General features: G+C 71.1%; 55 protein-coding genes (1 of these 55 cut by a window edge). 31 read left to right on the top strand and 24 right to left on the bottom strand.

Annotated features, from left to right (window positions below; translation table 11 throughout):
* On the bottom strand, positions 1-28 hold the beginning of the coding sequence (locus WG212_RS03755) for a hypothetical protein (RefSeq protein ID WP_337185730.1). Its footprint begins 245 nt before the window's first position; 28 of the gene's 273 nt are visible here — the first part of the coding sequence; the start codon lies at positions 26-28; the stop codon falls past the left edge of the window.
* 127 nt (positions 29-155) lie between these two features.
* Between WG212_RS03755 and WG212_RS03750 the strand changes: the two genes are divergently transcribed.
* The 6 genes from WG212_RS03750 (at position 156) to WG212_RS03725 (ending at position 3,478) form a co-directional block, all read left to right on the top strand.
* Positions 156-422 carry a hypothetical protein gene (locus tag WG212_RS03750; RefSeq protein WP_337185729.1) on the top strand — a complete coding sequence of 89 codons (267 nt, stop codon included), beginning with the start codon at positions 156-158 and terminating at the stop codon, positions 420-422.
* Positions 419-844: a type II toxin-antitoxin system VapC family toxin gene (locus WG212_RS03745; protein WP_337185728.1), complete on the top strand. Its 426-nt coding sequence runs from the start codon at positions 419-421 to the stop codon at positions 842-844. Before WG212_RS03750 ends, WG212_RS03745 begins: the two co-directional genes overlap by 4 nt.
* 61 nt (positions 845-905) lie before the next feature.
* Positions 906-1,460: a methylated-DNA--[protein]-cysteine S-methyltransferase gene (locus WG212_RS03740; RefSeq protein WP_337185727.1), complete on the top strand. Its 555-nt coding sequence runs from the start codon at positions 906-908 to the stop codon at positions 1,458-1,460.
* A 106-nt stretch (positions 1,461-1,566) separates the two neighbouring features.
* Positions 1,567-1,968, top strand: coding sequence for a hypothetical protein (locus WG212_RS03735; RefSeq protein WP_337185726.1), 402 nt, complete (start codon positions 1,567-1,569; stop codon positions 1,966-1,968).
* Between the two features lie 70 nt (positions 1,969-2,038).
* Entirely contained in the window at positions 2,039-2,890 is an 852-nt protein-coding gene (locus tag WG212_RS03730) for an aspartate/glutamate racemase family protein (protein ID WP_337185725.1), read from the top strand.
* Positions 2,891-2,941: 51 nt separating this feature from the next.
* On the top strand, positions 2,942-3,478 hold the full coding sequence (locus WG212_RS03725) for an SRPBCC domain-containing protein (protein ID WP_337185724.1): 537 nt from the start codon (positions 2,942-2,944) through the stop codon (positions 3,476-3,478).
* Here the strand turns inward: WG212_RS03725 and WG212_RS03720 are convergent.
* Positions 3,441-4,220: a pyridoxamine 5'-phosphate oxidase family protein gene (locus WG212_RS03720; protein ID WP_337185723.1), complete on the bottom strand. Its 780-nt coding sequence runs from the start codon at positions 4,218-4,220 to the stop codon at positions 3,441-3,443. The two genes, WG212_RS03725 and WG212_RS03720, sit on opposite strands and share 38 nt — an antisense overlap.
* Before the next feature lie 152 nt (positions 4,221-4,372).
* On the opposite strand from WG212_RS03720, the gene WG212_RS03715 reads away from it, so the two are divergent.
* Both WG212_RS03715 and WG212_RS03710 read left to right on the top strand, forming a co-directional pair.
* Positions 4,373-5,836 carry a PLP-dependent aminotransferase family protein gene (locus WG212_RS03715; RefSeq protein WP_337185722.1) on the top strand — a complete coding sequence of 488 codons (1,464 nt, stop codon included), beginning with the start codon at positions 4,373-4,375 and terminating at the stop codon, positions 5,834-5,836.
* A gap of 241 nt (positions 5,837-6,077) precedes the next feature.
* Complete coding sequence (locus WG212_RS03710; protein ID WP_337185721.1) at positions 6,078-6,992, top strand: hydrogen peroxide-inducible genes activator; 915 nt, start codon at positions 6,078-6,080, stop codon at positions 6,990-6,992.
* A 22-nt stretch (positions 6,993-7,014) separates the two neighbouring features.
* Here WG212_RS03710 and rocD read toward each other — a convergent pair whose 3' ends face one another.
* Both rocD and WG212_RS03700 read right to left on the bottom strand, forming a co-directional pair.
* Entirely contained in the window at positions 7,015-8,235 is a 1,221-nt protein-coding gene (rocD, locus tag WG212_RS03705) for an ornithine--oxo-acid transaminase (protein WP_337185720.1), read from the bottom strand.
* Between the two features lie 12 nt (positions 8,236-8,247).
* Positions 8,248-9,117: an arginine deiminase-related protein gene (locus WG212_RS03700; RefSeq protein ID WP_337185719.1), complete on the bottom strand. Its 870-nt coding sequence runs from the start codon at positions 9,115-9,117 to the stop codon at positions 8,248-8,250.
* A 119-nt stretch (positions 9,118-9,236) separates the two neighbouring features.
* Here WG212_RS03700 and WG212_RS03695 point away from each other — a divergent pair, with 119 nt between their 5' ends.
* The 3 genes from WG212_RS03695 to WG212_RS03685 are packed head-to-tail and all read left to right on the top strand — an operon-like array spanning position 9,237 to position 11,034.
* Positions 9,237-9,659, top strand: coding sequence for an Lrp/AsnC family transcriptional regulator (locus WG212_RS03695; protein ID WP_337185718.1), 423 nt, complete (start codon positions 9,237-9,239; stop codon positions 9,657-9,659).
* A gap of 7 nt (positions 9,660-9,666) precedes the next feature.
* Positions 9,667-10,374 (top strand): isochorismatase family cysteine hydrolase, encoded by a 708-nt coding sequence (locus tag WG212_RS03690; protein WP_337185717.1) that lies wholly within the window; start codon positions 9,667-9,669, stop codon positions 10,372-10,374.
* A 9-nt stretch (positions 10,375-10,383) separates the two neighbouring features.
* The gene (locus WG212_RS03685; protein WP_337185716.1) at positions 10,384-11,034 is read left to right on the top strand and encodes a COQ9 family protein; all 651 of its coding nucleotides are present in this window, start codon (positions 10,384-10,386) and stop codon (positions 11,032-11,034) included.
* A gap of 40 nt (positions 11,035-11,074) precedes the next feature.
* Here WG212_RS03685 and dut read toward each other — a convergent pair whose 3' ends face one another.
* Both dut and coaBC read right to left on the bottom strand, forming a co-directional pair.
* Positions 11,075-11,530, bottom strand: a complete 456-nt coding sequence (gene dut / locus WG212_RS03680) for a dUTP diphosphatase (RefSeq protein WP_337185715.1) — start codon at positions 11,528-11,530, stop codon at positions 11,075-11,077.
* Positions 11,531-12,721 carry a bifunctional phosphopantothenoylcysteine decarboxylase/phosphopantothenate--cysteine ligase CoaBC gene (gene coaBC / locus WG212_RS03675; protein ID WP_337185714.1) on the bottom strand — a complete coding sequence of 397 codons (1,191 nt, stop codon included), beginning with the start codon at positions 12,719-12,721 and terminating at the stop codon, positions 11,531-11,533.
* 111 nt (positions 12,722-12,832) lie between these two features.
* Here coaBC and WG212_RS03670 point away from each other — a divergent pair, with 111 nt between their 5' ends.
* Complete coding sequence (locus WG212_RS03670) at positions 12,833-13,381, top strand: hypothetical protein (RefSeq protein ID WP_337185713.1); 549 nt, start codon at positions 12,833-12,835, stop codon at positions 13,379-13,381.
* 16 nt (positions 13,382-13,397) lie between these two features.
* The gene (locus WG212_RS03665) at positions 13,398-13,610 is read left to right on the top strand and encodes an NUDIX domain-containing protein (RefSeq protein ID WP_337185712.1); all 213 of its coding nucleotides are present in this window, start codon (positions 13,398-13,400) and stop codon (positions 13,608-13,610) included.
* A gap of 702 nt (positions 13,611-14,312) precedes the next feature.
* On the opposite strand, the gene rph is transcribed toward WG212_RS03665, so the two are convergent.
* Positions 14,313-15,029, bottom strand: coding sequence for a ribonuclease PH (gene rph, locus WG212_RS03660; RefSeq protein ID WP_337185711.1), 717 nt, complete (start codon positions 15,027-15,029; stop codon positions 14,313-14,315).
* Positions 15,030-15,178: 149 nt separating this feature from the next.
* Between rph and hrcA the strand changes: the two genes are divergently transcribed.
* From hrcA to dnaN, 3 genes are all read left to right on the top strand, one after another.
* Positions 15,179-16,204, top strand: coding sequence for a heat-inducible transcriptional repressor HrcA (gene hrcA, locus WG212_RS03655; protein ID WP_337186052.1), 1,026 nt, complete (start codon positions 15,179-15,181; stop codon positions 16,202-16,204).
* A gap of 15 nt (positions 16,205-16,219) precedes the next feature.
* A complete protein-coding gene (gene grpE / locus WG212_RS03650; protein ID WP_337185710.1) occupies positions 16,220-16,834 on the top strand; it encodes a nucleotide exchange factor GrpE in 615 nt (204 codons plus the stop codon).
* Between the two features lie 153 nt (positions 16,835-16,987).
* Positions 16,988-18,106: a DNA polymerase III subunit beta gene (dnaN, locus tag WG212_RS03645; protein WP_337185709.1), complete on the top strand. Its 1,119-nt coding sequence runs from the start codon at positions 16,988-16,990 to the stop codon at positions 18,104-18,106.
* Here dnaN and WG212_RS03640 read toward each other — a convergent pair.
* Positions 18,096-19,670, bottom strand: coding sequence for a hypothetical protein (locus tag WG212_RS03640; RefSeq protein WP_337185708.1), 1,575 nt, complete (start codon positions 19,668-19,670; stop codon positions 18,096-18,098). The two genes, dnaN and WG212_RS03640, sit on opposite strands and share 11 nt — an antisense overlap.
* A gap of 102 nt (positions 19,671-19,772) precedes the next feature.
* Positions 19,773-20,057, bottom strand: coding sequence for a zinc-finger domain-containing protein (locus WG212_RS03635; protein WP_337185707.1), 285 nt, complete (start codon positions 20,055-20,057; stop codon positions 19,773-19,775).
* A gap of 121 nt (positions 20,058-20,178) precedes the next feature.
* Between WG212_RS03635 and WG212_RS03630 the strand changes: the two genes are divergently transcribed.
* Both WG212_RS03630 and WG212_RS03625 read left to right on the top strand, forming a co-directional pair.
* Positions 20,179-21,135 carry an ABC transporter ATP-binding protein gene (locus WG212_RS03630; RefSeq protein ID WP_337185706.1) on the top strand — a complete coding sequence of 319 codons (957 nt, stop codon included), beginning with the start codon at positions 20,179-20,181 and terminating at the stop codon, positions 21,133-21,135.
* A 231-nt stretch (positions 21,136-21,366) separates the two neighbouring features.
* On the top strand, positions 21,367-22,815 hold the full coding sequence (locus WG212_RS03625) for a tannase/feruloyl esterase family alpha/beta hydrolase (protein ID WP_337185705.1): 1,449 nt from the start codon (positions 21,367-21,369) through the stop codon (positions 22,813-22,815).
* A gap of 17 nt (positions 22,816-22,832) precedes the next feature.
* Here WG212_RS03625 and WG212_RS03620 read toward each other — a convergent pair whose 3' ends face one another.
* Positions 22,833-23,381: a GNAT family N-acetyltransferase gene (locus tag WG212_RS03620; protein ID WP_337185704.1), complete on the bottom strand. Its 549-nt coding sequence runs from the start codon at positions 23,379-23,381 to the stop codon at positions 22,833-22,835.
* 80 nt (positions 23,382-23,461) lie between these two features.
* Here WG212_RS03620 and mutS point away from each other — a divergent pair, with 80 nt between their 5' ends.
* Together mutS and WG212_RS03610 are read left to right on the top strand one after the other, a co-directional pair.
* A complete protein-coding gene (gene mutS, locus WG212_RS03615; RefSeq protein WP_337185703.1) occupies positions 23,462-26,143 on the top strand; it encodes a DNA mismatch repair protein MutS in 2,682 nt (893 codons plus the stop codon).
* 175 nt (positions 26,144-26,318) lie between these two features.
* Positions 26,319-26,954, top strand: a complete 636-nt coding sequence (locus WG212_RS03610) for an HAD-IA family hydrolase (RefSeq protein WP_337185702.1) — start codon at positions 26,319-26,321, stop codon at positions 26,952-26,954.
* Here the strand turns inward: WG212_RS03610 and WG212_RS03605 are convergent.
* Entirely contained in the window at positions 26,920-27,261 is a 342-nt protein-coding gene (locus WG212_RS03605; RefSeq protein WP_337185701.1) for a hypothetical protein, read from the bottom strand. The two genes, WG212_RS03610 and WG212_RS03605, sit on opposite strands and share 35 nt — an antisense overlap.
* Before the next feature lie 108 nt (positions 27,262-27,369).
* On the opposite strand from WG212_RS03605, the gene WG212_RS03600 reads away from it, so the two are divergent.
* The 4 genes from WG212_RS03600 (at position 27,370) to WG212_RS03585 (ending at position 32,885) form a co-directional block, all read left to right on the top strand.
* Complete coding sequence (locus WG212_RS03600) at positions 27,370-30,183, top strand: [protein-PII] uridylyltransferase (RefSeq protein ID WP_337185700.1); 2,814 nt, start codon at positions 27,370-27,372, stop codon at positions 30,181-30,183.
* A 130-nt stretch (positions 30,184-30,313) separates the two neighbouring features.
* Positions 30,314-31,003 (top strand): glutathione S-transferase family protein, encoded by a 690-nt coding sequence (locus tag WG212_RS03595; protein ID WP_337185699.1) that lies wholly within the window; start codon positions 30,314-30,316, stop codon positions 31,001-31,003.
* Positions 30,984-32,117, top strand: coding sequence for a tRNA epoxyqueuosine(34) reductase QueG (queG, locus tag WG212_RS03590; RefSeq protein WP_337185698.1), 1,134 nt, complete (start codon positions 30,984-30,986; stop codon positions 32,115-32,117). The genes WG212_RS03595 and queG overlap by 20 nt, the downstream gene beginning before the upstream one ends.
* Positions 32,118-32,162: 45 nt before the next feature.
* Entirely contained in the window at positions 32,163-32,885 is a 723-nt protein-coding gene (locus tag WG212_RS03585) for a DUF899 family protein (protein WP_337185697.1), read from the top strand.
* Positions 32,886-32,968: 83 nt separating this feature from the next.
* Here the strand turns inward: WG212_RS03585 and rfbC are convergent, their stop codons facing one another.
* Positions 32,969-33,523 carry a dTDP-4-dehydrorhamnose 3,5-epimerase gene (gene rfbC, locus WG212_RS03580; RefSeq protein ID WP_337185696.1) on the bottom strand — a complete coding sequence of 185 codons (555 nt, stop codon included), beginning with the start codon at positions 33,521-33,523 and terminating at the stop codon, positions 32,969-32,971.
* Between the two features lie 33 nt (positions 33,524-33,556).
* Between rfbC and WG212_RS03575 the strand changes: the two genes are divergently transcribed.
* On the top strand, positions 33,557-34,594 hold the full coding sequence (locus WG212_RS03575; RefSeq protein ID WP_337185695.1) for a glycosyltransferase family 2 protein: 1,038 nt from the start codon (positions 33,557-33,559) through the stop codon (positions 34,592-34,594).
* Positions 34,595-34,793: 199 nt separating this feature from the next.
* Here WG212_RS03575 and argE read toward each other — a convergent pair whose 3' ends face one another.
* The 5 genes from argE to WG212_RS03550 all read right to left on the bottom strand — a co-directional run bounded on the left by argE (position 34,794) and on the right by WG212_RS03550 (position 39,958).
* Positions 34,794-35,960 carry an acetylornithine deacetylase gene (argE, locus tag WG212_RS03570; protein ID WP_337186051.1) on the bottom strand — a complete coding sequence of 389 codons (1,167 nt, stop codon included), beginning with the start codon at positions 35,958-35,960 and terminating at the stop codon, positions 34,794-34,796.
* A 49-nt stretch (positions 35,961-36,009) separates the two neighbouring features.
* A complete protein-coding gene (locus WG212_RS03565; RefSeq protein WP_337185694.1) occupies positions 36,010-36,291 on the bottom strand; it encodes a hypothetical protein in 282 nt (93 codons plus the stop codon).
* On the bottom strand, positions 36,292-36,798 hold the full coding sequence (locus WG212_RS03560; protein ID WP_337185693.1) for an FKBP-type peptidyl-prolyl cis-trans isomerase: 507 nt from the start codon (positions 36,796-36,798) through the stop codon (positions 36,292-36,294). It lies immediately after the preceding gene.
* A gap of 42 nt (positions 36,799-36,840) precedes the next feature.
* Positions 36,841-38,049, bottom strand: coding sequence for a threonine ammonia-lyase (locus WG212_RS03555; protein ID WP_337185692.1), 1,209 nt, complete (start codon positions 38,047-38,049; stop codon positions 36,841-36,843).
* Positions 38,050-38,170: 121 nt separating this feature from the next.
* The gene (locus tag WG212_RS03550; protein ID WP_337185691.1) at positions 38,171-39,958 is read right to left on the bottom strand and encodes an ABC transporter ATP-binding protein; all 1,788 of its coding nucleotides are present in this window, start codon (positions 39,956-39,958) and stop codon (positions 38,171-38,173) included.
* A 91-nt stretch (positions 39,959-40,049) separates the two neighbouring features.
* Here WG212_RS03550 and WG212_RS03545 point away from each other — a divergent pair, with 91 nt between their 5' ends.
* Positions 40,050-40,574, top strand: a complete 525-nt coding sequence (locus tag WG212_RS03545; protein WP_337185690.1) for an HAD family hydrolase — start codon at positions 40,050-40,052, stop codon at positions 40,572-40,574.
* A gap of 196 nt (positions 40,575-40,770) precedes the next feature.
* On the opposite strand, the gene WG212_RS03540 is transcribed toward WG212_RS03545, so the two are convergent.
* On the bottom strand, positions 40,771-42,408 hold the full coding sequence (locus tag WG212_RS03540) for a cisplatin damage response ATP-dependent DNA ligase (RefSeq protein ID WP_337185689.1): 1,638 nt from the start codon (positions 42,406-42,408) through the stop codon (positions 40,771-40,773).
* The gene (locus WG212_RS03535) at positions 42,409-43,419 is read right to left on the bottom strand and encodes a ligase-associated DNA damage response exonuclease (RefSeq protein ID WP_337185688.1); all 1,011 of its coding nucleotides are present in this window, start codon (positions 43,417-43,419) and stop codon (positions 42,409-42,411) included. It abuts the gene before it with no gap.
* Between the two features lie 72 nt (positions 43,420-43,491).
* Here WG212_RS03535 and WG212_RS03530 point away from each other — a divergent pair, with 72 nt between their 5' ends.
* Both WG212_RS03530 and WG212_RS03525 read left to right on the top strand, forming a co-directional pair.
* Complete coding sequence (locus WG212_RS03530) at positions 43,492-43,974, top strand: PaaI family thioesterase (protein WP_337185687.1); 483 nt, start codon at positions 43,492-43,494, stop codon at positions 43,972-43,974.
* 20 nt (positions 43,975-43,994) lie between these two features.
* A complete protein-coding gene (locus WG212_RS03525; RefSeq protein ID WP_337185686.1) occupies positions 43,995-44,414 on the top strand; it encodes a PaaI family thioesterase in 420 nt (139 codons plus the stop codon).
* Positions 44,415-44,554: 140 nt separating this feature from the next.
* Here WG212_RS03525 and phnD read toward each other — a convergent pair whose 3' ends face one another.
* The 5 genes from phnD to WG212_RS03500 form a co-directional block, all read right to left on the bottom strand.
* The gene (gene phnD, locus WG212_RS03520) at positions 44,555-45,553 is read right to left on the bottom strand and encodes a phosphate/phosphite/phosphonate ABC transporter substrate-binding protein (RefSeq protein WP_337185685.1); all 999 of its coding nucleotides are present in this window, start codon (positions 45,551-45,553) and stop codon (positions 44,555-44,557) included.
* Positions 45,550-46,377, bottom strand: a complete 828-nt coding sequence (locus WG212_RS03515; protein WP_337185684.1) for a hypothetical protein — start codon at positions 46,375-46,377, stop codon at positions 45,550-45,552. The genes phnD and WG212_RS03515 overlap by 4 nt, the downstream gene beginning before the upstream one ends.
* Positions 46,370-47,905 (bottom strand): alkaline phosphatase D family protein, encoded by a 1,536-nt coding sequence (locus WG212_RS03510; RefSeq protein WP_337185683.1) that lies wholly within the window; start codon positions 47,903-47,905, stop codon positions 46,370-46,372. The genes WG212_RS03515 and WG212_RS03510 overlap by 8 nt, the downstream gene beginning before the upstream one ends.
* 64 nt (positions 47,906-47,969) lie before the next feature.
* On the bottom strand, positions 47,970-48,782 hold the full coding sequence (locus WG212_RS03505) for a hypothetical protein (protein WP_337185682.1): 813 nt from the start codon (positions 48,780-48,782) through the stop codon (positions 47,970-47,972).
* Entirely contained in the window at positions 48,782-51,409 is a 2,628-nt protein-coding gene (locus tag WG212_RS03500; protein ID WP_337185681.1) for a TonB-dependent receptor, read from the bottom strand. The genes WG212_RS03505 and WG212_RS03500 overlap by 1 nt, the downstream gene beginning before the upstream one ends.
* A gap of 182 nt (positions 51,410-51,591) precedes the next feature.
* Between WG212_RS03500 and WG212_RS03495 the strand changes: the two genes are divergently transcribed.
* The 3 genes from WG212_RS03495 to WG212_RS03485 form a co-directional block, all read left to right on the top strand.
* Complete coding sequence (locus tag WG212_RS03495; RefSeq protein ID WP_337185680.1) at positions 51,592-53,286, top strand: lysine--tRNA ligase; 1,695 nt, start codon at positions 51,592-51,594, stop codon at positions 53,284-53,286.
* A gap of 226 nt (positions 53,287-53,512) precedes the next feature.
* A complete protein-coding gene (locus WG212_RS03490) occupies positions 53,513-53,992 on the top strand; it encodes a MerR family DNA-binding transcriptional regulator (RefSeq protein WP_337185679.1) in 480 nt (159 codons plus the stop codon).
* Between the two features lie 33 nt (positions 53,993-54,025).
* On the top strand, positions 54,026-55,075 hold a 1,050-nt coding region (locus WG212_RS03485; RefSeq protein ID WP_337185678.1), incomplete at its 3' end, for an acyl-CoA dehydrogenase family protein.

Genomic DNA, 55,075 nt, shown 5'->3' with positions numbered 1-55,075 from the left:
TTCCTAAACCAATCCAATTCGTCGCCATGCAAGCGGCTTTCCCTTGAGCTCTGTTCCGCACATCCGAACCAGTGCGGCGAGGCGTGTCAATGCCTGGTCCGCGCACAGGCTTCGAGCTGGATTGAATGGTCATCCAGAATGACTATATTCCACCCATGACCAACGTCCCGACCTTCACCGTCACCGAGTTCAAGGCCAAGTGCCTGGACATCCTCGACCGTCTCGGCTCGGGGAAGCTGGATCGTGTCGAGGTCACCAAGCGCGGCCGGGTGATGGCCGTGCTGACGCCGCCCCCGGCCCAGGACGCCGACGGCCTGTTCGGTTGCCTGAAAGGCCAGACGATCATGCCCGACGGGTTCGACCTCACCCAGCCGGTGATCGACGAACTCCCCTCCGCCGCCGATGGCGTCCTGCACCGTTGAGCCTGCTCCTCCTCGACACCTGCACGGTGATCTGGGTCGCCCAGGACGCCCCGCTCGATGCGACGGCGAAGCGCGCGATCCGCGAGGCTGCGGGGCGCGGCGACCTCTATGTCTCGCCGGCCTCCGCCTGGGAGATCGGCCTGCTCGGCCGTCCCAGGGTCGGCCGCGCGCCCGGGCCGCAGTTCCTGCCCGACCCCCAGGCGTGGTTCTCGGCCTTCATGGCCCGTCCCGGGGTCCGGCTGGCGGCCCTGACGCCCGAGATCGCGATCGACGTGTCGTACCTGCCGGGCGACTTCCACAACGATCCGGCGGACCGGATGGTGGTCGCGACGGCCCGGCGCCTCGGCGCAACCGTCGTCACCCGCGACCAGAGGATCCTCGAATACGCCCAGGCGGGTCACGTTGCGGCCATGGCGTGCTGAACGGCTCATCCATGTCCGAAAGCCGCCAGTAGAAACCGATGAACGGCGCTATCTTCCGTCCATGACCCAGTTCGCCCCCATCCGGTTCGCCCTGTTCGACACCGCCATCGGCACGGCGGGCGTCGCCTGGAACGACGTCGGCCTCGTCGCCTGCCACCTGCCCGAGCGCGACGCGGAGAACAACCGCCGCAGTTTCCTGCGCCGCTTCCCCGAGGCGACGGAGGCCGAGGTCCCCGACCGCCTCGCCGCGACCGTGGCCGGTGTCCGGGCGCTTCTGCGCGGCGAGAAGGCCGACCTCACGGCCGCGCCGCTGGACCTGTCGCGCACGCCCGAGTTCCACGCGAAGGTCTACGAGATCGCCCGCGCCATCCCGCCCGGCGAAACTCTGACCTACGGCCAGGTCGCCGAGACGCTGGGCGACAAGCTGCTGGCCCGCGACGTGGGCGCCGCGCTGGGCAAGAACCCCTGGCCCATCGTCGTGCCGTGCCACCGCGTGACGGCGGCCGGCGGCAAGCCCGGCGGGTTCTCGGCCCGCGGCGGGGTGAACACCAAGCTGAGGCTGCTGGCGATCGAGGGCGCGGCGGCGGCCGCCCAGGCCGACCTCTTCGCCTCCTGACTGCCTACCGGCTGAAGGCGTCTCCCGGCTCCTGGCCTCCGTATTGCTGCGTAGGGGGTGAACCCGACTGCCCGTCCGGCGTTGGGACTCCTAAGGTCGTCGCAGAATGCTGAAGCCGCTCGCCATCGCCACGCTCCTGAGCCTCGCCGCCTCTGGCGCGGCGCAGGCCGACGTGTGCCGCGGCCAGGCCCCGTCCGCGGGCCTGGAGATGCGCGGGCCCGTCCTGCACGTCCTCGATGGCCAACGGCTGTGCGTGGCGCTCAGCCCCGATCCGGCGGACTGGGTCGCGGTGCGCCTCGCCGACGCGCCCCCCGTGGAAACCGTGGAAGCCGTTGGGGAAACCGGCCGCGGCGCCCTGATGGCCGCGAGCTTCGGGCAGGACGTCACCTGCCGCATCCTGGGCGAGGGCGAGGATGGCGCCGTCGCGCTGTGCCGTACGAATCGCGGCCCGGTCGGCGAACAGCTTTCGAAGCCCCGGATCATCCGCGCCGGCCAGGCTTGGCGCTGAGCCTCGTCTGCACGGGATCTCCTCGGCCGGGCACGGTGACACCCGGGGCGATGCGCTCTAACACCGGCCCATGAGCATCGGCGTGTTCGATTCCGGCGTGGGCGGGCTGACCGTCCACCACCGGCTGGTGGAACGCTTCCCGCGGGCCGACTTCATCTACCTCGCCGACCAGGCCAACGCGCCCTATGGCGGCCGCGCGGGCGAAGAGATCGTGGACCTCACCCGGGCCGGCTGCGTGCGCCTGTTCGACGCGGGGTGCAACCTGGTGGTCCTGGCCTGCAACACGGCCGCCAGCGTCGCGCTGCGCCGCCTGCAGCAGACCTGGCTGCCGGGCTACCGGCGCGATGTGGGACGTCCCGTCAACGTCCTCGGCATCGTCGTCCCTACCATCGAAGCGGCCACCGGCCTGCCCTGGGAGCACGAGGCCGAGCGGCGCGGCGACAAGGTGGAGAAGCTGGACGTCCTGGGCGTCTTCTCCACGCCGGCCACGGCGAGGAGCCGCGTCTACGAGATCGAGATCGACAAGCGCCGGCAGGACGTGGCCGTCTTCTCCGAACCCTGCCCCGAGCTGGCGCGGATGATCGAGGCCGGCGCGGCGCGCGAAGCGCTGGCCGAGGTGATCTCCGGCCACGTGAAGGCGCTCGCCACCCGTATCGGGCGCGCCCCCGACCGCGCGATCCTGGGCTGCACCCACTACGAGATCGTGGCCGACCTGTTCCGGGCGGCCCTGCCGGCGGGAACGCCATTGATCCGCCAGCCCGACGCCACGGCCGACGCCCTGGAGCGCTACCTGGCGCGACATCCCGAACTCGACCCCGGCCACAGCGCCGTCCGCCGCTTCCTGACCACCGGAGAGCCGGGCGCGCAGAACGGCCTGGTTGAGACCTTCTGGGGCGGCCCGCTAAATTTCGAACCGGCCTGACGGCCCGATATCCTGACGGCCCGATACAGGGACATGGCGCGGAGAACGGCGATGCGTCGAACGATGGCGGCGGCCTTGACCGCCCTCTTCTGCATGGGGCCGGGCGCGGCCGGCGCCGAAGTGCTGGAAACGGGGCCGCAGGGCTTTCGGCTGCAAGCGATGCGCCAGATCGCAGCGCCGCCGGCCCGTGTCTACGAGGCCCTGGGCGAGATCGGCCGCTGGTGGGACGGCGCGCACAGCTATTCCGGCAAGGCGGAGACCATGAGCGTCCGCCTCGAACCGGGCGGCTGCTGGTGCGAGGCGCTGCCGGGCGGCGGCGTCCGGCACGGGACGGTGCTCCTGGCCTGGCCCGAACAGGGGATGCTGCGGCTCGACGCACCGCTCGGGCCGCTGCAGGACGAAGGCGTCTCGGCCGTTCTCGCCTTTCAGCTCAGGGGGAAGGACGGCGGGACCGAACTCACGGCCACCTATCACGTCGGTGGCGCACGGGACTTCATCCTGAAGGCCGCGCCGGCTGTCGACGGGGTCCTGAACGCGGCCTGGGATCGCCTCACGCGCTACGTGGAGACGGGGACGCCTGCGCCCTGACCGCCGCGCCCGCGGCAGCGCCGCCGGCCGCCCGGACAGCGGCTTCGCCCAGGGCCGCATCCAGGCGCGCGCCCTCGCGATAGGGGGCGAGGTCGGGCGTGGGGTTTCCGCCCAGGCCCATGCCGGGCTCGGGGCGCGGCGTCCCGATGCGGGTCTCCACGGGGAACACGCCGCACCAGGCGGCCCAGCCCGCATCGGCGGGCAGGTCGGCGACGCCCGTCTCGCGAACCTTCGCCGAGGCCTCTTCGATCTCCATCGCGACCAGGGACGTCTGGGCCAGTTCGCCGTCCGTCGCCGGGCGCAGCTTCACCGAGCGGCCGGCATAGAGGCGGTCGATGAAGGCGTCCATCGCCCGGCGCTTGGCGGCCGGATCCTCCACGGGTCGCGCCCGGCCGAAGGCCATCACCGAGCGGTAGTTCAGCGAGTGGATGAACCCCGAACGCCCGACGATGAAGCCGTCGAGGAAGCTCACCGTGACGCACACGGGCGTTCCCTCGGCCACCGTCCGCAGCATCCGGCTGGCGGCGGCGCCATGCCAGTAGAGCCGCCGTCCCTCGCGCCAGTAGGCCGTGGGCGTCACGAACGGCTGGCCATCGAGCACGTAGCCCACATGCGCCATCACGCCGGCGTCCAGCAGGGCGAAGACCGTCGCTTCGTCATAGCGGGCGCGCTGGGGCCGCCGCCGCACGCGCGAGCGGGCGGTCGGCTGGAATCCGGCCACGTCGTCGGCTGGCGGGCTCATGGCGATATCCGCCCGGGCGAGGGGTTCGGGAGAGACGGGTTCAGGTGGGGCGCGGCCATCGCACGGCCTCCTTTCGGGGCCGCGGTCTATGCGCTATGTGGTCTGGAAGGTAGGTCCACTTTTCGACATCATAACAGACCATTGAGAGGCCAATGAGCTGGGCCGACGTCTATCCGTGGGCCGCACCCACGCCCGGCCGCCCCGTGATCCGGCAGGTCTACGATCAGGTGCGCGCAGCCATCCACGCCGGCGCGCTGAAGCCGGGCGGACGACTGCCCTCCAGCCGCGACCTGGCGGCCCGGCTGGGCGTGGCGCGGGCTTCGGTGGTGGCCGCCTACGAGCAGCTCCTGGCCGAAGGCTATGCGGAGGGTCGCGCCGGCTCGGGCACCTATGTTTCGGCGGACCTGTCGGGGGTGGCGGAGGTGGCTGCGCCGCGGCCCGCTGCCGGCCGCCTTGCCGCCCCGGCCGTGGCGGCGGCCCCGACGCCCGCCCAGGTGCTGGGCCGCCTGACCTTGCCCGACGCGCCGCTGGCGGCGCGAACGTTCTCGAACGGCCGCACGCTGATGGACGCGCGGGCTCAGGACGCCTGGTCCACCTCCACGCGCCGCGCGCTGCGCCGGCTGGGCGCCGAACACTTCGGCTATTCCGACCCGGCCGGCGACCTGGGCCTGCGGACGGCGGTCGCCGACTACCTGCGGGCCGCGCGCGGGGTGGTCTGCACGCCGGGGCAGGTGATCGTCACCAGCGGCGCACAGCACGCCGTGGACCTGGCCGTGCGCGCCCTGCTGGATCCCGGCGATCGGGTATGGCTGGAAGACCCCGGCTATCCCAACACCTGGCAGGCTCTCGAAGCGGCCGGCGCGCGGGGCGTGCCCGTCCCCGTGGACCGTTCGGGCCTTGTCGTGTCCGAGGGTGTCGCACAGGCGGACGACGCGAGGGCCGTCTTCGTCACCCCCTCGCACCAGTTTCCCCTGGGCGTGGCCATGTCGATGGCGCGGCGGCTGGAGCTGATCGCCTGGGCGCGCCAGGCCGGGGCGTGGATCGTGGAGGACGACTACGCCTCGGAGTTCCGCTATGCGGGCGCGCCGCTCGCCTCGCTCCAGGGCCTGGATGGCGGCGAGCGGGTCATCTACGTCGGCACCTTCAACAAGTCGCTCTTCCCGGGCCTCCGGCTGGGCTACCTCGTCGCGCCCCACGCCTTGGCCGCGCCCCTGTCCGCCCTGAGGCGCCTGGCCGACCGGCAGCCGCCGACTCTCACCCAGGCGATCGTGCGGGATTTCATGGAGAGCGGGCAGTTCGCCGGCCACATCCGCCGCCGGCGGCTGGCCTACAAGCTCCAGCGCGACGCCCTGGCCCAGGCGCTGAACGCGCAGCTCGGGGATCGGCTGGAGGTCGATACGCCCGACCAGGGCATGCACCTCATCGCCTACATGAAGGACGGCCTGCTGGATGGTGAGGCCGAAGCCCGCGCCCTGGCCGGCGGGGTGACGGTGCGGGCCATCAGCCCCCTGTATCACGCGGCGCCGGCGCGCCAGGGCCTCCTCCTGGGATTCACGGGCTTCCCGGCCCCCGCGATGGACGCCGGCGTGGCGCGCCTCGCCGCGACGCTGCGATAGGGGGGCCTTGCGACAGGGGGCTGCGATGGGGGGCGGGCAAGGACCCGGGCGGCGCTCAGGGGGAGAAGGACGGCGCCGCCCGGGTGAAGTCGGAGGCCGCGTGGTGTGCATGGCGCGGCCTTCGGAGGGAGAGGTCGCGGAGAACCTCGACGACCATCTGATCGAGCAGATAGGCGTAGCCTCGGCACAATTCCAATTGATAGTTTTTGCCGCCGGGATAGAGCCGGCCTATGATGCGGGAATGCTCCCCACCATCCGCCAGCTCCAGTACCTGAAGCTGCTCGCCGAGCACGGCGCCTTCGGGCGCGCAGCCGACGCGGCGCACGTCACCCAGCCGACGCTCTCGGCCGGCATCCAAGAGCTGGAGCGGACTCTCGGCGCGCCTGTGGTCGACCGCGCCCGGACCGGTGTTATCCTGACGCCGGTCGGGGAAGAGGCGCTGCGCCGCGCCACCGTGATCCTCAACGAGGCCGAAGAGCTGGTCGAGGCGGCCAAGAACGCCGGCCAGCCGCTGACCGGCCGCTTCCGCCTGGGCGTGATTCCGACCATCGCCCCGTTCCTCCTGCCCGGCGCCCTGCCGCTGCTGCGCGAGCGGTATCCCAGGCTGCGCCTCTTCCTACGCGAGGACCTGACCCAGCGCCTGATCGTCCAGCTCAAGGCCGGCCGCCTGGACGCCGCCCTCATCGCGCTGCCGTTCGACATGGCTGGCCTGGAATGGGCCCACGTGGCCGACGACGAACTGCTCGCCGCGGCGCCTGCCGACCATCCCCTGGCGCGGCAGGCGTCGGTGTCGTCAGAGGACCTCGAGAGAGAGAATCTGATCCTGTTGGAGGACGGCCACTGCCTGCGCGAACATGCGCTCTCGGCCTGCCGGCTGACGCCCTCGCGCGCGGGGACGAGGGAGGAGCCGTTCGCCGCCACCTCCCTGCCCACCCTGGTCCAGATGGTGGGCTCGGGCCTGGGCGTGACCTTCCTGCCGCAGATGGCGGTGAGCGCGGGGCTCGCTCAAGCGGCTCATGTGGCGGTTCGCCCCATCGAGGCCGATCACCCGGCCCGGGAGATTGTCGTCGCCTGGCGCGCCGGCTCGAACCGCCGGGCCGAAGGCCGGCTCCTGGCCGACCTGTTCCGGGACGCCCGCACCGGGGAAGAGGCATAGCGCGAGGCGCCGCCCGGCCGCGTCAGGGCAGCGCCGCGGCGAACTGGTCCACGATCCAGTCGGCCTGCTCGTCGGTGAGGATCAGGGGCGGGGCGATGCGGATGGTGTGGTCATGGGTCTCCTTGGCCAGCAGGCCGCGGCCCTGCAGCGCCTCGCAGACCCGCCGCGCGCCGCCGGCGTCGGGGTCGAGCTCCACGGCGATCATCAGGCCGCGGCCGCGCACCTCCTTCACGCTCGGCGTGGCGACGGCGGCGAGGCCCGCCTGGAGCCGCGCGCCCACGCGGGCCGCGTTCTCGATCATGCCCTCCTCGACGAGCGCCTTCAGCGCCGCGCGCGCCACCGCGCAGGCCAGCGGGTTGCCGCCGAAGGTGGAGCCGTGCTCGCCCGGGTGCAGCACGCTCATGACCTCGGAGTTCGAGAGCACGGCCGAGGCCGGGTAGAAGCCGCCCGACAGCGCCTTGCCGATCAGGGTCAGGTCGGCCTCGACGCCTTCGTGTTCCTCGGCCAGCAGCTTGCCGGTGCGGCCCAGGCCCGTCTGGATCTCGTCCAGGATCAGGATCACGTTGTGCCGCGTGCACAGCTCGCGCGCCCGCTGCAGGTAGCCGGCCGGCGGGATGATCACCCCCGCCTCGCCCTGGATCGGCTCGACCAGGAAGGCCACGGTGTTCGGCCCGATCGCCGCTTCCAGCGCCGCGGCGTCGCCGAACGGCACGGTGCGGAAGCCCGGCGCGAAGGGGCCGAAGCCGCCGCGCGACTGCGGGTCGCTGGAGAAGCCCACGATGGCCACGGTGCGGCCGTGGAAGTTGTCGGCGGCGACGATGATCTCGGCCGCCCCGTCGGGCACGCCCTTGACCTCGTAGCCCCACTTGCGGGCCACCTTCAGCGCCGTCTCCACCGCCTCGGCGCCCGAGTTCATCGGCAGCACCTTGTGGCTGTTGGTCAGGGCGCACAGCTCCTCGTAGAACGGCGCGAGCTGGTCGTTGCGGAACGCCCGCGAGGTCAGGGTCAGCCGGCCCGCCTGCTCCACCATGGCGGCCAGGATCCTCGGATGGCAGTGACCCTGGTTCACCGCCGAATAGGCCGAGAGGCAGTCCAGGTAGCGGTTGCCGTCCACGTCCCAGACATGGACGCCTTCCCCGCGGGTCAGCACCACGTCCAGCGGCTTGTAGTTCTGCGCGCCGTAGAGGGCCTCGGCGGCGATGAGCCGGTCGGCCGGGCTGCGCTGGAGGGCGATGTCGTTCATGGCGCGTCTCCCTTATTCAGCGGCGTGGAGCTGGGCGGCGGGGGCCGACGAACGGTCCAGCCGCAGGGTCATGCAGTAGGCGGCTCCGCCCGAGAGGATGAAGGCCGAGAGGTCCACCTCGGTCAGCCGGTAGCCGGCCGCCGTCAGCCGGCGCCGCAGGCTCTCGGGCGCGCGCGCCATCACGATGTGCTCGTCCAGGTTCACCGCATTGACGCAGAAGGCGGCGGCCTCATCCGGCGTGGCCTCGATCCGCAGTTCGGCGGGGATGCGCGCCCGGATCGTCGTCTGCGCTTCGGCCGAGAAGGCGTCGGGGAAGTAGAGGACGTGGCCGCCCGCGAGCGGGCAGAAGCAGGTGTCCAGGTGGTAGAACTGCTCGGTGGCCAGCTCCAGCGCGACCGTCTCCTTGCCGAAGATGCGGCCCAGCGCCGAGACCGCCGCGCGGCTGGACCGCGGGCCATGGCCGCACCAGAACAGGCGCCGCCCGGCGTCCCAGATCGCATCGCCCGCGCCCTCGTGGAACATCCCCTCGGGCAGGTCCGTGATCTCGCGCACGATGCCGCGCGCCTTCAGCCGCTGGAACACCGCCCGGAACACCGGCTCCTCGCCCTGGCGCTCGGGGTGGCGGAAGCGGGCGGGGACCACGCGGCCGTCCAGCACCACGCCGGCGTTGGCCGGGAAGACGAGGTCGGGCAGGCCCTTCATCGCGCCGACGGTCTCCACCTTGGCGCCCAGGCCCTCCAGCGCCCGGCGCAGGGCGTCCGAGCCGGCCCGTGCAGCCTGGGCGTCGGCCGCGCCCCAGGCCTCGGGCTTCATCCACGGATTGATCCGGTAGCTCACGTCGAAGCCGGCCGGGTCGGTCATCAGAAAGGTGGGGCGGTCCATGCGAACTCCTGCGTGGCGCGGCGTCCCCCGGATCCTCCCTCCAACGTGCGGTAGCGAATAGCGTTCAACTTGCTACATTATGCGTATTCAACTGACGTATCGTCAGACCGGAGTGACGGATGGTCGACGCCCTGGACCGCGAGTTGATCGCCCTGCTCCGGGCCGATTCCCGCAAGCCCGCCGCGACCCTGGCCAAGGCGCTGAAGGTCTCGCGCGGCACGGTCCAGAACCGCATCGACCGGCTGGTCCGCGACGGCGTGATCCAGGGCTTCACCATCAGGACCCGCCCCGACACGGCCGACCGCGTGCGCGCCGTCATGACCATCGCCGTCGAGGGCGAGCGGTCGGGCGCGGTGGTCCGCGCCCTGCGCGGCCTGCCCGAGGTCGCCGCCGTCCACACCACCAACGGCCGCTGGGACCTGGTGGCCGAGCTCGAGGTCGAGACCCTCTCCGCCTTCAGCGACGCCCTGGACCGCATCCGCCAGGTCGAAGGCATCGCCTCGACCGAAACCTCGATCCTGCTCGCCACCCAGAAGCTGTGAGGCGCCCGTGGGGCATGCCTGGACCATCGCCGATCGCGAATACGCCCGCCACGAGGCCCGCCGTGGCCGCCGCTTCGCGTTCGAGACCGTGGACCCCAGCGCGACCGCCCTGGTGGTGGTCGACATGGTCCCCTTCTTCGCCGACCAGAACCCCTGCTGCCGGGCGGTCATCGCCCCGATCAACACCCTGGCCGCCGCCCTCCGCGCCGCCGGCGGCGTGGTGGCGTGGGTGCTGCCCTCGCCGGACCCTTTCGACGACCTGTCGGTCGCCTTCAATGGCGCCGAGGGCGCCGCCGCCTATCGCGGTTCCGGCGGAACGGGGCCGCCGCCGGCCCGGCTCTGCCCGGAACTGGTCCCTGCGGACCCCGACCTGTTCGCCGAGAAGTCGGCCGCCAGCGCGTTCTTCCCGGGCCGCTGCGACCTGCACGCTCGCCTGGCCGGGCTGGGGATCGACACGGTGATCGTCACGGGCACGGTCACCAACGTCTGCGTGGAGAGCACCGTCCGGGACGCCCGCACCCTCGGCTATCGGGTGATCCTCGTCGCCGACGCCTGCGCCGCGCGAACCGACGCCGAGCACAACGCCGCCCTCAACACGATCTACCGCTCCTTCGGCGACGTGCGCCCCACCGCTGAGGTCCTCGCCCTCATCGGCGCGCCCCGGCTTTCGCCGGCTGTCGGCGGGCTCTCCCCATCCGCAGACGAGAAAGGCTAAGATGGCCGGATGACCACCCCCGCACAGGCCTGGGCCGAAGCCGCCGAGCAGAGGCTGCTGGACGAAGCCCTCCGGCTCGCGCCCGTCCACGGCTGGACCGACCGCACCGTCGGCCTGGCCGGCAAGGCGCTGGGCATGTCGGAGGGCGAGACCCGCCTGCTCCTGCCGCACGGCCCCGCCGACCTCGCGGCCCTGCTCTCGCGCCGGCACGATGCGCGGGCGCTCGTGGCCCTGGCGGACATCCACGCCTCGAACCTGAAGATCCGCGAGCGCATCCGCCGCGCGGTCGAGGCGCGGCTGGATGCAGCGGCCCCGGACGAGCCGGCGCTGCGGCGCTGGATGGGCTTCCTGGCCCTGCCGCAGAACATTGGCTTGGGCTCGCGGCTGGCGTGGGAAAGCGCCGACGCCCTGTGGCGCTGGGCGGGCGACAACGCCACCGACGAGAACCACTACACCAAGCGGGCGATCCTGGCGGGCATCCTCTCGGCCGCGGGAGCCATCCGCGGCGCCTCGGGCCGCAAGGAGGCCCTGGCCTTCGTGGATCGCCGCATCGAGGATGTCATGCGCTTCGAGACATGGAAGGCGACCACCGGCCTCAGGCCCGGCGCCTGGATGAGCGGCCTCGCCCAGCGCCTGGCCCGCGCGCGCTACGGCGCCTGAGAGGCCCGCGAGACGGCGGTCCGACGCCGGAGAGCCCGCCTCAGCTGCGTCCGGTCGAGCCGAAGCCGCCGGCGCCGCGGGCCGTCTCGTCCAGGCTGTCGACCTCGGCCCATTGCGCCTGGACGACCGGCGCGATCACCAGCTGGGCGATGCGGTCGCCGCGGCGGACGGTGAAGGCCTCCGGGCCGTGGTTGATCAGGATGACCTTCACCTCGCCGCGATAGTCCGCGTCGACCGTCCCCGGCGAATTCAGGCAGGTGATCCCGTTCTTGAACGCCAGGCCCGAGCGGGGGCGCACCTGCCCCTCGAACCCCGGCGGCAGGGCGAAGGCGAGGCCGGTGGGCACAGCGAACCGATCCCCCGGATGCAGCACCAGCGGCTCGTCCTCGGGGACGGCGGCGCGCAGATCCATGCCCGCCGCCTGGGCGGTCTCGTAGGCCGGCAGCGGGATGTCCCGACCGTGGGGCAGACGGGTGATCGGGACGGTGGGGGCCACTCAGAATTCCTCGGCGATGCGGGCGGCGAGCCTTCGGGCGACCTCGCCCTTGGCCATGCGGTCCCATCGCTCGATTCCCGTCCCGGAGACTATGGCCACGGTGTTCTCGTCACCGCCCATGGTTCCCGCGATGCTGACGTCGTTCGCCACGATCCAGTCGCAGCCCTTGCGGGCGAGCTTGGCCCGGGCGTGCGCCTCGACGTCGTCTGTCTCGGCGGCGAAGCCCACCACCAGCTTCGGCCGCCGCGGCGCCCGGGACAAGGTGGCCAGGATGTCGGGGTTCTCGACCAGCCGGATCGCCGGCGCGCCGCCGCCGTCCTTCTTGATCTTGCCGGCGCCGACGGTCTCGGGGCGCCAGTCGGCCACCGCCGCCACGCAGACGGCGATGTCGGCGGGCAGGGCGGCCTCGCACGCCGCAAGCATCTCGCGCGCCGTCTCCACCTCCACGCGGCTGACGCCCGCCGGAGCCGGCAGGAACGTCGGCCCGCTCACCAGCGTCACCTCCGCGCCCAGGGCGGCCAGGGCCCGGGCGATCGCGTATCCCTGCTTGCCCGAGGAGCGGTTGGTGAGCAGCCTGACGGGATCGATGGGTTCGGCGGTGGGACCGGCGGTGATCACCGCCCGGCGGCCCGCCAGCGGCCGGGCGGCCGAGCCGGACAAGGCCGTCATGATCGCGTCGAAAATGACCGGGGGCTCGGCCATCCGCCCGGGGCCGTACTCGCCGCAGGCCATGGCGCCCTCGTCGGGTCCGACGAAAAGCACGCCGTCGGCCTCGAGCTGCGCCCGGTTCCGGCGGGTGGCCGGGTGCTCCCACATACGGACGTTCATCGCCGGCGCCATCAGGACCGGCTTGTCGGTGGCGAGGAGCGCGGTCGAGGCCAGGTCGCCCGCCAGCCCGCCCGCCGCCTTGGCCATGAGGTCGGCGGTGGCGGGCACCACCACGACCAGGTCGGCAGACCTCGACAGCTCGATGTGACCCATCTCGGCCTCGTCCGTCAGGTCGAACAGCTCGGAATAGACCTTGTCTTCGGCCAGCGCCGAGAGGCTGAGCGGCGTGACGAACCGCGCGCCGGCCTGCGTCAGGATCGGTCGCACCCCCACGGCGGCCTTGCGCAGCAGGCGCGTCAGCTCCAGCGCCTTGTAGGCGGCGACGCCGCCGCCCACGATCAGGAGAACCCGCTTCTCGGCCACGTCCGCGCCCCGTCTTCTGGTGAGCCCGATTTAGGTCATCGCGGGGGACTCGACAAACCTCGGCCGTTGTGTTCTTTTTTTGTTCCAACAACCTCAGGATGGAGGGGCGAGGTGTCTGGTATCAGGATTGTGCTGCTGGCCGCGGCGGGACTGGCCCTGACGGCCTGCGACAACGGGCCTTCGGCCGTAGCTCAGAAGCCGGTCGACGCGCGACGGACGCAAGCGTTCGAGGAACCGCGGCGCGACGGCGCGGACGTCGAGACGGCCGAAGCGCAGCAAGATCGGCGCGAGACGGCGACTCCGCAGGTCGACGGCCGGCCCATGTGGTCGTCCACCCGGCGATACTCCGCCCAGGAGAACGCCGAGCGCGCCTTCGCCCGAAACGGCCAGGCGTTCGGCGCAGGCGATGTCGATACGTTCGTGCGCAAGGCGCACGCCTTCGTCCACAGCCCGCCGCGGGGGACGCTGACGCTGGGCCGGAGCAACGGCGACACGCTGCTCTACGATCCGAAGGGGAACGTCTTCGCCATTCGCACCGCCCAGGGCGCGCCGCGGACCATGTTCAGGCCCGACGACGGCATGGCCTACTGGGAAGAGCAGAAGGCGCGCGAGGCCCGCCGCTCCGCCAGCGGGCGCAGCGCCGGCGACGACGACGCCTGACCGGCGGCGGCGTCCCGTGGCGCGGTTCCGGATCGTTCCCGAGGTCTATCTCGTGCTGATCGACCAAGGCCGGCTGCTGATGTCGCGGCGCTTCAACACCGGCTACGAGGACGGGCGTTGCAGCCTGGTGGCCGGCCACGTCGACGGGGGCGAGACCCTGACCGCGGCCATGGCCCGCGAAGCGCGGGAGGAGGCGGGCCTGATCATCCGGCCGAGGACCTCGTCCTGACGCACACGCTGCACCGCCTCGCAGGTGAGGAGCGCCTGGGTTTCTTCTTCCGGCCGGAGCGCTGGGCGGGCGAGCCGGCGAACCGCGAGCCGAACACGTGCGACGACCTGAGCTGGTTCCCACTGGGCGCCTGGCCCGAACCGACCATACCCTACATCCGAGCGACGCTGGAGAACCTGCTGGCGGGCCATCCCTATTCAGAGTTCGGCTGGCCCTGAAGCGCGCGCGCCAGCGGCCGGGAGCCGGCGTCTCCCGCGCACCTCTTTGAGCGGCCACGCCGCATTCCTCCAGACGACAGGCCTCCCAGACGACAGGCGCATCCCACCCGGAAGCCGCCGCCATCGCAACGCGGCGCAAGGCATGCGGCATTGCAGCGCAGATTATTTCATCCTCCGACGAAATACTTGAAATCACCGAGATGAAATCCTACCTCCAGATCAACGCTGCACTGCACAATGGAGTGTCCCATGGTCAAGATGATCGAAAAGTTCCTGGACGCCCTGTTCGCCCCTCTGGCGCGCGAACTCGAGCGCCTGCCCCCGCAGGCCATGCGTTTCAACGTGTTCTTCTGATCCGACCGCTCCCCCATCCCCCACGGGGAGCCCGGACAGACCGACGGCGTCGCCCTCACGGGCGACGCCGTCTTCTCTTGCGGAAAAGACCGGCCCTAGCCGGCCGCCCGGAAAGCGCGCGGTCGCCGTGTCAGGCGGTCGTGGCGGCCCTCTGATAGGCGCAGAGTTCGCCGATTCCCTTGCGGGCCAGCGAGAACAGGGCCTCGAACTCGCCCTGGCTGAAACCGCGCTTCTCGCCCGTGGCCTGGACCTCCACGATGTCGCCCGAGCCGGTCAGCACGAAGTTGGCGTCGGCCTCGGCGTTCGAATCCTCCTCGTAGTCGAGGTCGAGGACCGGCGCGCCGTCGAAGATTCCGCAGCTCACCGCCGCGACCTGGTCGAGGATGGGGTCGGCCGAGATGACGCCTTCGTCCAGCAGGTATTTCGTCGCCAGGCGCAGGGCCACCCACGCGCCGGTGATCGAGGCGGTGCGCGTGCCGCCATCGGCCTGCAGCACGTCGCAGTCCACGGTGATCTGGCGCTCGCCCAAGGCCTTCAGATCGGTGACGGCGCGCAGCGAACGACCGATCAGGCGCTGGATCTCCTGGGTGCGCCCGCTCTGCTTGCCGGCGGCGGCCTCACGCCGGCCGCGGGTGTGCGTGGCCCTTGGCAGCATGCCGTACTCGGCGGTGACCCAGCCTTGGCCCTTGCCCCGCAGGAAGCCCGGCACGCCGTCCTCCAGGCTGGCCGTGACCAGGACCTTGGTATGGCCCGCCGTGATCAGGCACGATCCTTCAGCGTAGCGGGTGACGGCGGTCTCGAGGGTGATCGGGCGCAGGAGGTCGGGGGCGCGTTCAGAGGGGCGCATGGCTCGGCTTTCGGCAGAATCAGAAGCGGTCGGCGCCTTGCGCCGGGGAAGGTCGGGCTTATCCTAGATCGCGATGATCACGTCCATGGGCCGATGAAGCAGCCGCCGTGACGCCCTCGCCGTTCTCCCGCGGGCCGAGCCTGGCCGACATGGACGCGCGTGCGCGCGACATCTTCCGCCGCATCGTGGAAAGCTATCTGGAGACGGGCGAGCCGGTCGGCTCCCGCACCCTGTCCAAGGGCGGCGTCTCGCTGTCGCCCGCCTCGATCCGCAACACCATGCAGGACCTCACCCAGCTCGGCCTGCTGGGCGCGCCGCACGTCAGCGCCGGTCGGCTGCCGACCCATGCGGGCCTGCGCCTGTTCGTGGACGGACTGATGGAGGTGGGCGACGTCGGCGACGACGAGCGGCGCAACATCGAGGCGCGGCTGAAGGCGCACGGCCGCAACTACGACGAGGCGCTGAACGAGGCTTCCGCGATCCTCTCGGGCCTGGCCGGCGGCGCCGGCGTGGTGGTGACGCCGATGCGGGACGCTGGCGTCACCCATGTGGAGTTCGTGCCGCTCTCGGGCGAGCGGACCCTGGCCATCATGGTCTTCGACGACGGCACGGTGGAGAATCGCCTCATCCGCCTGCCGATCGGGGTGACCCCGTCGGCCCTGCAGGAAGCCTCCAACTTCCTGAACGCCCGGCTGCGCGGCCGCACCCTGACCGAAGCCAAGGCGGATCTCCGCGTCGAGCTGGACCGGGCGCGGCGCGAACTGGACGCCACGGCCGCGCGGCTGGTGGAGGACGGGCTGGCGGCCTGGGGCGGCGGCGACATCGAGGATCGGGCGCTGATCGTACGGGGCCGCGCCAACCTGCTCGAGGACCGCGAGGCGCTGGACGACCTGGAGCGTGTCCGCTCGCTGTTCGAGGACCTGGAGCAGAAGGAACAGCTCATCCAACTCCTCGACGGCGTGCGCGACGGCGAGGGTGTCCGCATCTTCATCGGCGCCGAAACGCGACTCTTTTCCCTTTCGGGTTCCGCTGTGATCGCGGCGCCCTATATGACGGGCGGCCAGAAGGTGGTGGGCGCGATCGGTGTGATCGGACCTACCCGCCTGAACTATGCGCGCGTGATTCCGTTGGTGGACTACACCGCCCGCGTGCTGGGCCAGGTGATGAACGCATAGGAACGCAAGGAAGAGATGTCCGAAGACCTGACGCCCGCCGATTTCGAAGCCGACGCCGGCCAGGCCGACGCCCTGGACGTCGAGGCGATGGCCGCCGAGATCAAGGCGCTCAAGGAGCAGGTGCTCCGCTACGCCGCCGAGGCCGAGAACACCAAGCGCCGCGCCGAACGTGAAGCGAACGACGCGCGCGCCTACGCCATCACCAAGTTCGCCCGCGACCTGCTGGGCGTGGCCGACAACTTCGACCGCGCCCTGACTGCGGCGCCGCAGGGCGGCGAAGACGTGGTGAAGAACTTCGTCGTCGGCGTGGAGATGACCGCCAAGGCGCTCCAGGGCGCGTTCGACGCCAACGGCCTGAAGAAGATCGACCCGACCAAGGGCGAGAAGTTCGACCCGCACAAGCACCAGGCGATGATGGAGCAGCCCGGGACCGACGTGGAGCCGGGCGGAGTCGTCCAGACGCTGCAGCCCGGCTACGAACTGCTGGGCCGTCTGGTGCGGCCGGCCATGGTGGTCGTCGCGGCCAAGGGCGCGGGCGCACAGGCCGGACCGACGTCCGCGTCCGGCGGCAACCCCTACGGCGCCAGCGGCGAGGGCGATCCGGGCGGATCGGTCGACACCCGGGCCTGAGCGGCGCCCAACGGCCCCGTTTTGCTGTGGGACAAGGCTCCGCTCCCCTTTCACAGCCTTGCGAAATCGCTAATGTCCGCAGTCCCCGCCGTTCGGGGCGAGCGCCGTTTCCGGTGATTCGTCCCGAGGGCGTCAGGCGAGCCGGGACCTGGAATGAAGCTGACGATCGAACGCGCCGCCCTCCTGAAGGCGCTGGGCCACGTGCAGAGCGCCGTGGAGCGCCGCAACACGATCCCGATCCTGTCCAACGTACTGTTGTCGGCGACAGGGGACCGGCTGACCTTCTCGGCCACCGACCTCGACATGGAGATCGTCGACGAGGCTCTGGCCCAGGTGGACCAGGCCGGCCAGATCACCGCGCCGGCGCACACGCTCTATGAGATCGTCCGCAAGCTGCCCGAGGGCGCCGACGTCTCGCTCAGCTTCACCGGCGAGGATCCGCGCCTGACCGTGGCGGCGGGGCGCAGCCGCTTCAACCTGCCGGTTCTGCCGGCCGGCGACTTCCCGGTAATGTCGGCCGAGGGCTTCTCGGGCCGGATGTCGGTGGACGTGAACGACCTGATCCGCCTGATCGACAAGACCCGTTTCGCGATCTCGGCCGAGGAGACGCGCTATTACCTGAACGGCCTCTACGTCCACACGCTGATCGTGGACGGCAGCCCGCGCCTGCGTGCGGTGGCCACCGACGGCTCGCGCCTGGCCCTGGCCGACATGCCCGCGCCCGAAGGCGCCGCCGGCGCGCCCGGCGTGATCGTGCCACGCAAGACCATCGGCGAAATCCGCCGCCTCCTCGACGATGCGGGCGAGAACGTGGACCTCCAGGTCAGCCCCCAGAAGGTGCGGCTGGAACTGGGCGGCGCGGCCCTGACGTCCAAGGTCATCGACGGCAACTTCCCCGACTATGCGCGCGTGATCCCCAAGGACAACCATCGCACCGTGCTGGCGGACGCCAAGCTGTTCGCTCAGGCCGTCGACCGGGTGGCGACCATCTCGGCCGAGAAGAGCCGCTCGGTGCGCATGGCCATCGAATCCGGCCGCGTCGTCCTCACCGTGCGCAACATGGAGGCCGGCCAGGCGGTGGAGGAACTGGAGATCGACTACGAGGGCGAGGCCTTCGAGCTGTCGTTCAACGCCCGCTACCTGCTGGACATCACCGACCAGATCTCGGGCGGGACGATGGAGCTCCGCTTCGGCGGCCCCAACGACCCCGCGCTTGTCCTCGACCCCGCCGACGCCGACGTCCAGTATATCCTGATGCCGCTCAGGGTCTGAGGACGGCCGACGGCTCCGCGCCAGGGGATCCAGCAGCGGGCGTCACATTGCAGGCGTAGATCCTGCAAACTTCGGCGCGGGCGGCGCGAAGCCCGAGGAGATAGCTCGCGGCGGCTTCCACGTTCGCGACCGCAGCCTCGGCTCCAGCGATCTGAATGGCGTTGAATCGCATGCCCGCGTCCGAACGCTGGAATTGTTGCGCCGCCTCCAGTTCGTCCAACGTAAACTCGCGAGCGACGGCTTCGACGCCACGCCGCAGCACGACCGGAAGCAATCGCTCGAACTCGGCTCTCGCGATCTCCTCCACCAGCCGCCTGCCCTCTTCTGGCGATTTGGCGCCCGGGTCGTTGATGCTGCGATAGTGCGCCTCCGAAAAATCTCGGATCGATTGCGCCATTCTCTCGGCAAAGAGGGACTGCGAGATCTGCATGGCGCGCCCGTCCGGCGCTCCGAGCGCCACGGCCGGTGGTTCCGGACGCCTCGCCGCAAACCGTACGACCGGATAGATCTCGCCGGGTGGCAAGCTGTCGGAGGCGAGCTGATAATAGGGTGTGAGCGACAGGGCCGCATCCGCGTAGCCCAGACCGGAAGGGCGCTCCGAAACCACCCTACATCCCATGATCGCACCGTCCGGGGCGGGTTTGCACGCCAGACGTACGACGCCTTGGATGCCTGTGCGTTGTCCGAGGGTTGGACCGCTGCGCGCGATCTGGTCGATCGTCGGGCTTCGTGACCATGCCGGTTCGGCAGGGTCGTTGGATACGTCGTCCGCACAAGCGATCCGACGACAGAGTTCTTCGGCGATCGCATACCGCCACGCCAGCAGGAAGCTGGTGCGTACGGAGCGCATCGTGCTGCTGGACAGTGGGTGGACTCGAGCCAACTTCCGGCCAGCCGACGACTCGTAGAATGCGATGCTCGCATCGAGCTGTGCAGAGGTCATGCCTTCCGCGAACGGGACGGCGGCGTGCGCCAGGAAGGTTTCGTGGCTGGTGTCGGTCGCCTCGCGCAACGCCGCCAGCACCCGCGCCTTGAGTATAGGATCCACCCCCGGCATCGGTAAGTCGGTCAACCGGCCCAGTCTCGCAAGCATCGAGTCGTAGTGCTGGAAATCGGGCCTCGCCGCTCGATAGAGTCTCTGCGCCCGCTCGCCGGCCGACGACGTTTCCACCGCCTGGGTGTTCACCGGCGGCCCATCGCCGATGGGCGGCGCGGGAAAGGGCACCGGAAGATCCACCCGGCGCGGGCCGGACGAACCTGTATCTGCTCCATACCGCTGGAACTTGAAGTAAGGCGCCAAGCTCAGCGCCGCGAAGCCGAAACCCCAACCTGCCGGCGATTCTCGCAGAACCTCACAATCCGCTGGCCGACCGTGAGCTTCGACTGTGCATGACAGAACGGCTTCGCCGGAAATCCGCAGCTCAGCCGCGAGTAGAGGATGCGCCTGCGCGATCCGCTCGCGGCCGGGCGCTTCAGACCACGGCGTCGCATCGCGCATCTGCGCGGCGGCCCCGGAAGCGGCGATGAGCACCGCTCCCATCGCCAGTGTGATGAATTTGAACATACGAAGCCCCTTGCGAAGCCTCTACCGCAAACTCGATTTCGTCCAGCCGCTGTCGTGGCGCTTCCACCGACCCGACGGTGTTACCGACGTTAAGGCGAAGGCTCAGTGCCCGCCGGCGCCCTCGTACACACCCGGAGCCAGACGTTCGTCCTCGGGGCGCTCGTGGCCGTGGGCCAGAATGAAGCGACGGTCGCAATAGGGGCATTCCACGAAATCCGCCTCGCCCATCTCCAGCCACACCCGCGGGTGGCCCAGGGCGCCGCCGACGCCGTCGCAGGCGATCCGCCGCGTGCGGACATGGACCACTTCCGCCACGTATGCGTCGGCCGCGGATGCGGCGGGCCGGAGTTCTGCCTCGGGAGGCTTTGCGGCGACTTTGCGGGCCATGGTCCTCGAACACCTTCGACCGCCCGGCTTGGCTGCGGAGCGGCGCGGCCCTAGGTATGCGACCCACGCTCCGCGCGTCAACGACAGGCCGCGCGTCAACGACAGGCCAGGACCCCGCCGCATGGACCTTCCCGAATTCGCCATCGAGGCCCGGGGGCTGACCAAGACCTATGCGGCCACCAAGACCACGCCCGAAATGAAGGCGCTGAAGGGGATCGACCTGGCCGTCCCCCGGGGGTCGATCTTCGGCCTGCTCGGGCCGAACGGGGCCGGAAAGTCCACCTTCATCAACATCCTGGCCGGTCTCTGCCGCAAGACGTCGGGAACGGTAAGCATCTGGGGGCGCGATATCGACACGCGGCCGCGCGACGCTCGCGCCGCCATCGGCGTGGTGCCCCAGGAGATCGCCGCCGACCCGTTCTTCACCCCTCGGGAGTCGCTGGAGGTGACGGCGGGGATGTACGCCGTGCCCGCGTCCGAGCGTCGCACCGACGAGCTGCTCTCCGCCCTGGGCCTGGCCGACAAGGCGAACGCCTACGTGCGCCAGCTCTCGGGGGGCATGAAGCGACGGCTGATGGTGGCCAAGGCGATGGTCCACAACCCCCCGGTCCTGATCCTCGACGAGCCCACCGCCGGCGTGGACGTGGAGTTGCGCCGCCAGCTCTGGGCCTATGTGCTGGAACTGAACCGGCGGGGCGTGACCATCGTGCTCACCACCCACTACCTGGAGGAGGCCCAGGAGCTCTGCGACGAGATCGCCATCGTCAACCGCGGCCAGGTGGTCGCCTGCGAACCCACCACGACCCTGCTGCGCCGCATGGACACCCGCCACGTCCTGGTGACGCCCGAGGAACCCGTGACCGCCGCGCCGACGCTGCCCGGCTTCGAGACGAAGCTCATCAAGGCGGGCGGCTTCTCGGTCGGCTACCGCACCGGCCAGTCCAGCGTGGAGCAGGTGCTGGCCGCGATCCGCGCCGCGGGCCTGCACATCAGGGACATCTCGACCGAGGACCCCGACCTGGAGGACGTCTTCGTCTCGCTGACATCCGGCGCGGCCAACCAACCCGCCGGCGCATAGGGAGAGCGGGTGTTGAAGTCGCGGGGGACCGCCGCTCTAAATGACCGGCAGACCCCTGGCGGAGCGAGCCGGATGCGAGACGTCTTTCCCTCCTGCCCCCGAACCCGGCGCGCACGCCACGCCTGGGCGGCGTTCCTGGCCGGTCTGGCGCTCGCGTGCCCCGTCGCGGGGGCGGCGGGCGAAATCGCGGCTGTCGAATCCCCAGCCGCCAGATGCGCCGCGCTGAAGGACATGGCGGTTCCGGCGGCCGCCTTCACCCTGCCAACCGGCGGAGCGATCGTGCAGGAAGCCCTCGCCGTCGCCGCGGACCCCGGATCGGGCCTGCCGGCCTATTGCCGGGTCCGCGGCGCGATCACACCGGCCGAAGCCGGCGACCTGCCGATCATGTTCCAGATCAACCTGCCCGACCGGTGGAACCTGAAGACCGTCCAGCATGGCGGCGGCGGCCTGAACGGGGTGCTGATCGAGGCAACCGGCCCGTTCGCCGGCGGTCGCGGCGTTCCGCCCGCGCTGGCCCGCGGCTATGTCACCTACGGCAGCGACTCGGGCCACCAGACTCCCGACCGCAGCTTCTTCGGAAACCCTCAGGCCTTCGCGAACTACAGCCACGAGGCGGTCAAGCGCACGAAGGACCTCACCAGCCACGTGGTGAAGGCCTACTACGGCCGCGACGCGCGCCGGAACTACCACATCGGCGGGTCCAAAGGCGGGCAGGAAGGGCTGCAGGCGGCGCAACGCTACGCCTCGGACTTCGACGGCGTGGTGGCCTACTATCCCGCGGCCCAGAACCAGGCGCTCCAACTGGCCTGGAACCGGCTCTGGCACGCCGCCTTCAATCCGCCGGGCGGCGCCCTGAACGCCACCGAACAGGCTCTCCTGAAGTCGGCCGTCCTGGCGGCCTGCGACCATCTGGACGGCCTGGCGGACGGTATCGTCTCCAACACCACCGGCTGCGCCGGCGCCTTCCGCGTCAGGGAGCTGCGTTGCCCCGACGGCGTCGACGCGGGGGACGCCTGCCTGTCGGACCGGCAGATCCGGGCGCTCGAGACCGCGGCGCAGCCGTTCGGGTTCGCCCACCCCATGCCCAACGGCGTGAATTCGGTCGGGCCTTGGCCCGTCTTCATCGGAGGCGACCTCGAAACCTGGTTCGGCACAGGCGTCGACGGCACGCAACAGGCGTTCTACCGGTCAACCTCTCTGAGGCCCGAGGCGGCCCGCTCGACGGACATCCCCGAACAGGCGTGGCGGGAAGGTGTCCTGGCGACCGCCCGCATCTACGACGCCAGCCAGCCCGACATCGACGCGTTCCGGGCCCGCGGCGGCAAGCTTATCCTGGTGCAGGGCACGACCGACATGCTGGTCCCGATCGCGATGACGAGCCACTACGCCGAGGCGCTGGCCAGGCGCTACGGGCCGGCGCGGGTCCGCGACTTCGTCCGCTACTACCTGGTTCCCGGCTATGGGCACGGCGGCGGCGCATTCACCCTGAGCTGGGATGCGCTTGCCGCGCTCGACGACTGGGTCGAGGCCGGCACGCCTCCGCGCAATCCCACGGGCGCCGACCTGAGCGCCGGGGGCGCCGGACGACAACGACCGCTGTGCGAGGCGCCCGCCTGGCCGAAGTACCGCGGCCGGGGCGATCCCGCCCGCGCCGACAGCTTCGTCTGCGAGACGCGCTGAGCGGCGCGGCGGCGTCCTCACTCCGCCAGGTCGCCGATGTCGCGCCAGACGTAGGCGACCTCCCAGTTGCGGCCACCGCCGGGGCCGGGTTCCTGACGGGCCGCTTCGCCCACGCCGCCCAGGTGTTCGTAGAACCGGCGCGCCCGTACGTTGTCGCGCAGCACCGATATGACCAGCGACCGCGCGCCCCGGGCCGCCAGGACCCGCGCCGTCTCGATCAGGAGACGGCGTCCCAGGCCGCGCCCCTGGGCGGCGCCCAGCAGGTAGAGGGTGGCGATCTCGGCCTCGCCGGGCACGGCGCGCCGCGACGGACCACCCTCGGCGTAACCCACGAGGCCGCTCCGGTCGGCCGCGGCCAGGATGACGTCGTCGGGGCTTGGCCGCAGCAGCCTGTGGCCGAACCGGCGCGCGAACACCGGCTCGGACATCCGGGCCAGGTACGCGTCGGGAAGGAGTCCGCGGTAGGTCTGGCGCCACGACGCCACATGCACCGACGCCAAGGCCTCGGCGTCGGCCGGGCCGGCGGGAAAGACGACGAAGCCGGTATCGACACGTCCCTGCGCCATTCATCCACAGCTTGGCGCTGGAGGCCCCGCTTTCAAGGGGGTGCGGGGCGCCGCCGCATCCTTTAGCTTCCGGGGCTCCTATGAACGCCCAGGCGCCCCCCCTTCCCGACGCCGCCGGCGCGACGCCGGTCATGGCCCAGTATTTCGAGGCCAAGGCGCGTCAGCCCGACGCGCTGGTCTTCTTCCGCATGGGCGACTTCTACGAGCTGTTCTTCGAGGACGCCCAGAAGGCCGCCGCCGCGCTGGGCATCACGCTCACGGCGCGGGGGAACCACGCGGGCGCGCCCATTCCCATGGCCGGGGTGCCGGCCCACGCCATGGAGGCCTATCTCGCCAAGCTGATCCGGGCGGGCTTCAAGGTCGCGGTCTGCGACCAGCTCGAGGACCCGGCCGAGGCCAAGCGTCGCGGCGGCTCCAAGGCGGTGGTCCGGCGCGAGGTGACGCGCGTGGTCACGCCCGGCACCCTGACCGAGGACGGCCTTCTGGACGCCCGGGGCGCCAACCGGCTGGCGGCCGTGAGCGTGCGCGCCGGCGGCGCGGCGGTGGCCAGCGTGGAGCTCTCGACCGGCGAGGTCGAGTGCCTGGCCGTGACGATCCAGGGCCTCGCTTCGGCCCTGGCCGCGCTGGGGCCGTCCGAGATCCTGGTCCCCGACCGGCTGTTCGCGGACGAGCAGGTCTCAGCCGCGCTGAAGCAGGCCGGCGGCTTCGTGCAGCCGATGCCCAGCGCGCTGGCCGAGCCCGGCGCGTCCGAGGCCCGGCTGAAGCGGCTCTACGGCGTCGAGACCCTGGACGGCTTCGGGACGCTCTCGGGCGCCGAGGTGTCCGCCCTGGGCCTGATCGCCGCCCATCTCGAGACCACCCAAGCCGGCCGGGCGCCGGCGCTGTCGGCGCCCCGCCGGGCGGGCGAGAGCGACGTCATGGCGATCGACCCGGCCACCCGCGCCAGCCTGGAGATCGAGAAGACCACCGCCGGCGCCCGCGAGGGCTCGCTGCTGTCGGCCATCGACCGCACCGTCACCGCACCGGGCGCGCGCCTGCTGGCCAGCCGGCTGGCCCGGCCGCTTCTGGACCCGGCCGCCATCGACACGCGGCTGGATTCCGTCGCCTGGTTCGTCGGCCATCGGGCGCAGCGCGAGCGCCTGCGTGAGACGCTCAAGGGCCTGCCGGACATGGCCCGCGGCCTGTCGCGCCTAGCCCTGGGCCGGGGCGGCCCGCGCGACCTCGGCGCCCTGCGCGACGGCCTGGCCGCCGGCCAGACCGTGCGACGCCTGTTCCGGGAGACCGCAGACCCGCTGGTGCGTCTTCCGAACGAGATCGCGGACGCGCTGGACGCGCTGGACATCGAGCGCGACGAGAGCCTGAGCGCCTTCCGCGACCATCTGGCCACGGGCCTCGGTCCCGACCTGCCCGCCCTGGCCCGCGACGGCGGCTTCGTGGCCGAGGGCGTACGGCCCGAGCTGGACCAGGCCCGCGCCCTGTGCGACGACAGCCGGCGGGTGATCGCGGCGCTGGAATCCCGGCTGGCCGCCGAAAGCGGCGTCTCGCTCAAGATCCGGCACAATGCGGTGCTGGGCTACTTCGTCGAATGCACGGCCAAGGCCGCCGAGCCGCTGATGGCGCCGCCGCTCAACGCCACCTTCATCCACCGCCAGACGCTCGCCAACCAGGTCCGTTTCACCACCGTCGAGCTGGCCGAACTGGACGCCAAGATCGCCCAGGCCGCCGGGCGGGCGCTGGCCATCGAACTCGACACCTTCGAGGCCTGGCGCGAAGCCGCGACCGGCGTGGCCGCCCAGATCCAGGCCGCCGCCCTGGCCGCCGCGACGCTGGACGTGGGCTCGGCCCTGGCCGAATGGGCCGACGACATCGGCGCCACGCGGCCGGTGCTCGACAGGTCCACCGCCTTCGAAGCCGAGGCCGCGCGCCATCCGGTGGTGGAGGCCGCCGTGCGCCGCGCAGGCGAGGCCTTCACCCCCAACGACTGCAGGCTGGACGGCGCGGGCGTGGGCGGGGCGCGCCTCTCCATCGTCACGGGCCCGAACATGGCGGGCAAATCGACCTTCCTGCGCCAGAACGCGCTGCTGGCCGTACTGGCGCAGTCCGGCTGCTTCGTGCCGGCGAAACGCCTGCGACTGGGGGTGGTCGACCGCCTCTTCAGCCGCGTGGGCGCAGGCGACGACCTGGCGCGCGGCCGTTCCACCTTCATGATGGAAATGGTCGAGACGGCCGCGATCCTCTCTCAGGCGACCCCGCGCAGCCTGGTGATCCTGGACGAGATCGGCCGCGGCACCGCCACCTACGACGGCCTCGCCATCGCCTGGGCCTGCGCCGAAGCCCTGCACGAGACCAACCGCAGCCGGGCGCTCTTCGCCACGCACTATCACGAGCTGGCCGTGCTGGAGGGCCGGCTGGCCTATGTCTCCAACCTCAGCCTGAAGGCCAAGGAGTGGAACGGCGATCTGATCTTCCTGCACGAAGCGGGACCCGGCCCTGCGGACCGGTCGTATGGCGTGCAGGTCGCCAAGCTGGCCGGCGTACCGATGCCGGTGGTCGCCCGCGCCCGCCAGGTGCTGGAACGTCTGGAGAAGGAGGCCGCCGGTCCCGCCAACCTGGACGACCTGCCCCTGTTCGCCGCCGTCGCCGAACCTGAGGCGAAGTTCGGCCCCAGCAAGGTGGAGGAAGCCCTGGCCGTCCTCGACGTCGACGGCATGAGCCCCCGCGAGGCGATGGACGCCCTGTACCGGCTGAAGGGACTGATGTGACTTGGGCCCTGCGGGCCATCGGGTCCGGGTTTCCCGGCCAGTTGGCGGACCTTGAACACCGCGTTCCAACGCGAAGCGTTCGTGGGGGCGGACGACAGGCGGCGACGGGAAAGCGGTATCAACTTTCCCGTCGACGCCCCCGTCCACGGCGCCCTGCGACGATCACGAGTTCAGCATGGCGCTGAAGGCCCTCATGGTCGACGTCGACGGCGTGATCGTCACGACGCGCCCCGGCGGCTGGGCGGTCGACATGGAGACCGACCTCGGCCTCCCGATCGCCACCCTGCAAGCGCACTTCTTCCGACCGCACTGGGAAGACGTCGCCATGGGCCGGGCCGCCCTGCACGAGCGGCTGGCCCCGGTGCTGGCGGAACATGCGCCGCACCTGACCAGCCAGGCCCTCGCCGACTACTGGTTCGCCAAGGACAGCCTGCTCGACGAAGGCCTTCTGGCCGACCTCGCCGCCCTGCGCGCGGGCGGGCTACGGCTTCACCTGGCCACCGTGCAGGAGCACCAGCGGGCCGCCTACCTGTGGGACGTGCTGGGCCTTCGGGACCGCTTCGACGCCATGCACTACGCCGCCGACATCGGCTTCGGGAAGCCCGATCCCCGCTTCTTCGCGGCGGTCGAGGCGCGGACGGGATACGCGCCGTCCGACCTGCTGCTGCTGGACGACCGGCCCGTCAACGTCGAGGCCGCCCGCGCCGCCGGCTGGGGCGGCGCGCTCTGGGACGGGACCGAGCGGCTCGACGCCGTCCTGCGCCGCGCCGGCGCGGTCATCCCTTCGGCCGCTTCCGCTTCACCACCGTGACGGTGAACGCCTGCCGCCCGCCCGCCTTCAGCCGCCTGCGGGCCTCCTGAGCCACGCCGGACTTCCCCGCGCTGGCCGCCGTGGCGTTGATCGCGACCGGCTTCGCCTTCGCCGGGGCCAGGCCGTGACGCTTGCGGGCGCGTTCGTCCTGTTCGGCCAGTTCGGCGCGGCTCTGGGCCGTGCGGGCGGTCAGGTCCTTGACCAGGGCCTTGCCGCGCCGGGTGCGGCCGGTCAGCGAGGGGGAGACATAACGGTTGGCGTTCCAGCCCAGGCTGGTCGATCCGCCGCGGTACGATCCCCTGCCCATGTCACCCCGACGCCCGTACTGGGCGGGCGGGATAGCGGGCGGCGGGCGCGAGGAAAAGCACGAACCTCCTGCGCCCGCTGACGAAAGGGCCTATATGGCTCTTCGCCCATGCCCACGCGCCTGAAACCCACCCGTCTGGAATACGTCGTCGACGGCGTGAAGCTGCGTTCGCAGCTTTCGACGGCGGCGCTCGAGAACCTCGGCGACGAGCAGGCCCAGCGCAAGGCGGCGCTCGACATCCTGAAGGCGGCCCTGTTCCGCGGCCGGATGATCGCCAAGGAGCGGTTGGAGAACGGCGCCGGGGGCATCGAGACCGCCCGCCTGCTTTCCGGCGTGACCGACGAGGTGATCTCGGCGCTCTACGACTTCACCACGGTCCATATCTTCCGGGCCCGCAATCCCACCGAGGGCGAGCGGCTGGCGCTGATGGCGGTGGGCGGCTACGGGCGCGGCACGCTGGCGCCCTACTCCGACATCGATCTGCTGTTCGTGCGCCCCTACAAGCAGACGGCCCACGCCGAGAGCGTGATCGAATACATGCTCTACGCCTTGTGGGACCTGGGCTTCAAGGTCGGCCACGCCTCGCGGACCATCGAGGAATGCCTCAAGCTCAGCCGCGAGGACTACACGATCCGCACGTCGATCCTGGAGGCCCGGCGCCTCACCGGAGACGAGCGCCTGGCGGCCGAACTGGTCCAGCGATTCCGCGACGAAGTGGTCCGCGGCACGGGGGCCGAGTTCGTGGCGGCCAAGCTGAAGGAACGGGATGAACGCCACGCCCGTGCGGGCGCCAGCCGCTACATGGTCGAGCCCAACCTGAAGGAGGGCAAGGGCGGCCTGCGCGACCTCAACACCCTCTTCTGGATCGCCCAGTACCTGCATCCCGGCGAGACGATGGAACGGGTGATGCAGCTCGAGATGTTCGACCGGCGCGAGGTCCGGGGGTTCATCGTGGCCTTCGACTTCCTGTGGGCGGTCCGCAGCCATCTGCATTTCACCACCGGCCGGCCGGAAGAACGGCTCTCCTTCGACCTCCAGCCCGAGATCGCCCGGCGCATGGGCTATGGCGACCGCGGCGACGCGCCGGCCGTCGAGCGTTTCATGCGGCGCTACTTCCTGATCGCCAAGGACGTGGGCGCCCTCACGCGGGTGTTCGCCGCCAAGCTCGAAGCCGAGCAGATGAAGATGGCGCCCAAGGGCATCAGCCGCTTCATCCCGAACCGCAAGGTCAAGCGCAAGCCGCTGGACGAGCCCGGCTTCTCCGAGGAAGGCGGCCGGCTGGACGTCGATCCCGAACTCTTCCGGCAGGACCCGGTCAACCTGCTGCGGCTGTTCAGGATCGCCGACCAGCGGAACCTGGACCTGCATCCCGACGCCTTCACGGCGGCGTCGCGCAACATCCACCTGATCACCTCGGCCGTCCGGCGCGACGGTCACGCGGCGCGGGTGTTCCTCGACATCCTGGCGCGGGGCCGGGACCCGCGCACGACGCTGACGCTGATGAACGAGGCCGGCGTCCTGGGCCGCTACATGCCCGAGTGGGGGCGCATCGTCGCCCAGATGCAGTTCAACATGTACCACTCCTACACGGTGGACGAGCACACGCTGCGGGCCGTGGGGGTGATCGCCGACATCGCCGCCGGCCGTCTGCCCGAGGACCATCCCCTGGCCACGCAGATCATGCCGCTGATCGCCGACCGCGAGGCGCTGTTCCTGGCCATGCTGCTGCACGACACCGGCAAGGGCGGCGCCGGGGGCCAGGAGGTGGCCGGCGCCCGGGCCGCTCGCCAGGCGGGCGAGCGCCTCGGCCTCGACCGCTCCAAGATCGAGCTGGTCGCCTGGCTGGTGGAGCATCACCTGGTGATGAGCGACTTCGCCCAGAAGCGCGACGTTTCCGACCCGCGCACCGTGGCCGACTTCGCGCGCATCGTGCAGACGCCCGAGCGCCTGCGCCTGCTCCTGGTCCTGACCGTCGCCGACATCCGCGCCGTGGGGCCGGGGGTCTGGAACGGCTGGAAGGGGCAGCTCATGCGCGAGCTCTACAACGCCACCGAGGCGGTGTTCCGGGGCGGGCGCGGCTCGGACGCCGCCGCGGCCCTGCGCCGCTATCAGGAGAACGCGGCCTATGACGCCCGCGTCCGCCTGGCCAGGGCCGACCGGGCCGCCGAGAGCTGGGGCGACGCGATGGAGGACGCCTACTTCACGGCGTTCAGCGACGAGGAGGTGCTGATCCATGCCCGCCTCGCCCGCGCCGCCAGGGCTGCCGGCAGCGCCGCCGAGGGCCGCGTCCGTCCGGACCTGAACGCCTCCGAGGTGGTGGTGGCGGCGGCGGACCGCCCGCGTCTCTTCGTCGATCTCGCCGAGGCCATCACCGGAGCCAGCGCCAGCGTGATGGGCGCGCGCGTGTTCACCTCGCGCTCGGGACAGGCGCTGGACATCTTCTACGTCCAGGACGTGACCGGCGCCCCCTTCGGCGCCGACGATCCCAGGGCGTTGCAGCGGCTCGCCGACGCCCTGGCCGGCGCGGCGCGGGGCGAGCCGACCCCCCAGGAGCGCCGCCGCCAGGATCTCGGCCGGGCGGCCGCCTTCGCCATCACGCCCACCGTGATGCTCGACAACGAGGCGTCCGAAACCGCAACGGTCGTGGAGGCGTCGGGCCGCGACCGCACCGGCCTGCTGGCCGGCCTCGCGCGGACACTGTCGGACGCCGGCCTCCAGATCACCTCGGCCCACATCGACAGCTATGGCGAACGCGCCGTGGACGCCTTCTATGTGGTCGATGCGGCCGGCCAGAAGCTCACCGACGCGCGGAAGGGCAACGCGCTCAGGGCCGCGCTGCTCACGACGCTGAACGATGCGGAATCCGAGCCGGCCGGCGCCCGCCGCCCGCTCCAGCGGGCCCGGGCCAGCGTCGCGCGATAGGCCCCCCGAAAGCCCGGGTTCGCCTTACGGGAGAGCAAGGCTGCGTGCGGGGCGGCGCGCAGTAAACGACCCCTTAAGACCCGGGGCGTCTGTTGGCGTTTCGTCGATTCGCGTAAGAGGCGCGGCCTGAATGAGCGTCGAACGCACCCTCCACCACTTCCCGCTGGACCCGGCCTCCCGGCTCGCGCGCCTCGTGCTGGGCGAGAAGCGGCTGGCGTTCACCGACGTCTCGGTGCGCTACTGGGAGCGGCCGCGGGAGCTCACCAAGCTGAATCCGTCGGGGATGGTCCCGGTGCTGGTGGAAACGGCGGGGGACGCTCCGCCTCTTGTCCTGTGCGAGAGCCGCGCGATCGTGGACCACCTCATGGAGGCCTGTCCCGAACCCGCGCTGATGGCCGAGACGCCCGCCGAGCGGGGCGAGGCGCGGCGGCTGATGACCTGGTTCGAACGCAAGTTCGAGTTCGAAGCCTCGGGCTACATCCTGCACGAGAAGATCGAGAAGCGGCTGCTGGGCCTTGGCCCCCCGGAACTGGCCAACCTGCGCCAGGGCAAGGACGCCCTGAAGTCGCACCTGTTCATGCTGGACGACCTGCTGCAGGCGCGGGAGTGGCTGGCCGGCAGGCGACTGTCCCTGGCCGATTTCACGGCCGCAGCCTACCTGTCGGTCATCGACTATTTCGGCGACGTGCCCTGGCGCGACGCGCCGGCGGTGAAGACGTGGTACATGAAGATGAAGTCCCGGCCGTGTTTCCGGCCGCTCCTGGCCGACCGCTGGCCGGGCCTCGCGCCCGCCGGCCACTATGACGACCTCGACTTCTGAGCGCGAAGACCTGATCCGGGCCGAGGCGGTCGCCCTCGGCTTCGACCTCTGCCGCTTCACCGACATCGACGAGGCCTGGCCCGCCGCGGCCCGCCTGCTCGAATTCGTGGACGCCGGCCGCCACGGCGAGATGGGCTGGATGGCCGAGACGGCCGAGCGCCGCCGCCACCCGCGCGCGATGTGGGCGGGCGCGCGCTCAGCCATCGTGCTGGGTGTGAACTACGGTCCCGACGACGACCCGATGGCCGTCCTCGCGCAGCCGACCCGCGGCGCGATCAGCGTCTATGCCCGGGGCGACGACTACCACGAGGTGATCAAGGCGCGGCTGAAGGCCCTGGCCCGCTGGCTCCAGGCGCGGTTCGGGGGCGAGCTGAAGGTGTTCGTGGACACCGCGCCGCTGCTGGAGAAGCCGCTGGCCGAACGCGCCGGCGTGGGCTGGCAAGGGCGGCACACCAACCTGGTCAGCCGCGAGTTCGGCTCCTGGCTGTTCCTGGGCTCGATCCTGACCACGCTGGAGCTGGCGCCGGACCCGTCCGAGGCGATGACCTGCGGAACCTGCCGCACGTGCCTCGACGCCTGCCCGACCGACGCCTTCCCCGCGCCGTTCCAGCTCGATGCCCGGCGCTGCATCTCGTACCTGACCATCGAGCTGAAAGGGCCGATCCCACGGGAATTCCGCCCCGCCCTGGGCAATCGCATCTACGGCTGCGACGACTGCCTGGCGGTCTGCCCCTGGAACAAGTTCGCGCGGCAGGGGCGCGAGCAGAAGCTGGCCGCCCGCGAGGCGCTGAACGCGCCGGCGCTGGCCGACCTCGTCCGCCTGGACGACGTGGCCTTCCGCGATCTCTTCCGAAAGAACCCGGTCAAACGGATCGGCCGGGACCGCTTCGTCCGCAACGTGCTGTACGCGATCGGCAATTCCGGGGACGCAGACCTGGCCGAGGAGGTCCGGCGCCTGCTGGACGATCCGGCGCCCTTGGTGCGCGGGGCGGCGGCCTGGGCGCTGTCGCGGCTGCTGGACCCCGAGGCGTTCGAGGCCCTGCGCGTCGCCCGTTGTCGGGACGAGGCTGACCCGCACGTCCTCGAGGAATGGTCGGCCTCGCCGGAACCCTGAAGCTGGGGCGGCCCGTTGATGAGGTTCGACGTGGGAGACGACGCCATGGTTGACGGTTCCACCCTGCAATCCGCCGAAGCGCTGGTCCGGAAGAACGCCTCCAGCCAGCCGAACGAGAGCCCCGAGTACCGGAAGGCCCGCGCCGCCCTGCTGGTCGAGGAGATCGAGCTGCGCCGCCAGATCGAGCGCGTCGCCGCCCTGCGCCGCGTCCTGCCGCCGGGCGGCGAGGTGAAGGGCGACTATCGGTTCCTGGGCGAGGCCGGCGGTGTGGCGGGCGCCGATCCCGTGGGCCTCGCCGAGCTGTTCGGCGACAACGACACCCTGGTCGTCTACAATTGGATGTACGGGCCCAGGCGCGCGCGGCCCTGCCCCATGTGCACGGCCTTCCTGAGCAGCCTCGACGGCAATGCGGACCATATCCGCCAGCGGGTGGCCCTGGCCATCGTGGGGCTCTCGCCGATCGAGCGGCAGATCGCCTTCAAGGTGGAGCGCGGCTGGCGCAACCTGCCGCTCTACGCCGACGTGAACGGCCGGTTCAGCCAGGACTACCACGCCGTCATGGACGACGGGACGGACGGCGCCGCCACCAACGTCTTCACCCGCCGGGACGGGACGATCCGCCATTTCTGGGGCGAGGAGATGGGCTTCGCGACCGCCGACCCGGGCCAGGACCCGCGCGGCGCGCCGGACCTGATGGTCCTCTGGAACATCCTCGACCTGACGCCGGACGGCCGCGGGACCGACTGGTATCCGAAGCTGAGCTATTAGAGGCTGTCGGGAACGATCCGCCCTCCGCCTCGAAGGGTCAGGGCCAGAGGCGGGCTTCCCGGGGGGCTCCGAAGCTCCTACCGCTAGAAGCCCACCGGCCCCAGATCCTTCAGGCGCGGCAGGACGTTGTCCTTCTGGGACAGCAGCGGCTCGCCCTCAAGCGGCCAGGGGATGGCGAGGTCGGGGTCGTTCCAGATGATCCCGCCTTCGCTCTGCGGCGCGTAGGGGCCATCCACCTTGTAGAAGATCTCGCAGTCGTCGGCGATCGTGCAGTAGCCGTGGGCGAAGCCGCGGGGGACCCAGAGCTGCTCCCCGCCCTCGGCGGTCAGTTCGGCGCTGACCCACTGGCCGTAGGTGGGCGAGCCGGCGCGGATATCCACCGCCACGTCGAAGATGGCGCCGCGCAGCGCCCGGATCAGCTTGCCCTGGGCGTTGGGCGCGAGCTGGAAGTGCAGGCCCCGCAGGGTGCCCTTCGCCGCGCTGAAGGCCTGGTTGTCCTGGACGAAGGCCGTGTCGGCCACGGTGCCCGCGAGGGCCTTCGTGCTCCAGGTCTCGGCGAACCAGCCGCGCGCATCGCCATGACGCTTGGGCGTGATAAGCAGCACCTCGGGGATGGCGAGCGGCGTGATCGTCGTCATTTCGGATCCAACAGTGACAGGTGTAGCCGTCGCATGGCGCAGCGCAGGGACGATGACAAGACCCCGGCCGCCACCGTGTGCGTCATCGCCTACAACTCAGGGCCGACCTTGCACGCCTGCCTGGAGCATCTGGGCGCCCAGACCTTCCGCGACTTCGAGACCCTGGTGATCGACAACGCCTCGCCCGACCCGGGCGATGCTGCGATCGCCGCAGGGTTCCCGTGGGTGCGGCTGACCCGCAACACGGAGAACCTGGGATTCACCGGCGCCGGCAACCAGGCGGCGCGCGAAGGCCGCGGCCGCTGGCTCGTGCTGCTGAACCCCGACGCCTACGCCGAGCCGGACTGGCTGGGCCGGTTGATGGCGGCGGCCGGGCGTCATCCCGAGGTCCTGAGCTTCACCTCACGCCAGATGGCGGCCGACGCGCCGGGGATGCTGGACGGCCTGGGCGACGTGATGAGCATCACCGGCATCCCCTATCGCGGCGGATACCTGAACCCGGACCTTGGCCAGGCGAAGGAAGGCGAGGTCTTCAGCCCCTGCGGCGCGGCGATGATGATCGACCGGGCGCTGTTCCTCCGCCTGGGCGGCTTCGACGAGGCGTTCTTCTGCTACGGCGAGGACGTGGACCTGGGCTACCGGCTGCAGCTCGCGGGAGAGCCGACCCTGCTGGTCCCCGACGCCGTCATCCAGCACGAGGGCTCGGCGTCCACCGGCGGGCGCAAGTCGGAGTTCGCGGTGTTCCACGGCACGCGCAACCGCTTCTGGGTGCTGTTCAAGAACACGCCGGCCCTCCTGCTGCCGCTCGTGGTTCCGCTGCACCTTCTGGCCCTGACGGCGATCTACCTGCGGCGGGAGAACCGGCCGCACATCCGGCTGATCCTGCGCGCCGTCCGCGCCGCCTTTGCAGGCGCGCCGGCCATGTTCCGCGCCCGGCGCGACGTGCAGCGTCTGCGCAGGGCCTCGGTCTGGCAGGTGGCGAGGGCCATGACCTGGAACCCCCGCGACCTCTCGGGCCGCCGGCCGGTGATCAAGCCGCTGCGGCCGGCGCCGCCGCGACCCAGGGATTGACCACGAAGAACACGAAAGGACACGAAAAGGGGCGGCGAGAGCGCTGGCGCCGGGTCCTGCGACGCCGCGAAGCGGCCTCTCGAACTTGAAAGTCCAGGGATGCACACGGATCGACACGGATGACGGCCGCCGCGCCATCCGTGTGTCTCCGTGTGCATCCGTGGACAGATGATACCGAGCCTCCGCTTGCGCGGAGCGGTCAGCCTTCCGCCGCCCATTCGATCAGGCGGCGCATGAAGAGGGCGCCGCGCTGCATCTGGGAGATGTCGACGTATTCGTCCGGCTGGTGGGCCTGGTCGATGGAGCCGGGGCCGCAGATGACGGTGGAGAAGCCGGCCTGCTGGAACTGGCCCGCCTCGGCGGCGAAGGCCACCACGCGCGGCGGGCCGTTGTCGCCGGTCAGGCGGCGGACGAACGCCTCGGCCGCCCCGTCGCGCTCGGGCGTGAAGGCCGGAACGTCCGTGCGCATCTCGACCGTGACGCCGGCCTCGGGCGCGCGGGCCTTCAGCGCCGTGTCCAGCGCCTCCGCCTCGGCCAGGAAGGGCGCGATGATCTCGGCCGGCGTGCGGCCGCCCGGCGTGCGCAGGTCGAAGACGAAGCGGCACTCCCGCGCCAGGATGTTGTGCGCGGTGCCGCCCTCGATCAGGCCGATGGTCAGCGTGGGCCCCTTCGGCATGAAGGGCGAGGCGGGATCAGCCCCGGCCTGGAGCTGTTCGGCCAGCGTTCTCAGGCGAGCCATCAGCGGGATGGCCTCCATGATCGCCGAGACGCCCAGGTGTGTCTGGCTGGAGTGGGCCTCGCGGCCGGTGACGGTGACGTGGAACGTGGCGATGCCCTTGTGGCCGTTCACCGCCTCCATGCTGGTGGGCTCGCCCACCACGACCACGGCGGGGGCAGGGAGTTCCCGCCGGATCACGTCGATCATGGCCGGCGCCCCCAGGCAGCCGATCTCCTCGTCGTACGAAAAGGCCAGGTGGACAGGACGGCGCGCCGTCCTTGCCAGCTCGGGCGCGGCGGCGAGGGCCAGGGCCAGGAAACCCTTCATGTCGCAGGTCCCGCGGCCATAGAGGCGCCCGCCCCGTTCGGTGAGGACGAACGGGTCACTGGACCAGGGCTGGCCGTCCACGGGCACCACGTCGGTATGTCCCGACAGCACCACGCCGCCGGCGGCAAGCGGACCGAGGGTCGCCAGGAGGTTCGACTTGCCGCCGTCGGCGTTCGGCACGCGGCGGTGCGCGGCGCCCAGCCCGTCCAGATAGCCCTCGACCCATTCGACGAGCGCCAGGTTCGAGCCACGCGAGGTGGTGTCGAACCCGATCAGCGTCGCCAACAGGTCCTTCGCCGCGGGATAGAGGTCGGAGGTCATCGGCAAGACTTAGCTCCGCGTGGAGCGGGGCTCAAAGGAAAGCCGCCGTTCAGGGCTCGTCGTAGACGATCAGCCCGCAGCCGAAGCGGTCGGCATTGGCGACGGCGTCGCGGAAGTCGTCGGGCAGGGCGCTACGGTCGATCAGCTCACCGACCCGCAGGGCGCGGATGTCGCGCCAGCCGAAGCTCTCCAGTTCGGCGACCGCCGCGGCGCGGGCGGCGGACTCGTCTCCGGCGCGGGCGAAGGCCAGGACTGTCAGCGGAGCATCACCCGGCGCCTCGACGGCTTCGAGGGTGACGAGGAAGACCTGCGGCGGCTCCGCCCCGGCCATCTATCCCCGCTGGACCCGGCCCGGCGCCGGCAGGGCGTCGATCAGTTCGATCCGGAAGATGAGCGGCGCCCCCGGCGGGATGCGCCCCGAGCCTTCCTCGCCGTAGCCCAGGTTGGAGGGCACGTAGAGGATCCATTCGTCGCCCGGCCGCATGAGCTGGAGCGCCTCCTGCCAGGCCGGGATGAGGCGGTTCAGCGGCATGGCGGCGGGCTGGCCGCGCTCGTACGAGGAATCGAAGACCGAGCCGTCCTCCAGCTTGCCTTCGTAGTGGACCTTCACCTCGTCGTCCGGGCCGGGCTTCAGGCCCGCCTCCGGCCCCGAGCGCACGACCTTGTAGGCCAGGCCGGATTCGAGGACCTTCACGCCCTCTTCCTTGCCCACCTTGGCCATGAACGTCTTCGAGGTCTCGGACTGCGGGACCGGGACGCCGGGTTCGGCGACCTTGGGCGTACGGTCGCAGGCGGCCAGCGCCAGCACCGCGGCGGCCAGGACGAACATGCGCTTCATCGAACTCTCCGGGGCGGTGTCGGCGCGGCGGGGGCGCCAGGGTCAGACCACACGGGGCGGGTAGCCGCGCTCGCGCAGCGCGTCCATCACCTCGTTGGTGTGCTGGGCGTCTCGGGTCTCGATCATGACGTCGAATTCCGCGCCCTTGGCCGGGACGTCGAGGGCCAGGCGGTTGTGCGCCACCTCGATGATGTTGGCGCCCATCTGGCCGATGATCAGCGAGACGTTGGCGAGCAGGCCCGGCCGGTCGTCGCCGATGATGCGGAGCGAGACGATCCGGCTCTCGCGCACCAGCTCACGCGTCAGCACCGAGGCCAGGAGCCGCGTGTCGATGTTGCCGCCGGTGATGACCAGGCCGCATTTCTTGCCGCGGAAGCGCTCGGGATAGGCCAGCAGCCCGGCCAGGGACGCGGCGCCGGCGCCCTCGGTCACGGTCTTCTCGACATTGCAGTAGAGGGCGATGCCGCGCTCGAAGTGCGGCTCCTCGATGAGCAGCACCTCGTCGATCAGCGGGCGGGCGATGGCATAGGTGTGCTCGCCCACCTCCTTCACCGCGATGCCCTCGGCGATGGTGGAGGCGCCGTTCACCTGGGCCGTGCGGACGCCGCGCATGCGGGCGGTGAACGAGGGGAACATGGCGGGCTCCAGGCCCACGATGCGGATATCCCGCTTCAGGTGCTTGGCCGCCGTCGCCATGCCGGCGATCAGCCCGCCGCCGCCGATCGGGATGGGCAGGACCTCCAGGTCGGGCACGTCCTGCAGCATCTCCAGGGCCACGGTGCCCTGGCCGGCCATGACATCGAGGTCGTCGAAGGGGTGGACGAACGTCAGCTCGCGCTCGGCGCACAGCGTCCGCGCGGCTGCGGCGGACTCGTCGTAGCTCTCGCCCTCGATCACCACCTCGGCGCCGTGCGCGCGGGTCTGCTGCACCTTCACGAAGGGCGTGCCCTTGGGCATCACGATGGTGACGGGGATGCCCAGGCGGGCGGCGTGGTAGGCCAGGCCCTGGGCGTGGTTGCCGGCCGAGGCGGCGATCACGCCGCGGCCGCGCACGTTCTCGCCGAGCAGCAGCAGCTTGTTGAGCGCGCCACGCTCCTTGTAGGCGGCGGTGAACTGCAGGTTCTCGAACTTCACCCACACCTCGGCGCCGGTGATCTCCGAGAGCGTGCGCGAATGTCGGCACGGGGTGCGCTCGATATGACCCTCCAGCCGCGCCTGGGCAGCGAGGATGTCTTCGAATTCGAGGGTCATGGGATCGGGCGTCTTTGAAGCCGGGGAGCGGAAAGGCGCGCAACCTAACGATGGCGGCGCTTGGGGGCAACGCCGCCATCGTACGCAGCATCGCACGGCGACGGATCTGCATCCGGCCCGCTCAGCGGACGGGATCGAACTCCGCCACCAGGTGACCCGGCGCCACTTCCTTCAGTTCGGGCGGGACGCCGTCGGCGGCCTTCGAGGGCGCGAAGCGGAAGGCGGCGGCGGGGTCCATCGGGCTGGGCGGCTCGCCCTCCAGCCGCAGGCGCTTGCGGGTGCGCTCTACGGCAGGGTCGGGAATGGGCGCGGCCGAGAGGAGGGCGCGGGTGTAGGGATGCTGCGGCGCCTGCCAGATCCGATCGCGGTCGGCCAGCTCCATGACCCGGCCCAGGTAGAGCACCAGCACGCGGTGGCTGATCTCGCGCACCACCGCCAAGTCGTGGCTGATGAAGATCATCGCTAGCCCCATCTCGCGCTGGAGCCGGATCAGCAGGTCGATGATCTGGGCGCGGACGCCCACGTCCAGGGCCGAGACCGCCTCGTCGCAGATCACCAGCTTCGGCTTCAGGATCATGGCCCGCGCGATGCCCACGCGCTGGTTCTGGCCGCCCGACAGCTCGTGCGGGTAGCGGTTGATGAGATCGGGGTTCAGCTCCACGGCCGCCATCATCTCGCGCGCCGCGGCCTCGCGCTGGGCGCGGGTCAGCTCGGGGCGAAAGACGCCCAGGGGCTCGGCGATGGAGTCGCCGATGGTCATGCGCGGGTCCAGGCTGGCCAGCGGGTCCTGGAAGACGATCTGCAGGTCGCGGCGGGCCTTGCGCAGCGCCTCGCGGTCGGCGTGGGTGATGTCGCGGCCCAGCAGGGTGACCGCGCCGGCGCTGGCCGGCAGCAGGTTCAGGACCGCGCGCGCCAGGGTGGACTTGCCCGACCCGCTCTCGCCCACGATCCCCAGGGTCTCGCCCTGGCGCACCTGGAAGGACACCCCGTCCACCGCCCGCAGGGTGCGCGACGGCGACAGGAGGCCCTCGCGGACCGTGAAATGCACCTTCACGTCGCGCCCCTCGACCACCACCGGCGCCTCGGGCGGCACAGGCTCGATCTCCGGCCGCCCGCCGCGGTCGGCGCGGTCCAGGCGCGGGATGGCCGCCAGCAGGCCGCGGGTGTAGTCGGTGGCGGGGCGCTGGAAGATGTCGGCGACGGGGCCTTCCTCCACATAGGCGCCGTCCTTCATCACGCAGACGCGGTCGGCCAGCCGGGCGATGACGCCCATGTCGTGGGTGATAAGCACCATGGCCGCGCCGGTGTCGCGCTGGAGCTCGGCCATCAGGTCCAGGATCTCGGCCTGCACCGTCACGTCCAGCGCCGTGGTCGGCTCGTCGGCGATCAGCAGGTCGGGGCCGGGCGCCATGGCCGCGGCGATCATCACCCGCTGGCGCATGCCGCCCGACAGCTCGTGCGGGTACTGCCGCAGCCGGCGGCGCGCGTCGGGGATGCGCACCCGCTCCAGCCAGTCCAGGGCGCGGCGCTCGGCCTCGGCGCCCGAGAGGCCCAGATGCAGGCGCAGCGGCTCGGCGATCTGTTCGCCGATGCGCACATGCGGGGTCAGCGCCGTCAGCGGGTCCTGGAAGATCATGGTCATCTTCGAGCCGCGGACCTTGTTCAGCGCGCGCGGCGACAGCGCGAGCAGCTCCTGGTCGTGCAGGCGCGCCGATCCCGACGCGCGGCCGTTCCGGGCCAGCAGGCCCATGACCGCCATGAAGGTCTGGCTCTTGCCCGAGCCGCTCTCGCCCACCACGCCCAGGGTCTCGCCCCGGCTCACCTCCAGGGAGACGCCCCGCACGGCCCGGACCACGCCGTCATGGGTGTCGAAATCGACCGTGAGGTCGCGGATCGAAAGAACGGCCAAATGCGCCTCGCCAACAGAACCTGCGCGACCGTAGAGGGGGAATCGGACTTTTTGAAATCCGCTATCCACATTCCGCCGCCAGGCTGACGCCGTGCCCGATTCCTCACCCTCCCGACCGGCCCTGTTCCTCGACCGCGACGGCGTGCTCAATGAGGATCGTGGCTATGTCCACCGCTGGGAGGACTTCACCTGGGTCCGCGGCGCGCGCGAGACCGTGGCGGCGTTCAACCGGGCCGGCTGGCTGGTGATTGTGGTGACGAACCAGTCGGGCGTCGGGCGAGGCTATTACACCGAAGACGCGGTCCATGCCCTGCACGCGCGGATGCAGGACGACCTGAAGGCCGTGGGCGGGCGGATCGACGCCTTCTACCACGCCCCCCAGCACCCCGAGGCCCCCGACCCGGCCTATCGTCACCCCGACCCGCCCCTGCGCAAGCCCAATCCCGGCATGATCCTCCAGGCCCTGCAGGACTGGCCCATCGACCGCGAGTCCTCGCTGCTGATCGGCGACAAGCCGTCGGACCTGGAAGCCGCGCTTCGGGCGGGCATCCGCGGGGTTCTGTTCGAGGGCGGCGACCTCAAGGCGTTCCTCGCCAAGGAAGCCCTGCTGCCGTAAGGTCGCGCCTTCACCGCGAGAACCAGCAGGCGACCCCTCCTCGAGCCTCCGCGCGAGCGGAGGCTCCGTCATGTCACCGCGGAAATCGCGGAAGGATGCGGAATCGCAGCTTCACCTTCCGCGTCCTTCCGCGTTTTCCGCGGTTCCCTGAAGTGCGAGAGACGCCGCGTCGCGGCCTCGCAGGACCGTGGCCCGCCTATCGCCCCTCGATCCGGGCCAGGAGGCGTTCCAGGGTTTCGAGGTCGTCGGCCTCGCCTGGCGGCTTGTCCCAGCGGATGCGGCTGATGCGGGGGAAGCGCATGGCCACGCCCGACTTGTGGCGGGCCGAGCGCTGGAGGCCCTCGAAGGCCACCTCGAACACCAGGCCCCGGTGCGGCTCGGCGCGGACCGAGCGCACGGGCCCGAACCGCTCGACGGTGTTGTCGCGCACGAACTTGTCGATGCCCTTCAGCTCCTCGTCGGTGAAGCCGAAATAGGCCTTGCCCACGGGCGTCAGCGCCCGCTGGCCGGCGGCGTCGTGTGTCCACACGCCGAAGGTGTAGTCGGAATAGAAGCTGGAGCGCTTGCCGTGGCCGCGCTGGGCGTACATCAGGACGGCGTCCACGGTGAACGGGTCGCGCTTCCACTTGAACCACGGCCCCTTCGGCCGACCGGCCTCGTAGGGGCTGTCCCATCGCTTCAGCATCAGGCCCTCGGCGAGGCGCGGATCGCCCTCGGGCGGGTCGGCGCGCAGGGCGGCCAGCTCGGGCCAGGCGCCGAACGGCTGGAGCGGAGAAAGGTCCAGCCGCGGGCTCGCCTGGCGGGTGGGGGGCTGACGGGCGAGGAACGCCTCAAGCCGCCCGCGCCGCTCGGCGAACGGCAAGGGCCGCAGGTCCTCGTCGCCCTCGTGCAGCAGGTCGTAAGCGCGCACGGCGGCGGGGAAGGCCTCCAGCATCTTCGCGTCCACCGCCTTGCGGTTCAGCCGCTGCTGCAGGTCGGCGAACGGCGCCAGCGCGCCGTCGCGCATCACCAGCAGTTCGCCGTCCACCACACCCTCGTCCGCCAGCGCCTCCAGCACGTCGGGGAAGGCGCGCGAGATGTCGTCGCCGGTGCGGGTGTAGAGCCGACGCTGGCCGCCCTCGTGGGCGAGTTGCACGCGGATGCCGTCCCACTTCCACTCGGCGGCGTAGTCGGCGGGATCGAGCCGGGCGAAATCGACGGCCTCGTCAAGCGCCTGGGCCAGCATGACGGGCCGGAAGCGCGCGGGATTTTCGGCGGGCGGCCGTTCCGAGCGGCCCTCCAGCCAGGCGAACAGGTCCTCGTAGGGCGGGCGCAGCGCGTGCCACAGCTCCTCCACCTCGGCGGGCTCCACGCCGCCCATCTCGGCCGCCGCCCGCTTGGCCAGGCGCGCGGTCATGCCGACGCGCAAAGCCCCCGTCATCAGCTTGAGCAGCGCCCAGCGCTCGCGCGGCGCCGGCAGGGCGTCGAGCCAGCCCTCGATCAGCCGCTGGACCTCGGCGCGGGAGGCGATGCGCAGGGCCTCGACCACTTCGTTCAGCGCCGGCTCGCGGTTGGCGCCCGGCCGCGCCGGCCAGACCAGCGAGACCGTCTCGGCCAGGTCGCCGACGTAGTCGTAGCTCCAGGCGAAGAGCTGGGCGTCCATCCGCGCCTCGACCGCCTTGCGGATGAAGGCCGGCTTGGCGGCGTCGAAGGTCAGTTCGCCCGTCAGCGCCGCCAGCGCCCAGCCGCGGTCGGGATCGGGCGTTTCGCGCAGGTGGTCGCGCACCAGCGTCAGCTTGGCGTTGCGCGAGGCGGTCAGCGACAGCCGGTCCAGCAGCTCGGCGAAGGCGCGCATTCAGTCGTCGCCCTCGTCCTCATATCCCACCAGCGCCAGCGCGCGGGCCGTGATCCCGTGGAGCTGGGCCCAGCGGGCCAGCGCCTCCTCCCGGCCGTGGGTGATCCAGAGTTCGCCGGGCCTGATCTCGTCCACCGTGGCGGTCAGCTCGTCCCAATCGGCGTGGTCCGAGATCACCAGCGGCAGCTCGACGCCCCGCTGGCGCGCGCGGGCGCGGATCTGCATCCAGCCCGAGGCGAAGGCGCCGACAGGGTCGGGGAAGCGGCGGCTCCAGCGGTCCTGCAAGGCCGAAGGCGGGGCGATCACGATAGCGCCGGCGAAGTCGGCCTTCTTCGCCGTCGTCGCCGGCGCCAGCGGCCCCAGGTCCACGCCGTGCCGTTCGTAGAGGGCGTTCAGCCGCTCCAGCGCGCCGTGGACGTGGATCGTGCGGTTCCAGCCGGCCTCGCGCAGCAGGCGGATCACCCGCTGCGCCTTGCCCAGCGCATAGGCGCCCACGATGTGGCTGCGCTCGGGGAACTGGGCGACCGAGCGCAGCAGGCGGGCGATCTCCTCGCGGTCGTCGGGGTGGCGGAAGACCGGCAGGCCGAACGTCGCCTCCGAGATGAAGACGTCGCACGGAACCGGCTCGAACGGCGGGCAGGTGGGATCGCGCCTGCGCTTGTAGTCGCCGCTGACCACCATGGTGAGGCCCTTCCAGCGCACCACCGCCTGGGCCGAGCCCAACACGTGGCCGGCGGGGACCAGCGTCACCTGCACCCCGTCGCGCTCGGCCGTCTCGCCGTAGGGCGCGGCCTGGACCGACGCGGCGAAGTCCCGGCCATAGCGCTCGGCCATGATGTCCAGCGTCTCCGGCGTCGCCAGCACGGCGCCGTGGCCGGCGCGGGCGTGGTCGGAATGGCCGTGGGTGACCACCGCCCGGTCCACCGGCCGCACGGGATCGACGTAGAAGTCCCCGGGCGGGCAGTAGAGGCCCTCGGGCTTCGGGCAGAGCAGGTCCTGCGGTCGGGTCATCGCCCTGAAATGTAGGGACGGGCGAAAGGCTCCGCATTGACTTCCGCACGGCCGCCGCCCTACCCGGCGATCATGGCCGACCCCACCGATCCCGTCCCGCCCGGCGTGACCCCCGGCATGACCCCTGACATGACCTACGGCGACGCGCCGCTGCACACGCGCATGACCCAGTTCGCGCCGCACGCCCAGGCGCTGGGGATGACCCTGGTCTCGGTCGAGAAGGGCCGCGGCGTGATGACCACGCCCTGGCGCGAGGACCTGGTGGGCGACCCCGAGACCGGCGTCATCGCCTCGGGCGTGGTGACGGCGCTGCTCGACCACACCTGCGGCCTGGCGATCAATTCCGCGGGCGAGGCGCCGATCCCCATCGCCACCCTGGACCTGCGGATCGACTACATGCGCCCCGCCCGGCCGCGCGCGGGCCTGACCTGCGAGGCGCACGCCTACCGCATGACCCGCTCCATCGGCTTCGTGCGCGCCGAGGCCTGGGACGAGGACCGCGGCGATCCCGTCGCCACCGCCCAGGCGGCCTTCATGCTGAACACCCGAAGCTGAGACAAGGGAGCTGACCCCCCGTGAGCGAGAGCCCCTTCGCCAGCGTGGACGCCTTCCTCCAGCGCGTGCCCTACGCCCGCTTCCTGGGCGTGCGGGTCGAGCTGGCGGGCGACGAGATGACCGCCGTCCTGCCGTTCGCCCCGCACCTGGTCGGCAACCCCGTGCTGCCGGCGATCCACGGCGGGGTGATCGGCGCCTTCCTGGAGCTGACGGCGCTCTCCCAGCTCGCCCTGGCCCAGCCGGGGCGGCGCGTGCCCAAGACCATCGACATCACCATCGAGTACCTGCGCTCGGCCGGCCCGCGCGACACCTACGCCCGGGCGATCCTGCGCAAGGTGGGCCGCCGCGTGGCCAACGTGCAGGTCGAGGCCTGGCAGGAGAGCCGCGCGAAACCCGTCGCCGGCATGACGGGCCATTTCCTGCTGCGGAACGACGGCTGAGCGCCCCCTCCGTCCGCTTCGCGGCCACCTCCCCCGTTGCACGGGGGGGGGGACCCGTCGCCTTCCAGCTCCTCCCCCGCGACGCGGGGCAGGTGGATCGGGCCGAAGGGCCGAGACGGAGGGGGCGCACAGAGCCGCCCCTATTCCGCCAGCGCCGCGCGTTCCTTCGCGATCTCGGCCAGCGCCGCCTCGGCCCGGGCGATGGCGGCGGCGTCCTTGCGGTTCTTCGCGTCGATGAGCTGGCCGGTGGCCTCCATCTCGCGCACGGGCAGGAGATGGCTGGCGTCGGCGCGGGCGAAGGGCTTCGTCTGGATCTGTTCCAGGATCGCGCGCTGGCGGACCGCCTCGGGCGTGTCGCCCACGCCGTAGCTGAAGATGAAGTCGGTGATCTGCCGCCGCAGCGCCGGCTCCAGGTTCTTGCGGATGATCAGCGGGTCCTCGGGGATGCGGGGCGAGCGCCAGACGATCTCCACCTTGCCGAGCGTGCGTTTCGCCGTGTCGGTGTTCAGCAACTCCAGCCGCTCCATCGAGGCGGTGTTGTTGGTGGCCGCGTCCAGCATGCCGCTCGCCACCGAGAACAGGTTGGTCTCGTGGTTCGCGCTGCGCACGGTCTTGAAGCAGCGGGCCGGCTCGATCCCCCTGGGAGCGAACAGATAGGTCATCGGGGCGAGCGTCCCCGAGGTGGACTTGGTGTCGCCCATGCCGAAGTTGAGGGTGCGGTCGCAGGCCAGGATGCGGTCCAGCGTCACACCCGACCCCTTCGGCACGATGATCACCGCCTCGTAGCCGTCGATTCCCGTCGGATTGACCGAGCGGGCGAAGACCTCTCCCCCCGCGCGGCGCACGGTCTCCAGTCCCGACTGGTTGGTGAACCAGCCGAGGTCGGTGTGGCCGAAGCGCATGGCCTCGACCAGGGCGGTGTAGTTGGAGGCGTAGTAGGCCTTCACCGGCCGGCCCAACGTCTTGGCCATGTCGTCGAGAAAGGGCTGCCAGTCCTTCTCGGCGCTGGCCTGGCTTTCGGCCGACAGGATCGAGAAGACGATCTCCTTGCGCGCCGCCGGCTCAGGTTGGCCGCAGGCGGCGAGCGTGAGGGCCGCGGCGAACGCGCCCGCAAGACCCCGGACCGCGCGACGGATCATGGTCCCTCCACTTTCGAGTCTTCCACCCTTGGTTCCTCGAGAGACGGCAGGCGCATTTCGACGAGTTCGCGCCGATCCCGGCTGATCCCGTACAGTACGCCCGGGCGGCTACGGTCGAAGGCGATCGCCTGGCCCTCGGCGGCCACGGGGATGGTGGCGACGTGCCGCAGTTCGTTGCCTGTGCGGGGGATCTCCAGGACGTACGCTTCGGGCCGGTCGTGGCCAGTCACATAAAGGCGGCCATCGGCGCCGAACGCTCCGCCCGAACTGCCGTGCGGCTTGAACCGCGCCAGGACCGTGGCCGGGAGGGTCCAGGCGCCGGTCACCCGCCAGCGGTCGTCGAAACGCAGCACGGTGGTGAAGCGGTGGTCCCGGCCGGCTTCGCCGCCCCTTCCGTCGTAGTTGGCGAAACAGGCCCACCAGGCGCCGGCGTGGCGGTCGATCCAGGTCAGCGAGCCCGGCTGGCGGCCCAGCGGGGTCGAGCGGCGGTGCTGCAGGGTGTCGGGATCGAACACCTCGACCGTGCTGCTCATCGGCGTGACCGGATAGTTCGAGCTGGCGCAGACCAGCTCGCGCGCGATCACCGCGCACGAATTCAGGTGCGGGACGACGGCTGGATCGCCCGCCCACCGGCCAACGCGCGCGCCCGAGGCGCGGTCGTACTTGCCGATCCCGGAATTGCCGATCGCATAGACGAAGCCGCCGTCGACGGCCACGCCCTGACCGGCCTCGGGCGCGGGCAGGCGCGACAGCACCTCGGCGGGCGGCAGCGGCCGGGGCGGCGAGAGCAGCAGGGCGGCGGCGAGGAGCGCGACGCTAGGCACGTTTCAGCCCGGCCTCGCCCGCCTCGACCACGAAGGCCGCCAGATCGCGTACGGGCGAGTTCTTCACCAGCGCGTTCTCCACGCCGCGGAAGGTGACGCGGCACGCTTCGGGGGTGATGTCGACGCGGCCGTAGCCTCGGGTGTCGCCGTCGCCGAACTTCAGGTCGGGATGGAGGGCCAGCATGCCGCGCACGATCTCCTTCGAGCGGCCCAGAGAGGCGATCGAGCCGCCCACGAACTCGCTGGCGATCGGCTTGCCGCCCGGCTCCAGCGCGAGGTCGGCGGCGAAGAAGCAGTGGACGTCGCCGCCCAGGACCACCGGATTGGCCGTCTTCGCGTCGCGCCAGCCCTCCAGGATGCGCCGACGCGTCTGGGCATACCCGTCCCAGCCGTCGTTGGAGACGCGCGCGTCGGGCGTGACGATCTCCATCATCAGGGTCTGCTGGCCCAGCAGGTTCCAGGTGGCCGGGGTGTCGCCCAGGCGGGCCTGGAGCCACGCCTCCTGATCCGCGCCCAGCATCGAGCGAGCGGGATCGGTGCGTTCCGGGCATGCCTTGGGGATGAACTTGCCGCGCGACTGGGCGTCGCAGGGCCGCGGGCCCCGGTACTGCCGGTCGTCCAGCAGGGCCAGGCGCGCGAGGCGGCCCCAGTCCGTGGCCCGGTAGAGCCGCATGTCGGGGCCCAGAGGCCGTTGCGCCGCGCGCAGCGGCATGTTCTCGAAATAGGCTTGGTAGGCCGCAGCCCGACGCTTCAGGAAGTCCGCCGGATCGGGGTCGCTGCGATCCTGGTCGTTCCCGTAGTCGTTCGACACCTCGTGGTCGTCCCACATGACCATCCAGGGCGCGCAGGCGTGGGCGGCCTGGAGGTCGGCGTCGCCCTTGTACCAGGCGTAGCGGCGCCGGTAGCTGGCGAGGTCCAGGCAATCCTCCTCGGGATGGCGGCGCACGCCGTCCGCGGTGGCGGCCTTCTCGTAGATGTAGTCGCCCAGGAAGACGACGAGGTCGGGATCGTCCGCCGCCAGCGCCGCATGGGCCGGATAGAAGCCGGACTCGTACTTCTGGCACGAGCCATAGGCGATCCGCAGCCGCTGGACATCGGCGCCGGGCCGGGGCGCCGTACGGGTGCGCGCCACCGGGCTGGCGTGGCCGCCGGCGGTGAAGCGGTACCAGTAGGGCCGGTCGGGCTCCAGCCCCCCAGTCTCCACATGGACCGAATGGCCGACCTCGGGCGCGGCGATCGTGCGGCCGCGCCGCACGACCCGGCGCAGCGCCTCGTCTTCGGCGATTTCCCAGCCCACCTCGACGGGCTCGGGCGGCATCCCGCCGGCCGGCGCCGCGGGGTCGACCGCCAGCCGCGTCCAGAGCACCACGCCGTCCGGCGCGGGCTCGCCCGAGGCCACGCCCAGCCGGAAGGGGTTGTCGGGCAAGCGCGTGCGCGCCCAGGCCGTGGTCCACCCTGCCGGAGCCATCGCCCCGGCGGCCAGGGCGGCGGCCCGGATCAGCAGGCGGCGGCGGTCGACGCTCGGCATGTTCATCTCCGTACCTTGGCTTTGTGTTCGCCCGCCACGCAAGCGCCCTCGGGGACCTGAAGCCTCAGCGCGGCGGGATCGCAGGAAGGCGCAACGCGACCACCTCGCGGTTCGGCCGGCTGATCCCATAGAGGACGTCGCGCCTCACGGGATCGATGGCGATGGCCTGGCCTTCGATGGCCGCGCCGATGGTCGCGACGTGGTCCAGCTTCGACCCGCCTTTCGGCAGGTCCAGGACATAGAGTTCGGCGTGGTCGTGGCCCGTCACATAGAGCCGGCCGTCCGCGCCCCAGACGCCGCCGGACGAGCTCATGGGCGCGAAGCGGGCGGTGACCGAGGCGGGGAAGGACCAGCCCTCCGTCCGCCGCCACTGGTCGTCGAACCTCACGAGCTGGGTGTGGGCATGGCCGCGCCCGGGCTCGCCGCCCTTGCCGTCGTAATTGGCGAAGGCGGCCCACCAGGCGCCGTCGCGGCGATCCACCCAGGTGAGCGAGCCGATCTGCTGGCCCAGGGATATGGTGCGCAGGTGGACCATCCGGCGGGGATCGAAGATCTCCACCGAACTGGTCATCGGCGTTTCGGGAAAGTTCGAGGCCGCGCACACCAGCTCCCGGCCGATCACGGCGCACGAGTTGATGTGCGGGAAACGATCCCTGTCGCCTGACCACTCGGCCACCTTCGCACCCGTGGCCTTGTCGTACTTGCCGATGCGCGAGTTGGCGACGGCGTAGAAATGGCGCGCGTCCACCGCCACGCCCTGGACGGCCTCGGGCGCCTTCCAGCGCCCGAGGACCTCGGCCTGCGGCATCGGCTGCGCCGCCGCGGGAGCCGCGGCGGCCAAGGCGGCGGCAAGCGCGATGGCGACTGGGGCGCGCATCAGAACGTCGCCGCCAGGCCGACCCAGTAGGTACGGCCATAGTTCGCCCATTCCTGGAGGTAGCGCTGACCGGGGCCGGTCACTTCCTGGCGTCCCGTGTTCGACAGGTTCTGGGCCTCGGCGAAGACCGTGAAGTTGTCGTTGATCCGCCAGCTCACGCTGGCGTCGAACACATGACGGCCCTTCCAGTACTGGTCGGCGTTCGGGATGGTGTCGTTGATCGTCTCGAGGAAGCCGCCGATGTAGTTGTGCGAGATCCGGGCCTCGAACGGGCCGCGCTGATAGAAGATCGACTCGTTGGTGGTGATCTCGGGCTGCTGGAACAGCCCGGTCACGCGGCGGCCGGCGCGCGTCAGGAACGTGAACTCGGTGTCCAGGTACGTGATGTTGCCGTTGAAGCCCAGGCCGTCGAACGGCGCGGGCAGGAAGGTGAAGGCCTGCTGGACGGCGAACTCCACGCCCTTGATCTTCGCGTCCTCGGCGTTGCGCGGCGTCGACACCGTCACCGCCTCGACTCCGCGGCCCACGTCGATCTGTTCCACGGACGACAGCGTGAAGATCTCGTTCTTGATGCTCTTCGAGAACAGGGCCAGCGAGATCAGGCCGTCCGGCGGATAGAACTCGACCGAAAGGTCGAAGCCCCGGCTCTCCCGCGCCTTCAGGTCGGGATTCCCGCGCGACAGGGTGGGCTGGCTTCCGTCGAAGTTCAGCGTCTCGTTGGCCGCGAGCGAGCCATAGTCCGGCCGGCCGATGGTGTTGGTCCAGGCCGCGCGGACGATCAGGTTCTCGCGCACGTTCCATTGCAGGTGCACGCTGGGCAGCAGGTTGCCGTACGAGCCCGAGTTGCTGACGGGCGTCAGGACGCCGCCGGTGTTGCGGACGGCGTCCGAGTCCACTTTCGTCCGCTCGTACCGGAGCCCGCCCAGCAGGGTGACGTCGCCCATCCGGTAGCTGGCCTGGCCATAGGCCGCGAAGATGTCCTCGGTCACCTCGTAGTCCCCCGTGGGCAGGTTGGTGGCCACGCGGAAGCGGTCGCGGTTGGCGTTGAGGAAGTCGCTGGCCGCCTGGGGATCGATCCGCGGGTTCAGCAGATAGCGGCCGGCGATCAGGCCGGTCGGCCCGGGCCGGTCGACCGAGTCCAGCGTGTAGGTGAAGCCGGGCAACGCCGTATAGTTCGTCTGTCGCGACATGAACTCGCGCTTGGTGGTGCGCAGCAGGCCGCCGGCCTTGGCCTTCAGGTTCCGGTCGCCCCCCTCGTCGTCGTAGGCCACGTTGAAGCGGGCCTGGGCCGTATCCTCGTCGGTGGCCGTGAGCGAGAAGCGGTGCTGCTGAAGCACGTAGTTCGCAGGATTGCGGAAATTGGCCTCGGTCACCGGGCGGAAGATCGGGAAGAAGGCGTTGGTGGTGTCGTAGTCGAACGCATAGTTCGCGCCCTGGGCGTCGACGGTGCGGAACTCGACCGACTCGTTCGGCACGTCCAGCCTGGCCTGCGAGTAGATGACGTCGCCGTCGAGGTTCCACTGTGGGGCGAAACGCCATTCGAAGGCCGAGCGCGCCATGCCGATCTCGCGCTTGGTGATCGGCTGGTTGAGCTGGATCACGCTGCGGCCGCGGGCGAAGCTGCCGCTGAAGGGCGTCTGGTTGCTGACATTGCCCAGCGGCTCGGTGCGGTACTCGATCCGCTCCTCGTCGTCCTCCATCCGGGCGAAGAGGCCCGAGGCCTCCCAGCGGAAGTCGGTGTTCGGGCGGTACTCGACCTTGGCGTTCAGGCCGCTGCGCTGCTTGGTGTTGTTGTACCAGAACAGGCGTACGAAGGTCGGCACCTGGATGCCGTTGCCGGTCGCCGCGCCCGAGTTCACCGGTGCGCCGGCGGCGGTGTACTCGCGCACCGACGGGTCCTGGGATTCCACCTGGGGAATGTCGTAGTCGAGCTGCTCGTGCGAGGCGCCGATGACCACGCCCCATTCGTCGTCCGCGCCGAACGTCCGGCCGGCGGCGAAGGCCAGGCGGTAGGACGGCTTGTCGTTCCGCACCCCGCCGCTGCGTTCGTAGTAGCCGGCGGAGGCCATGCTGTTGAAGAACGGCCGTCCGGCGTCGAAGGCGCTGCGGGTCGTCACGTTGATGACGCCGCCGATGGCGTTGCCGTCGTCCTCGGGCCTGATCGTCTTCATCACCTCGAGGCGGCCCGCCATCACCGAGGGGACGATGTCCATCGGGATCGTCCGCCCGCTCTCGTCCACCGACGCCATGATGGCGCCGTCGACGGTCGTCCGGTTGTAGGTGGAACGCAGGCCGCGGAGCACGGGGAAGCGCGGCTCGCCCTGGTCCTCCATGACCGACACGCCGGGGATGCGGCGCAGCGCGGCGGCGGTGTTGTGGTCGGGCAGCTTGCCGATGTCGTCCGCCGACACCACGTCGGCCACGACGAATTCCTCGCGCTTCACGGCGATGGCCGCACGCTGCGCCTCGCGCTGGCCCGTGACGACGATCTCTTCGACCTGGGCGCCCGCGTCGTCCGCATCGTCGGCCGCCAGCGCGGGCGCCGTGGCGGCCAGGACCAGGATCAGGCTCGACGCAGACAGAAGCGCCGCGCGGCGGCGCTGGCCGCCCGCATTCCCGTAAGACATGACAAAATCCCCTCTTGTCGGATGGGGCGCGCTTAAGGGACGGGGGTGACAACCGGGCGACGGCTTCGCGAAGGCTGCGCGACAGCCCCACGCCCTGACATGCCAGGCGACATGCCCAGGCCAGGCGGGCCGGCGGCCGATAGGCCTTGAGCCGGCGGCCCCGGAGGTTTAGGCCGCGCGACATGCAAGGCCATACTCTCCAAGGACTGTCCCAACAGGCGCGCGACGCCCGCAGCTGGCCGTTCGAGCAGGCGCGCATCCTGCTGGACCGCATCACCCGCCTGCGCCTGACCGACGCCGAGCGCGATCTGGCGGCCACCCTGTTCGCGCGGGGCGAGTTCGCCGAAGCCGTCCGGACCCTGCCGGCCCTGGCCAAGCCCGTGATCTTCCAGTGCGGCTACGGCGCCAGCGGCCTGCCGCACCTGGGCACGTTCGGCGAGGCCACCCGGCCCACCATCGTCCGCAACGCCTTCCGGGCGCTGACCGAAGACGCCATCCCGACCCAGCTCATCGTCTTCTCCGACGACATGGACGGCCTTCGGAAGATTCCCGACAACGTGCCCAATCGCGAGATGCTGGAGGAGGACCGCGACAAGCCCGTCACGGCCGTCCGCGACCCCTTCGGCGAGCACGAGAGCTTCGGCGCCCACAACAACGCGCGCCTCCGCGCGTTCCTCGACGGCTTCGGGTTCGAATACACCTTCATGTCGTCGACCGAGACCTACCGGTCCGGCCGGTTCGACGAGGTGCTGCTGCGCATCCTGGCGCGGTTCGACGCCGTCCAGGCGATCATGCTGCCCACCCTGGGCGAGGAGCGGCGCGCCACCTATTCGCCCTTCCTTCCCATCAGCCCGAAGAGCGGCCGGGTGCTCCAGGCCCCGACGGTCGAGCGGAACGTCGAGAAAGGCACGATCGTCTTCCCCGACGAGGACGGGACGCTGACCGAAGTCCCCGTCACCGGCGGCCATGTGAAGCTGCAATGGCGCCCCGACTGGGCCGCTCGCTGGACGGCGCTGGAGGTCGACTTCGAAGCCTCGGGCAAGGACCTGGTCGACAGCGTCCGCGTCTCGAACAAGATCGTGCGCGCGCTGGGCGGCGAGCCGCCCGAGGCCTTCCACTTCGAACTCTTCATGGACGAGAACAACCAGAAGATCTCGAAGTCGAAGGGCAACGGCCTGACCATCGAGGAGTGGCTGCGGTACGGTGCGCCCGAGAGCCTGACCTACTACATGTTCCAGTCACCCAAGTCGGCCAAGCGGCTCTACTTCGACGTGATCCCCAAGGCCACCGACGAGTACCTCCAGCAGCTCGACGCCCTGCTGCGCAAGAAGGCCGAGGGCGACAACGCCGCCCAGCTCGACAACCCCGCCTGGCACGTCCACCGCGGCGCGCCGCCCGACAAGGGCTCGCCGCTGTCGTTCTCGCTATTGCTCAACCTGGTGTCGGCGGCTGATGCCTCCACCAAGGACATCCTGTGGGCCTTCATCGCCCGCTATCTGCCCGGCGCGACGCCGGAGAGCGAACCCCTGCTCGACAGGCTCGTGGGCTATGCGCTGAACTACTACGAGGACTTCGTGAAGCCCTCGAAGCGGTTCCGGGCTCCGACCGACGTTGAACGCGCGGCCATGCTGGACCTCGTGGCCAGGCTCGAGGCGCTGCCGGCCGGCGCCGACGCCGAAGCGATCCAGAACGAGGTGTTCGAGGTGGGCAAGGCCGCCGGCTTCGATCCCCTGCGGACCTGGTTCGGGGCGCTCTACGAGGTGCTGCTGGGCCAGAGCCAGGGGCCGCGTTTCGGCTCGTTCGTGGCGATCTTCGGGATCGACCGCACCGTCGCCCTGATCCGGCGGGCGCTGGCCGGGGACCTCGTCGCGGCCTGAGCGCACCGAGCGATCACGCCTCCTCCCCCGCGTGCGGGGCAGGTGGATCGGCCTGCAAGACCGAGACGAAGGGGGTGCTACCGCCACGCCCCCGTCGCAATCCCGGATGAAAGTGATCGCTGTCCACAGCCTTTGACGGCTGACGCTGCGTTCGCTCCCCTTGACGTAAACGGAACCCGGGCGCACGTTGGTTATCAACGATAAGCCAAGGGAGGACTGCATCATCATGGCCCACGATCTGCGCCGCCCCGTCCGGAACTATACGATCCGGCAGCTCTGCCATGAGTTCAAATGCACGCCGCGCGCGCTGCGTTTCTACGAGGACAAGGGTCTGCTCAATCCGGCCCGGGACGGAATGAACCGCGTCTATTCCTACAAGGACCGCGGCCGCCTCGTCCTGATCCTGCGCGGCAAGCGCGTCGGCCTTTCGCTGGCCGAGATCGCCGAGATCCTCGACCTGTACGACGCCGACGACACCGGAGTCGCCCAGGCCGCCAAGAGCCTGCGCAAGTTCCAGGAGCGCATCGTCGCCCTGGAGCAGCAGAAGAAGGACATCGACGACGCCATAGCCCAGCTCGAGATGGGCGTGGCGGCGATGGAGAACCGGCTGGCCGAGACCCGGCCCGACCTCCTGCCCAGCGCCGAGGCCTACGACCAGATGCTGCGCCGTCGCCTCGACGGCATGGAGGGCGGCGCGGAGGCCTGATAAACCCGGAGCCGGACAGACTCCGGAGCTCCCATGACCTACCAGGCCCCCGTCCGGGACTACGCCTTCCTGCTGCGCGACGTGCTCCAGCTCGAGCGCTACGCGAACCTGCCCGCCTTCGCCGACGCCTCCATCGACACAGTCGAGGCGATCCTGGAGGAAGCCGGGAAGTTCACGTCCGAGGTGCTGTCCCCATTGAACGGCGTCGGCGACAAGGAAGGCTGCGTCTGGAGCCCCGACTTCACCGTCCGGACGCCCACCGGCTTCAAGGACGCCTATGCGAAGCTGGTCGAGGGCGGCTGGCCGGGCCTGGGGTCCGACCCGGCCTACGGGGGCCAGGGGCTGCCGCATGTCGTCAACGTGGCGTTCTCCGAGATGAGTTCGTCAGCGAACATGGCCTTCTCGATGTATCCGGGACTGACCCACGGCGCCTATTCGGCGATCGTCGTGGGCGGGACGCCGGAGCAGAAGGACCTCTACCTGCCCAAGCTCGCCGCCTTCCAATGGGCGGGCACCATGAACCTGACCGAGCCGCACTGCGGCACCGACCTCGGCTTGCTGCGCACCAAGGCCGTCCCGCAGGCCGACGGGACCTATCGGATTTCCGGCCAGAAGATCTGGATCAGCGGCGGCGAGCAGGACCTGACCGAGAACATCGTCCATCTGGTGCTGGCCCGCATCGAGGGCGCGCCGGCGGGGACCCGCGGCATCAGCCTCTTCATCGTGCCCAAGTTCATCCCCGACGCCGACGGCAACCCCGGCGAGCGCAACAGCGTCAAGTGCCTGGGCCTCGAAGAGAAGATGGGCATCCACGGCAACGCCACCTGCGTCATCAGCCATGAGGAGTCGACCGGCTGGCTGATCGGCGAGGAGAACCAGGGCCTCAAGCTGATGTTCGTGATGATGAACGAGGCGCGCCTGGGCGTGGGCCTCCAGGGGATCGCCCAGGCCGAGGCCGCCTACCAGGCCGCCGCGGCCTTCGCCAAGGAGCGGCTCCAGGGTCGATCGCTCACGGGGCCGAAGAACCCCGACGGCCCGGCCGACCCGATCATCGTCCATCCCGACGTCCGCCGCATGCTGATG

The sequence above is a fragment of the Phenylobacterium sp. genome (genome assembly GCF_037189685.1).
Taxonomy (GTDB): Bacteria; Pseudomonadota; Alphaproteobacteria; order Caulobacterales; family Caulobacteraceae; genus Phenylobacterium.
The sequence above is the reverse complement of the archived record's forward strand: the minus strand, read 5'-3'. Positions and strand labels throughout refer to the sequence as shown.

Bases quoted from the DNA above. Each gene is read 5' to 3' on its own strand.
- WG212_RS03630 (WP_337185706.1), top strand. From the start codon at position 20,179: ATGGACCTTCCCGAATTCGCCATCGAGGCCCGGGGGCTGACCAAGACC.
- WG212_RS03710 (WP_337185721.1), top strand. From the start codon at position 6,078: ATGCTCCCCACCATCCGCCAGCTCCAGTACCTGAAGCTGCTCGCCGAG.
- grpE (WP_337185710.1), top strand. From the start codon at position 16,220: ATGTCCGAAGACCTGACGCCCGCCGATTTCGAAGCCGACGCCGGCCAG.
- phnD (WP_337185685.1), bottom strand. From the start codon at position 45,553: ATGATCCGTCGCGCGGTCCGGGGTCTTGCGGGCGCGTTCGCCGCGGCC.
- WG212_RS03730 (WP_337185725.1), top strand. From the start codon at position 2,039: ATGAGCATCGGCGTGTTCGATTCCGGCGTGGGCGGGCTGACCGTCCAC.
- WG212_RS03740 (WP_337185727.1), top strand. From the start codon at position 906: ATGACCCAGTTCGCCCCCATCCGGTTCGCCCTGTTCGACACCGCCATC.
- WG212_RS03720 (WP_337185723.1), bottom strand. From the start codon at position 4,220: ATGAGCCCGCCAGCCGACGACGTGGCCGGATTCCAGCCGACCGCCCGC.
- WG212_RS03535 (WP_337185688.1), bottom strand. From the start codon at position 43,419: ATGACCCGACCGCAGGACCTGCTCTGCCCGAAGCCCGAGGGCCTCTAC.
- WG212_RS03685 (WP_337185716.1), top strand. From the start codon at position 10,384: ATGACCACCCCCGCACAGGCCTGGGCCGAAGCCGCCGAGCAGAGGCTG.
- WG212_RS03695 (WP_337185718.1), top strand. From the start codon at position 9,237: ATGGTCGACGCCCTGGACCGCGAGTTGATCGCCCTGCTCCGGGCCGAT.
- WG212_RS03555 (WP_337185692.1), bottom strand. From the start codon at position 38,049: ATGACCCTCGAATTCGAAGACATCCTCGCTGCCCAGGCGCGGCTGGAG.
- argE (WP_337186051.1), bottom strand. From the start codon at position 35,960: ATGACCTCCGACCTCTATCCCGCGGCGAAGGACCTGTTGGCGACGCTG.
- WG212_RS03640 (WP_337185708.1), bottom strand. From the start codon at position 19,670: ATGTTCAAATTCATCACACTGGCGATGGGAGCGGTGCTCATCGCCGCT.
- WG212_RS03560 (WP_337185693.1), bottom strand. From the start codon at position 36,798: ATGAAGCGCATGTTCGTCCTGGCCGCCGCGGTGCTGGCGCTGGCCGCC.
- queG (WP_337185698.1), top strand. From the start codon at position 30,984: ATGACGACCTCGACTTCTGAGCGCGAAGACCTGATCCGGGCCGAGGCG.
- WG212_RS03625 (WP_337185705.1), top strand. From the start codon at position 21,367: ATGGCGGTTCCGGCGGCCGCCTTCACCCTGCCAACCGGCGGAGCGATC.
- WG212_RS03605 (WP_337185701.1), bottom strand. From the start codon at position 27,261: ATGGGCAGGGGATCGTACCGCGGCGGATCGACCAGCCTGGGCTGGAAC.
- WG212_RS03725 (WP_337185724.1), top strand. From the start codon at position 2,942: ATGCGTCGAACGATGGCGGCGGCCTTGACCGCCCTCTTCTGCATGGGG.
- WG212_RS03600 (WP_337185700.1), top strand. From the start codon at position 27,370: ATGCCCACGCGCCTGAAACCCACCCGTCTGGAATACGTCGTCGACGGC.
- rfbC (WP_337185696.1), bottom strand. From the start codon at position 33,523: ATGACGACGATCACGCCGCTCGCCATCCCCGAGGTGCTGCTTATCACG.
- WG212_RS03565 (WP_337185694.1), bottom strand. From the start codon at position 36,291: ATGGCCGGGGCGGAGCCGCCGCAGGTCTTCCTCGTCACCCTCGAAGCC.
- WG212_RS03510 (WP_337185683.1), bottom strand. From the start codon at position 47,905: ATGCCGAGCGTCGACCGCCGCCGCCTGCTGATCCGGGCCGCCGCCCTG.
- WG212_RS03505 (WP_337185682.1), bottom strand. From the start codon at position 48,782: ATGCGCGCCCCAGTCGCCATCGCGCTTGCCGCCGCCTTGGCCGCCGCG.
- WG212_RS03540 (WP_337185689.1), bottom strand. From the start codon at position 42,408: ATGCGCGCCTTCGCCGAGCTGCTGGACCGGCTGTCGCTGACCGCCTCG.
- WG212_RS03715 (WP_337185722.1), top strand. From the start codon at position 4,373: ATGAGCTGGGCCGACGTCTATCCGTGGGCCGCACCCACGCCCGGCCGC.
- mutS (WP_337185703.1), top strand. From the start codon at position 23,462: ATGAACGCCCAGGCGCCCCCCCTTCCCGACGCCGCCGGCGCGACGCCG.
- WG212_RS03700 (WP_337185719.1), bottom strand. From the start codon at position 9,117: ATGGACCGCCCCACCTTTCTGATGACCGACCCGGCCGGCTTCGACGTG.
- hrcA (WP_337186052.1), top strand. From the start codon at position 15,179: ATGGACGCGCGTGCGCGCGACATCTTCCGCCGCATCGTGGAAAGCTAT.
- WG212_RS03735 (WP_337185726.1), top strand. From the start codon at position 1,567: ATGCTGAAGCCGCTCGCCATCGCCACGCTCCTGAGCCTCGCCGCCTCT.
- WG212_RS03495 (WP_337185680.1), top strand. From the start codon at position 51,592: ATGCAAGGCCATACTCTCCAAGGACTGTCCCAACAGGCGCGCGACGCC.
- rph (WP_337185711.1), bottom strand. From the start codon at position 15,029: ATGCGCCCCTCTGAACGCGCCCCCGACCTCCTGCGCCCGATCACCCTC.
- WG212_RS03530 (WP_337185687.1), top strand. From the start codon at position 43,492: ATGGCCGACCCCACCGATCCCGTCCCGCCCGGCGTGACCCCCGGCATG.
- WG212_RS03500 (WP_337185681.1), bottom strand. From the start codon at position 51,409: ATGTCTTACGGGAATGCGGGCGGCCAGCGCCGCCGCGCGGCGCTTCTG.
- WG212_RS03620 (WP_337185704.1), bottom strand. From the start codon at position 23,381: ATGGCGCAGGGACGTGTCGATACCGGCTTCGTCGTCTTTCCCGCCGGC.
- WG212_RS03490 (WP_337185679.1), top strand. From the start codon at position 53,513: ATGGCCCACGATCTGCGCCGCCCCGTCCGGAACTATACGATCCGGCAG.
- rocD (WP_337185720.1), bottom strand. From the start codon at position 8,235: ATGAACGACATCGCCCTCCAGCGCAGCCCGGCCGACCGGCTCATCGCC.
- WG212_RS03750 (WP_337185729.1), top strand. From the start codon at position 156: ATGACCAACGTCCCGACCTTCACCGTCACCGAGTTCAAGGCCAAGTGC.
- WG212_RS03610 (WP_337185702.1), top strand. From the start codon at position 26,319: ATGGCGCTGAAGGCCCTCATGGTCGACGTCGACGGCGTGATCGTCACG.
- WG212_RS03635 (WP_337185707.1), bottom strand. From the start codon at position 20,057: ATGGCCCGCAAAGTCGCCGCAAAGCCTCCCGAGGCAGAACTCCGGCCC.
- WG212_RS03575 (WP_337185695.1), top strand. From the start codon at position 33,557: ATGGCGCAGCGCAGGGACGATGACAAGACCCCGGCCGCCACCGTGTGC.
- WG212_RS03595 (WP_337185699.1), top strand. From the start codon at position 30,314: ATGAGCGTCGAACGCACCCTCCACCACTTCCCGCTGGACCCGGCCTCC.
- dnaN (WP_337185709.1), top strand. From the start codon at position 16,988: ATGAAGCTGACGATCGAACGCGCCGCCCTCCTGAAGGCGCTGGGCCAC.
- WG212_RS03585 (WP_337185697.1), top strand. From the start codon at position 32,163: ATGGTTGACGGTTCCACCCTGCAATCCGCCGAAGCGCTGGTCCGGAAG.